The 57,671-nt window shown below is 28.8% G+C and carries 60 protein-coding genes (1 of these 60 only partly in view); 54 read left to right on the top strand and 6 right to left on the bottom strand.

The window, feature by feature from the left end; translation table 11 throughout:
- The 16 genes from ACWW38_RS02625 to ACWW38_RS02550 all read left to right on the top strand — a co-directional run.
- Window positions 1-923: the 3' portion of a hypothetical protein gene (locus ACWW38_RS02625; protein WP_456259273.1), read on the top strand. 169 nt of this gene lie to the left of the window's left edge; only the last 923 of its 1,092 coding nucleotides appear in the window; the start codon falls outside the window, past its left edge; it ends in the stop codon at window positions 921-923.
- Between the two features lie 11 nt (window positions 924-934).
- Window positions 935-1,264, top strand: a complete 330-nt coding sequence (locus ACWW38_RS02620) for a hypothetical protein (RefSeq protein WP_456259272.1) — start codon at window positions 935-937, stop codon at window positions 1,262-1,264.
- A 12-nt stretch (window positions 1,265-1,276) separates the two neighbouring features.
- Window positions 1,277-1,825, top strand: coding sequence for a hypothetical protein (locus ACWW38_RS02615; RefSeq protein WP_456259271.1), 549 nt, complete (start codon window positions 1,277-1,279; stop codon window positions 1,823-1,825).
- Between the two features lie 2 nt (window positions 1,826-1,827).
- On the top strand, window positions 1,828-2,841 hold the full coding sequence (locus ACWW38_RS02610) for a hypothetical protein (protein WP_456259270.1): 1,014 nt from the start codon (window positions 1,828-1,830) through the stop codon (window positions 2,839-2,841).
- 1 nt (window position 2,842) lies between these two features.
- A complete protein-coding gene (locus tag ACWW38_RS02605; protein WP_456259269.1) occupies window positions 2,843-4,357 on the top strand; it encodes a hypothetical protein in 1,515 nt (504 codons plus the stop codon).
- A gap of 14 nt (window positions 4,358-4,371) precedes the next feature.
- On the top strand, window positions 4,372-6,393 hold the full coding sequence (locus ACWW38_RS02600) for a hypothetical protein (RefSeq protein WP_456259268.1): 2,022 nt from the start codon (window positions 4,372-4,374) through the stop codon (window positions 6,391-6,393).
- Between the two features lie 18 nt (window positions 6,394-6,411).
- The gene (locus ACWW38_RS02595) at window positions 6,412-6,657 is read left to right on the top strand and encodes a hypothetical protein (protein WP_456259267.1); all 246 of its coding nucleotides are present in this window, start codon (window positions 6,412-6,414) and stop codon (window positions 6,655-6,657) included.
- Between the two features lie 11 nt (window positions 6,658-6,668).
- On the top strand, window positions 6,669-7,664 hold the full coding sequence (locus ACWW38_RS02590; protein WP_456259266.1) for a hypothetical protein: 996 nt from the start codon (window positions 6,669-6,671) through the stop codon (window positions 7,662-7,664).
- A gap of 11 nt (window positions 7,665-7,675) precedes the next feature.
- On the top strand, window positions 7,676-8,740 hold the full coding sequence (locus ACWW38_RS02585) for a signal peptidase II (RefSeq protein ID WP_456259265.1): 1,065 nt from the start codon (window positions 7,676-7,678) through the stop codon (window positions 8,738-8,740).
- Between the two features lie 265 nt (window positions 8,741-9,005).
- Window positions 9,006-9,926, top strand: coding sequence for a hypothetical protein (locus tag ACWW38_RS02580; protein ID WP_456259264.1), 921 nt, complete (start codon window positions 9,006-9,008; stop codon window positions 9,924-9,926).
- Between the two features lie 15 nt (window positions 9,927-9,941).
- The gene (locus tag ACWW38_RS02575) at window positions 9,942-10,802 is read left to right on the top strand and encodes an SPRY domain-containing protein (RefSeq protein ID WP_456259263.1); all 861 of its coding nucleotides are present in this window, start codon (window positions 9,942-9,944) and stop codon (window positions 10,800-10,802) included.
- Between the two features lie 820 nt (window positions 10,803-11,622).
- Window positions 11,623-11,862: a hypothetical protein gene (locus ACWW38_RS02570; RefSeq protein ID WP_456259262.1), complete on the top strand. Its 240-nt coding sequence runs from the start codon at window positions 11,623-11,625 to the stop codon at window positions 11,860-11,862.
- 20 nt (window positions 11,863-11,882) lie between these two features.
- Window positions 11,883-12,047, top strand: a complete 165-nt coding sequence (locus tag ACWW38_RS02565) for a hypothetical protein (RefSeq protein WP_456259261.1) — start codon at window positions 11,883-11,885, stop codon at window positions 12,045-12,047.
- A gap of 337 nt (window positions 12,048-12,384) precedes the next feature.
- A complete protein-coding gene (locus ACWW38_RS02560; protein WP_456259260.1) occupies window positions 12,385-12,618 on the top strand; it encodes a hemolysin XhlA family protein in 234 nt (77 codons plus the stop codon).
- 23 nt (window positions 12,619-12,641) lie between these two features.
- Window positions 12,642-13,379 (top strand): N-acetylmuramoyl-L-alanine amidase, encoded by a 738-nt coding sequence (locus ACWW38_RS02555; protein ID WP_456259259.1) that lies wholly within the window; start codon window positions 12,642-12,644, stop codon window positions 13,377-13,379.
- Between the two features lie 19 nt (window positions 13,380-13,398).
- On the top strand, window positions 13,399-13,632 hold the full coding sequence (locus ACWW38_RS02550; RefSeq protein ID WP_456259258.1) for a hypothetical protein: 234 nt from the start codon (window positions 13,399-13,401) through the stop codon (window positions 13,630-13,632).
- A 480-nt stretch (window positions 13,633-14,112) separates the two neighbouring features.
- Here ACWW38_RS02550 and ACWW38_RS02545 read toward each other — a convergent pair whose 3' ends face one another.
- Window positions 14,113-14,445: a hypothetical protein gene (locus ACWW38_RS02545; protein ID WP_456259257.1), complete on the bottom strand. Its 333-nt coding sequence runs from the start codon at window positions 14,443-14,445 to the stop codon at window positions 14,113-14,115.
- 190 nt (window positions 14,446-14,635) lie between these two features.
- Here ACWW38_RS02545 and ACWW38_RS02540 point away from each other — a divergent pair, with 190 nt between their 5' ends.
- Entirely contained in the window at window positions 14,636-14,971 is a 336-nt protein-coding gene (locus tag ACWW38_RS02540; RefSeq protein WP_456259256.1) for a hypothetical protein, read from the top strand.
- Window positions 14,972-14,988: 17 nt separating this feature from the next.
- Here ACWW38_RS02540 and ACWW38_RS02535 read toward each other — a convergent pair whose 3' ends face one another.
- Window positions 14,989-15,300 (bottom strand): hypothetical protein, encoded by a 312-nt coding sequence (locus ACWW38_RS02535; RefSeq protein ID WP_456259255.1) that lies wholly within the window; start codon window positions 15,298-15,300, stop codon window positions 14,989-14,991.
- A 90-nt stretch (window positions 15,301-15,390) separates the two neighbouring features.
- Window positions 15,391-15,663: a DUF4190 domain-containing protein gene (locus tag ACWW38_RS02530; protein WP_456259254.1), complete on the bottom strand. Its 273-nt coding sequence runs from the start codon at window positions 15,661-15,663 to the stop codon at window positions 15,391-15,393.
- A gap of 284 nt (window positions 15,664-15,947) precedes the next feature.
- On the opposite strand from ACWW38_RS02530, the gene ACWW38_RS02525 reads away from it, so the two are divergent.
- The 16 genes from ACWW38_RS02525 to yhbY all read left to right on the top strand — a co-directional run bounded on the left by ACWW38_RS02525 (window position 15,948) and on the right by yhbY (window position 30,803).
- Window positions 15,948-16,760 (top strand): ferritin-like domain-containing protein, encoded by an 813-nt coding sequence (locus tag ACWW38_RS02525; protein ID WP_456259253.1) that lies wholly within the window; start codon window positions 15,948-15,950, stop codon window positions 16,758-16,760.
- 73 nt (window positions 16,761-16,833) lie between these two features.
- A complete protein-coding gene (locus ACWW38_RS02520) occupies window positions 16,834-17,469 on the top strand; it encodes a hypothetical protein (protein ID WP_456259252.1) in 636 nt (211 codons plus the stop codon).
- A gap of 1,105 nt (window positions 17,470-18,574) precedes the next feature.
- On the top strand, window positions 18,575-20,347 hold the full coding sequence (locus ACWW38_RS02515) for a M3 family oligoendopeptidase (RefSeq protein WP_456259251.1): 1,773 nt from the start codon (window positions 18,575-18,577) through the stop codon (window positions 20,345-20,347).
- 74 nt (window positions 20,348-20,421) lie between these two features.
- Window positions 20,422-20,835 (top strand): bacteriohemerythrin, encoded by a 414-nt coding sequence (locus ACWW38_RS02510; protein ID WP_456259250.1) that lies wholly within the window; start codon window positions 20,422-20,424, stop codon window positions 20,833-20,835.
- Between the two features lie 178 nt (window positions 20,836-21,013).
- Window positions 21,014-21,736 (top strand): murein hydrolase activator EnvC family protein, encoded by a 723-nt coding sequence (locus ACWW38_RS02505; protein ID WP_456259249.1) that lies wholly within the window; start codon window positions 21,014-21,016, stop codon window positions 21,734-21,736.
- 3 nt (window positions 21,737-21,739) lie between these two features.
- Window positions 21,740-22,687 (top strand): site-2 protease family protein, encoded by a 948-nt coding sequence (locus ACWW38_RS02500; RefSeq protein WP_456259248.1) that lies wholly within the window; start codon window positions 21,740-21,742, stop codon window positions 22,685-22,687.
- A 78-nt stretch (window positions 22,688-22,765) separates the two neighbouring features.
- Window positions 22,766-24,628 (top strand): TIGR03960 family B12-binding radical SAM protein, encoded by a 1,863-nt coding sequence (locus ACWW38_RS02495; protein ID WP_456259247.1) that lies wholly within the window; start codon window positions 22,766-22,768, stop codon window positions 24,626-24,628.
- Window positions 24,612-25,310: a TIGR03936 family radical SAM-associated protein gene (locus tag ACWW38_RS02490; RefSeq protein ID WP_456260400.1), complete on the top strand. Its 699-nt coding sequence runs from the start codon at window positions 24,612-24,614 to the stop codon at window positions 25,308-25,310. Before ACWW38_RS02495 ends, ACWW38_RS02490 begins: the two co-directional genes overlap by 17 nt.
- A 121-nt stretch (window positions 25,311-25,431) precedes the next feature.
- Window positions 25,432-26,058 carry an exonuclease gene (locus ACWW38_RS02485; protein WP_456259246.1) on the top strand — a complete coding sequence of 209 codons (627 nt, stop codon included), beginning with the start codon at window positions 25,432-25,434 and terminating at the stop codon, window positions 26,056-26,058.
- 18 nt (window positions 26,059-26,076) lie between these two features.
- A complete protein-coding gene (locus tag ACWW38_RS02480) occupies window positions 26,077-27,519 on the top strand; it encodes an Rne/Rng family ribonuclease (RefSeq protein WP_456259245.1) in 1,443 nt (480 codons plus the stop codon).
- Window positions 27,520-27,641: 122 nt separating this feature from the next.
- On the top strand, window positions 27,642-27,953 hold the full coding sequence (rplU, locus tag ACWW38_RS02475; protein ID WP_456259244.1) for a 50S ribosomal protein L21: 312 nt from the start codon (window positions 27,642-27,644) through the stop codon (window positions 27,951-27,953).
- A gap of 2 nt (window positions 27,954-27,955) precedes the next feature.
- A complete protein-coding gene (locus ACWW38_RS02470) occupies window positions 27,956-28,282 on the top strand; it encodes a ribosomal-processing cysteine protease Prp (RefSeq protein ID WP_456259243.1) in 327 nt (108 codons plus the stop codon).
- 3 nt (window positions 28,283-28,285) lie between these two features.
- The gene (gene rpmA / locus ACWW38_RS02465) at window positions 28,286-28,588 is read left to right on the top strand and encodes a 50S ribosomal protein L27 (protein WP_456259242.1); all 303 of its coding nucleotides are present in this window, start codon (window positions 28,286-28,288) and stop codon (window positions 28,586-28,588) included.
- Window positions 28,589-28,640: 52 nt separating this feature from the next.
- Window positions 28,641-29,183, top strand: coding sequence for a Spo0B domain-containing protein (locus ACWW38_RS02460; protein ID WP_456259241.1), 543 nt, complete (start codon window positions 28,641-28,643; stop codon window positions 29,181-29,183).
- A 41-nt stretch (window positions 29,184-29,224) separates the two neighbouring features.
- Window positions 29,225-30,499, top strand: coding sequence for a GTPase ObgE (gene obgE / locus ACWW38_RS02455; protein ID WP_456259240.1), 1,275 nt, complete (start codon window positions 29,225-29,227; stop codon window positions 30,497-30,499).
- Window positions 30,500-30,509: 10 nt separating this feature from the next.
- The gene (gene yhbY, locus ACWW38_RS02450) at window positions 30,510-30,803 is read left to right on the top strand and encodes a ribosome assembly RNA-binding protein YhbY (RefSeq protein WP_456259239.1); all 294 of its coding nucleotides are present in this window, start codon (window positions 30,510-30,512) and stop codon (window positions 30,801-30,803) included.
- A 33-nt stretch (window positions 30,804-30,836) separates the two neighbouring features.
- Here the strand turns inward: yhbY and ACWW38_RS02445 are convergent, their stop codons facing one another.
- Entirely contained in the window at window positions 30,837-31,988 is a 1,152-nt protein-coding gene (locus ACWW38_RS02445) for a GerAB/ArcD/ProY family transporter (protein WP_456259238.1), read from the bottom strand.
- Window positions 31,989-32,106: 118 nt separating this feature from the next.
- On the opposite strand from ACWW38_RS02445, the gene ACWW38_RS02440 reads away from it, so the two are divergent.
- The 7 genes from ACWW38_RS02440 (at window position 32,107) to ACWW38_RS02410 (ending at window position 38,480) form a co-directional block, all read left to right on the top strand.
- Window positions 32,107-33,507, top strand: coding sequence for a spore germination protein (locus ACWW38_RS02440; RefSeq protein ID WP_456259237.1), 1,401 nt, complete (start codon window positions 32,107-32,109; stop codon window positions 33,505-33,507).
- Window positions 33,504-34,619 carry a Ger(x)C family spore germination protein gene (locus ACWW38_RS02435; protein WP_456259236.1) on the top strand — a complete coding sequence of 372 codons (1,116 nt, stop codon included), beginning with the start codon at window positions 33,504-33,506 and terminating at the stop codon, window positions 34,617-34,619. Before ACWW38_RS02440 ends, ACWW38_RS02435 begins: the two co-directional genes overlap by 4 nt.
- A 104-nt stretch (window positions 34,620-34,723) precedes the next feature.
- Window positions 34,724-35,329 carry a nicotinate-nucleotide adenylyltransferase gene (gene nadD / locus ACWW38_RS02430; RefSeq protein ID WP_456259235.1) on the top strand — a complete coding sequence of 202 codons (606 nt, stop codon included), beginning with the start codon at window positions 34,724-34,726 and terminating at the stop codon, window positions 35,327-35,329.
- 14 nt (window positions 35,330-35,343) lie between these two features.
- On the top strand, window positions 35,344-35,910 hold the full coding sequence (gene yqeK / locus ACWW38_RS02425) for a bis(5'-nucleosyl)-tetraphosphatase (symmetrical) YqeK (RefSeq protein ID WP_456259234.1): 567 nt from the start codon (window positions 35,344-35,346) through the stop codon (window positions 35,908-35,910).
- A gap of 11 nt (window positions 35,911-35,921) precedes the next feature.
- Window positions 35,922-37,184 (top strand): LCP family protein, encoded by a 1,263-nt coding sequence (locus tag ACWW38_RS02420; protein ID WP_456259233.1) that lies wholly within the window; start codon window positions 35,922-35,924, stop codon window positions 37,182-37,184.
- A gap of 17 nt (window positions 37,185-37,201) precedes the next feature.
- A complete protein-coding gene (locus ACWW38_RS02415; protein ID WP_456259232.1) occupies window positions 37,202-37,585 on the top strand; it encodes a RidA family protein in 384 nt (127 codons plus the stop codon).
- Window positions 37,578-38,480 carry an RluA family pseudouridine synthase gene (locus tag ACWW38_RS02410; protein WP_456259231.1) on the top strand — a complete coding sequence of 301 codons (903 nt, stop codon included), beginning with the start codon at window positions 37,578-37,580 and terminating at the stop codon, window positions 38,478-38,480. Before ACWW38_RS02415 ends, ACWW38_RS02410 begins: the two co-directional genes overlap by 8 nt.
- Window positions 38,481-38,530: 50 nt before the next feature.
- Here the strand turns inward: ACWW38_RS02410 and ACWW38_RS02405 are convergent, their stop codons facing one another.
- On the bottom strand, window positions 38,531-39,823 hold the full coding sequence (locus ACWW38_RS02405) for a serine hydrolase (protein ID WP_456259230.1): 1,293 nt from the start codon (window positions 39,821-39,823) through the stop codon (window positions 38,531-38,533).
- 160 nt (window positions 39,824-39,983) lie between these two features.
- Between ACWW38_RS02405 and ACWW38_RS02400 the strand changes: the two genes are divergently transcribed.
- From ACWW38_RS02400 to holA, 5 genes are all read left to right on the top strand, one after another.
- The gene (locus ACWW38_RS02400) at window positions 39,984-40,655 is read left to right on the top strand and encodes a helix-hairpin-helix domain-containing protein (protein ID WP_456259229.1); all 672 of its coding nucleotides are present in this window, start codon (window positions 39,984-39,986) and stop codon (window positions 40,653-40,655) included.
- Between the two features lie 143 nt (window positions 40,656-40,798).
- The gene (locus ACWW38_RS02395) at window positions 40,799-41,038 is read left to right on the top strand and encodes a hypothetical protein (RefSeq protein ID WP_456259228.1); all 240 of its coding nucleotides are present in this window, start codon (window positions 40,799-40,801) and stop codon (window positions 41,036-41,038) included.
- Between the two features lie 153 nt (window positions 41,039-41,191).
- Window positions 41,192-43,786: a P-type ATPase gene (locus ACWW38_RS02390; protein WP_456259227.1), complete on the top strand. Its 2,595-nt coding sequence runs from the start codon at window positions 41,192-41,194 to the stop codon at window positions 43,784-43,786.
- A gap of 94 nt (window positions 43,787-43,880) precedes the next feature.
- Window positions 43,881-45,221 (top strand): ComEC/Rec2 family competence protein, encoded by a 1,341-nt coding sequence (locus ACWW38_RS02385; protein ID WP_456259226.1) that lies wholly within the window; start codon window positions 43,881-43,883, stop codon window positions 45,219-45,221.
- A gap of 82 nt (window positions 45,222-45,303) precedes the next feature.
- Window positions 45,304-46,326 (top strand): DNA polymerase III subunit delta, encoded by a 1,023-nt coding sequence (gene holA, locus ACWW38_RS02380; protein ID WP_456259225.1) that lies wholly within the window; start codon window positions 45,304-45,306, stop codon window positions 46,324-46,326.
- A gap of 64 nt (window positions 46,327-46,390) precedes the next feature.
- On the opposite strand, the gene rpsT is transcribed toward holA, so the two are convergent.
- Window positions 46,391-46,657 carry a 30S ribosomal protein S20 gene (rpsT, locus tag ACWW38_RS02375; RefSeq protein ID WP_456259224.1) on the bottom strand — a complete coding sequence of 89 codons (267 nt, stop codon included), beginning with the start codon at window positions 46,655-46,657 and terminating at the stop codon, window positions 46,391-46,393.
- Window positions 46,658-46,884: 227 nt separating this feature from the next.
- Between rpsT and gpr the strand changes: the two genes are divergently transcribed.
- The 9 genes from gpr (at window position 46,885) to dnaJ (ending at window position 57,578) form a co-directional block, all read left to right on the top strand.
- Entirely contained in the window at window positions 46,885-47,859 is a 975-nt protein-coding gene (gpr, locus tag ACWW38_RS02370) for a GPR endopeptidase (RefSeq protein WP_456259223.1), read from the top strand.
- A gap of 55 nt (window positions 47,860-47,914) precedes the next feature.
- Window positions 47,915-49,000: a stage II sporulation protein P gene (locus ACWW38_RS02365; protein WP_456259222.1), complete on the top strand. Its 1,086-nt coding sequence runs from the start codon at window positions 47,915-47,917 to the stop codon at window positions 48,998-49,000.
- Between the two features lie 49 nt (window positions 49,001-49,049).
- A complete protein-coding gene (locus ACWW38_RS02360; protein WP_456259221.1) occupies window positions 49,050-49,487 on the top strand; it encodes a hypothetical protein in 438 nt (145 codons plus the stop codon).
- Window positions 49,488-49,589: 102 nt separating this feature from the next.
- Window positions 49,590-51,395: a translation elongation factor 4 gene (gene lepA / locus ACWW38_RS02355; RefSeq protein WP_456259220.1), complete on the top strand. Its 1,806-nt coding sequence runs from the start codon at window positions 49,590-49,592 to the stop codon at window positions 51,393-51,395.
- Window positions 51,396-51,425: 30 nt separating this feature from the next.
- A complete protein-coding gene (hemW, locus tag ACWW38_RS02350; RefSeq protein ID WP_456259219.1) occupies window positions 51,426-52,556 on the top strand; it encodes a radical SAM family heme chaperone HemW in 1,131 nt (376 codons plus the stop codon).
- Between the two features lie 204 nt (window positions 52,557-52,760).
- Window positions 52,761-53,816 carry a heat-inducible transcriptional repressor HrcA gene (hrcA, locus tag ACWW38_RS02345; RefSeq protein ID WP_456260399.1) on the top strand — a complete coding sequence of 352 codons (1,056 nt, stop codon included), beginning with the start codon at window positions 52,761-52,763 and terminating at the stop codon, window positions 53,814-53,816.
- An 11-nt stretch (window positions 53,817-53,827) separates the two neighbouring features.
- The gene (gene grpE, locus ACWW38_RS02340; protein WP_456259218.1) at window positions 53,828-54,445 is read left to right on the top strand and encodes a nucleotide exchange factor GrpE; all 618 of its coding nucleotides are present in this window, start codon (window positions 53,828-53,830) and stop codon (window positions 54,443-54,445) included.
- A gap of 50 nt (window positions 54,446-54,495) precedes the next feature.
- Window positions 54,496-56,340, top strand: coding sequence for a molecular chaperone DnaK (gene dnaK, locus ACWW38_RS02335; protein ID WP_456259217.1), 1,845 nt, complete (start codon window positions 54,496-54,498; stop codon window positions 56,338-56,340).
- Between the two features lie 95 nt (window positions 56,341-56,435).
- Entirely contained in the window at window positions 56,436-57,578 is a 1,143-nt protein-coding gene (gene dnaJ, locus ACWW38_RS02330) for a molecular chaperone DnaJ (protein ID WP_456259216.1), read from the top strand.
- Window positions 57,579-57,671 lie beyond the last annotated feature (93 nt).

Genomic DNA, 57,671 nt, shown 5'->3' with positions numbered 1-57,671 from the left:
CTGACATTGTAAACCAAACAGGATTAGGATATTTTGATACACATAATATGATAAAACTCTATATTAATGCTCAAGTAGCATTTACTGGGATAATTAAAGAATATAAATACGATGAAGATAATAATACTTATTACTTTAGAGCGGAGGATATGATATATAAGATTTTTAGAACAATAGACTCTACGCCTTACCCTTATATTTCTTTTACAAATAGAAGTGCTAAACAAATTATACAATCTTTATTTGAACATGCTGGAATTAATACCGTAAACTTTTCTACAGAGATAATAGATTATGCAGTTAATAAAGTTAAAATAGAATACAATACTATGTATGTAGATGTGCTGGAAAAATTTTTTAATACTATGTATGCTAGATTTCATTGTAATAGAGATGGTAGTGTTAGCATTGTAAAGGCATTTCCTGCATATGATGGAACTCCAACAGTTGAATATAAGCTTGAAAGCATAGATTATATTAGTAGTGGGGAATATGATAGGAATGAAAATGATATAAGAAATAAAGTTGTAGTAAAAGCGAGTGACACAGACGTACAAGCTTTTGAATGCCCTTATTTAGTAAAACATACTAATGATGAAATATATTTAGATACTATAGATGAAGATTTAGCTAATACTTTAGATAAAAAAAGAAATGTAGCACTAAAGTATTTTAGAGATAAATTAAGACATAGTAAAAGATTTAGTGTAACAACTGTAAATGGTAGTTTAGATAGGGAAATTGGAGATATAGCAAGAATTGTATTAAACCAATCTGATGTAAAAGGATGGGCAATGGTAAACGGAATAAGCACAAGTATCCAAGATGGCAAATGGCAAGATACATTAGAACTTGAATTACTTGTAGCAGATAGTTGGGTTATGCCAGTAGCAGTAAGTGGAGATTATATTATTAAAAATTAGGAGGCGAGGATATGCAAGAAAATAATTTTAGGCGACCTGTTGAGTATATAATTAAAAGACACCAGCAAAAAACCAATATACAATTAACAGTAATTAATGATGCAGAAAAAGATCATATAGAGTTACCTGAATATCCTTGCCGACTTGTTAGAGATATAAATAATAAAGTTAATAAAGTTATCTATGCAGAAGGTACAGAATTAGAATGGACTGAGGAACTTATAAGAAATACAGAAGGAAAAGTATATCAAATTAAAACAACTTATCCAGATGAAAGTTACAAAACAATAGAATTATTTAAGAATATAGATGGTAAAGTAGAAACGATAGATTATGTATAGGAGGTGCTATAAATGGGATTACCTTCCTATGTGGTTAATTTCGATGAACTTGTAGAAGCTATTAAAAATTATCTTGAAAATGGTGTAGCAGTAAATATAGGTGATATAACTTTTTCTACCACCGAAATGGAAAGATTATTACAGGAAATTAGAGATAAAATACAAGGTGTTGACTACAATGATTTAATTACTGCTTTAAATGCTTTAGGTGCCAAGTTAGATAATTTAAGTGGTAATTTAGGTATAAGTGGCACACAGAAAATTTACGGCAAAATGCTAGAAATACCAGCAGTTAAAGGACAATACACAATAGAAGTTAACTATAATGGCAAACTAACTGGTATAACTTATAGCTTAAGTGCATGGAATTACAATGATAGTTGGGATTTAATAGTTGGAGATAATAAGCTATTTACAGAAGTAAGAACTAAAGAATATGGAGAACATAAGTATTTTAATGTATTCCATCCTATAAATGGTGCTATTAAATTTATCTATAATAATGTAAGTGGTAGCAGTAAAATGCTGTGGGTAGATTTTTGCGTATTAGAAGGTGTTTAAAAATGAGTTTACCGAAATATATTATAAATTTTAATGAATTAACAGATGAATTAAAACGAAAATTATTAGAATTAATTGATGATGAATTAAGAAATAAGTACCCACGATTAAATATTAGTAGCATTGAAGCACTATTAGAGGATATTAAAGAATTACTGCCTGTGGAACAGTATAGAGGATTAAAGAAAAAAATAGATGCTTTAATGTACAGAAACATTGATGGCATACAGAAAGTAGAAGGTAAACTATTAGAAATTCCCCCAATAATTATGGAAAATAAAACAGAGTTTAAATTTAATAAAGATGTATACATTACTGGATTACATTTTAACCAAACTGGTTGGAAGAAAGAAGATACATATAGCTTAGAAATAAGTAAAAATAAAATAATAAATAATGCAGCTATTAAGGAAATAGGAGAGCATAAATACTTTAATACTTATTTTAAAGTTAATGCTAATATACCTATTTCTTTTATTTTAGATAATAGAAGTGGAAACAGTAGACAATCTATGGTGGATTTAGAATATATAGAGGATATAGATTCTACTATAATAATAGATCCAGAAGTACCAAGCATAGATGATATTAAAAACGATTGGGATATAGCTATTGTAATGCAATGGGAAAAAGACACGACAACAGACATTGATTTACATGGTTTTATTGATGATATGCACGTATATTTTAGCAATAAAAGTTATGAAGGGTTCTATTTAAACTTTGATTACACAGAACATAAAACTAATACTAACCCTGAAATTATAAGTGTTAAAGGATATAAAAATAAGAAGTTAGATGTTTACTTACATAACTACAATGCAGGTTCATTAAAAGAACCAGTAAATATAAAAATTTATAATAAAAGATCTTATGGAAATAAGTTACTTAAAGAATTTAATATTAATATTGAAAGCGATAATAGTTACTTAAAAGGTGTTTGTACAATAGATTTAAATACCCTATTAATAATTACTTTAGATAAAAAGATAAATACAATTGCAGGAGGTATGTAATATGGCAATAACAGAAAATTTTTATTATGTTGAAGGCAGTACAAGTGTAAAAGACATAATTAAAAATTTAAGTAAAGAAATAACACAAAACGCTGGGATTTATAATTGGGGGCTAGTATATCCAGCAGTTGTGGAAGATATAAAGGATTTTAGTTTAATTAAGGCTACTACAACCTATGGAAAAGATTTTTACATAAGGTTAGAAAGAACAACTGTAATAACCCCAAATGCTACAGAGCAAAAATTATTAGACAAAGAAAAATACAGTAAGCCACTTACAGAAGATGAAATAAAATTATTAAACAGATATGTAGAAAGCATGGAATTTACAACTATAGAAAAGAATTTAATAAAAAAAGACCCAATTACTTTAACATTAGAAGAAGAGTCTCAATTACAAGAAATTAGAATGAGAAAAAATATTAATAATGATAGAGAAATTGAATTATTGAGAAAATACTACAATGGACAAAGTTTAACGACTGACGAACAAAATGAATTAGATACTTTTAGAAATGTGCATAATTTAACTGCAACAGAATTAACAAACTGGAATATTCTTAAAACTAACAGAAAATTTTACTATGATAGTATAATTTTAATTCTATATAAACAATATGCTGTATTAGAATTAACCAATAGTGAGGAAAATAGTTTAGCAAATTATAGAGCCAGCATGGAATTAACACAAGCTGAAAGAGAACAGCTAGCAATAATTAAAGGTAAAATGGATAATAGAAATCACATCTATATAACAATTGGTAAAGAAATAGAAGACACTACAAGGATTATAGATGTAGATGGTACACAAACAGAAGTACCTGTAAAAGACATAGTAGAAGAAACTTGTAGTGAGTCAGCTAGACTTGCATGGTATAAATCTTTAAGCTCTAACATAGGTGATTGGTTACCTGTACAATACTGGCTAAATATAACTAAGGATGCTATTAATATTGTGCTAAGGGGAGATCCTTCCGCAGACAATTATCCTTATAACAACTATTTAACAAGTTACGCCTATATTGGAGCAGTAAAACCAATGGAAGACAGTGCTTACACAGATGATGAATATAACTTTGGAATAACTACATCTTCAGATATTCAACCTTTCTTTACTAAAAAATTTGGAGAAAGAACTGCAACAGGAATTACAGACGTTTGTATGATAGGAAATAAAATAGGTATGCCTATGCAACCACACTATGCTGGATTTTATACTACACACTCTTTTATGGACAAGTGCAATACAGAAGGCAGCAGATGGAACCACAAAAAACACCAATTTTCTGATATTACACTAGTGCATCCAATAGATATGGAAAGAGGTAAAATGCAAAATGTACTTGCTGGAGATGCTAGTGCTATTTATGATATGGATAAATTGGTTTATAAAAAAGATACAGACGAAGAAGAAAACTACAAGAAATTTAAAATTACAGCACCATATTGTTTTTTAAATAATAGTGCTAATAATCTTTACTGTATAGCAATAAGATGTTATAAAACAGCAGAATAAGAGAGGTGGTATAAATGCCCCTACATACAATTCCCCTATGTAGTTTTGATTATGTAGGGGATACCCTTTCTAGTGCTACTTTTCGATATGATGCTAGAGAATGTTTATCTAAAAATAGAACTAAATTATGTTATGCAGAAAATAAGTTAGAAATTGATAAAAATGATAATAAAAGTTGTTATAGTAGCAATATTAAAATTAATAAGAATAGTAGCAAGGATGTTGTTATAAATGATGATAATGAAATAGGCAAAAACATAAAAATTAGATTAGATAAAACTAATAAATCTATAAATAAATCTACAGAAAAAGAATTAAGTTCTATAGAAAAATTTATAATTAAAGAAAACCTATTAGAACTAAGCAGTAATAAGATAGAGATAGATATGCTTAAGGGCAAAAACTTATTAAACATGAATAACATTGAATTATCTAAAGAATGGAAAAGGCAATTAAATAGAGATCTAGATTACAAGTTAGATAATTCTAATAAAGGTGTAGATTTAGATAATGTTAGTACAATTAAAGATATAAACATAAAATCTAATATTAAATTAGATAGAGTTTTTGAACAAGGTATAGATATAAATTCTAATGTTAATGTAGCAATAACTAGGCAGCAAATATTAGATAAAACTGTCTCAACTCATTTGGATAGGGATAAGGAAAAACGATTAGATGTGGCTTTAAATAATAAGTATGTAGATATAAACATTACTAGAGATATAGATACTAAAGATAATATTCTTAATGTAAATAGAGTTGCTATCAAAGAAGCTGATATATTAACAAGTATTTATTTAGATAGAGAAAATAAGAAAAAATTTCTAAAAACAATAAATAGCAGCTTAGCATATAAGATAAATAACTTTAAACTAGATAAATACAGTTATATTGACGTTGAAAGAGATAACGTTAGGGATATTATAAAACCTATTGATACTAAACTGTTTTATATTAATACCTTAAAAAGAATATCTAAATTTAATAATACTTTAGGATTAAATAAAGATACAATTTATAGAGCTAGTAAATATAGCACAGTAGAATTAGATAAAGATATTCTAAATAATATAAATAAATACAATGTTATGGAATTGGATAAGGATAAGATTAGTAAAATATTCAAAAGTAAATCTAATTCTATTGAAAGTATTAGATCTAATAATATCTACAAAGAGGATTTACTAGGATTAAATAAAGATGAAATTAGAATTTATAATGAAATTGATATTAAAGGATTAAATAAATCTGATACCAATATTTATATTCCATATGAATTAAATGGGTTAAATAAACTTAGAATAGATATTTATAATCCATATGCTACAACAGATTTAGAAGTTATTAAGAGATGGTGGGTACTCGGAGCAACAAGTCCATATGACCAAAAGATAGTACCTTATGACTATAATTATTCTAATAATCCTTTGTTAGTAAATAATAGAATAGCACCTTATGGTAATTTAACACCACAGGACAGGCATCCTATAAGTTTTATGCCTTATTTGGAAGAGAATAAAGGTATAGATTTAAGTTATGGGGTAGAAGAAATAAATCTGTCTATTGAAATAATGATTGATATGGTAAATATCGTAGGCATGATAGTACAACATGGAGCAAGTCAATTTGCTAATTGTAGTGGACAAGAAGCAATAGAGTTTATTATGGAAGTATTATTGGATTGGTTAAATCTAGATAGTACAATACAGGAAATGAATAGTAAAGGTAGCAGAGAACATTATCTAAGATGCTATAAATGGATTCGATGGGAAGCTGAAAAGGTATGGTTTGTAGCAGATAAAGACCACACTCAAGACAGAATGATGGGAATTAAATATGCAGGAATGTTATTTGCTAATCTTATAGACTACATGAAATTCCACCATTTTGATATAGTGCCATTATGGAGAAATCTAAAATATATGGATATAGAAAGACAGTTTAATAGAATAGCAACTAATGGGGATATAATTACAGACTTAGACAAGTTAAAAGGTAGAAGACATTATTTTATAGAAACACAAAATAAATAAAAAGTGAGGTAGATAAATATGGCAACTTATAGTGCAGTAACAAATACAAGCCAAGGTACTTTTAATAATCCTAGACAAAAAACTTGGGCTGTAATGAGTATGGGAATGTACGGATGGAGTATAAATTTAACAACTAATTCTTTTGATGAAGCAAAAGGACAAGCAAGACAATTGCTAAATCGTGGTGGAGAATATATGAATATAAATAGAGTTATGGTAGTTGAAATAGTACCAATAGATACAGTTATTACACCAAGTGTTTAGAGGTGGTATAAATGAAGCTATTAAAGGTCAAAGATGGATTATTAGAGGTTGAGAATTTTTTCTTAGCCTCTTCTTTTTGTGATTTTGCTGGAGGAAGTAATGTAACAAGAGATATTAGTACAGGCAAATTAAAATTAATAAGTAATAATAAAATAGAAAGAAAATTTGATTACAATGAGTTTGTAATTGAGATTGAGAAAGAAAACTTTATAGATATGAGAATTGATGATTATTCTATATTGTACTTAGGAAATGAAAATTATACTTTTGGGATTAGGGATAAAGAGCAAAACAAACAAAATAAATATTGGAAGATATTGAGACAGAACAATCACATACAGGCTTATATTAGTGCAGATGGAGTTAATTATACTAATATAGGGGGAATGGAATTTGCAGAGCCATTAACAAAACAAGGCTTCATGAAATATTCGGATGAAGATTTTATATTAAATAATTATAAAGTTTATACTAATCCTTATATAACCATTCAAAATTTTCCTGAAGGCACAATTTGTGAGATATATGATATTGAAAATAATTTAATTAAAACTAGGGTATTTAATGCAGACTTAGACTGTAAGGTATTTATTGATTGTAAAATGAGTGGATATTTTACATTTAAAGATGTTGAGGGTAACTTGATATATACTACAGGTGTTATTCAATTAGGCTACGGTGATGTTTGGGTATTTAGTCCATATAACTTTGAAATTATATATCATGGGAATGTAGTAACTAATGTCAATCCAACTTTATTACAGGACTTAGAGGAAATGGTTACTATAAAAAATATTGGAGACAAAGATTACACTAATATAACTATAGGTACACAAACATCTAGTAATGATTTAATTCAATTATCTTTAGATGGAGTAACTTATTCAGATACAGTAACAATAGATATGGCACAGAATCAACAAAAAAATATATATGTAAAGATAGTTAAAAATGCAGAAAATCACAGCTTCAGTGTTAGAGATTTTCAACTTACTATAAATGAGTAGGAGGTGTGCCAATGAGTGAATTTTTTAATGTAACACTTGAAAAAGATATAGTTTTAGATGATAGCGTAACTAACGATGTGAGTGGATGGACAAGTGAAAAAATATTAAATGAAATTGTAAAACATAGGTTGACTAAATTTGAGCAATTAGAGGATGTTGATGTAGTAAATAAAGAGGATAAGCAAGTTGTAGTTTATAGTGGAGATACAAATAAATTTACAACTATAAATTTAGGTACTATTGGAGACGAAGCTGGTTTAAATTTAAAGCAAATTTCTAAAATGGGTATAGTAGGGAGTCCTACAGAACCTAAGATAGTGGATATTCCTATTTCTACGGTAGATTTTAAAGTACCTAAAGTAAATGTGCTTAAATTTGAGTTAGGAAATCAAAATATAATTACTACAGAAAATGGATTTACTAATGCAGAATCTAACGATTTTCTACCAAATGATATGGTTATATTTGATGGTACTGCACATTTGAAGACAGATTTTAAATCTGAAATGGCATATAAAGGTGACATTGACGCTGGAAAATTATATACAGTTGGAATAGATAAGACAGCATATAAAAATATAAATAGTTTAAAAGTAATAGAAGATGGTGTAAACCAAATACTAAATATTAATGCAATTCCGTATGATAGATTACTAATTTCAGTAGGAGATATTAATTTGTCTAATGTTAGTCATATAGATTATTTTAATCTAGCCGCTACAACAGGAATAAAAGTTGTGTGTAGTGTAGACAGTGGATCAACTTGGAAAACATTTAAAGTAGATCATTGGGAAGATATTAATTTAACTGTAGATGATGTGAAGGCTAATGGAATAGATGTTAGCATTTTTAATGCTATAAATGATACATATTGGAACATGCTAGTTACTGCAAACAAAATAAGGTTTGCCTATCTATTAACAGATACAAATAATATAGATGAATTAAAGCTGCAATATGATGGGCAAGGTTATTGGATGGAAGCAAAAAATACAGAGTACGATGTATTTTTTGCCTCTAATAGTCTGCTGCAAGTTAAATTATATTTTAATGGTGATGTAAAGATTAATTATTAAGACTGGTATGCAAATTTTGCTTATCAGTTTTTTATTTTATAAAACATCTTAAAATATAGATTTTATTCACAATTTCAAGTCTTAAAACCTAGTAAAATCAGCGGTTTAAGAGATGTTAATTTTGAAGAAATAATCAAAATTATAAAAATACACGATATTTCATTTAAAATGAAAAATATAAAAATTTTAGAAAAAGTAAAAATAAATCAATAGAAATGAAAAACAACAGATTTTAAATTTATAAAGAATGGAAGTGAATTATAAAATGGCAGTTATTTTAAATACTTTAGAACAAGTTATACCTAACCCACAAAATGGTGATGCATGGGGTATCACCATTATAGAAGATGAAATGTTTGTCAGTGGATGGTATTCTGGTACAACAAAACTTCACGTTTATGATTTAAAGACCTATATGTTTAAAAGAACTTTGACCACACCTAAATATGTTTATTCGATAGGTACAGATGGAGTTAATTTATATATTAAAAATGCTAGTAATCAAATAGTGAAGATTGATAAAAATACTGGAACTACAATTTCTACAAATACCAATATAACATTTAACATGGGCAATAGTGGTAGCTTTAAAATAGATATAAACAATGATAGATTATATGCCTGTGATTATTCAAACAAGTTGAATATATTCACATATTCTACTGGTAATTTAATAAAAAGTTATACATTACCGATAGCAACTGCGGGAGTTGAAGTTATAGAAAATCAATATGTAATAGTATCTTGCTATACTACTAATAAGATATATATATCTCCTATAACAGATAATGATATATTAAATCTTTCATTTACGGAGTTATATGTGTCTACTACTAAAACTGCTGGAATTGCATACTCTAACAATCCTACTGCTAAATTAATTGTTGGTTCATATGATAGCGGTATATACTCTGGTGATATTGAGGGATTAGCTAATATTAAATATCTCATCAAGCAAAATAATCAATATTATACAACAAAATCCGAATTTTATCCAATTGAACAAGACACTTTAACAAAAGAAATGATTGATAAATATGGAAGTGATAGTTTAACTAATTTTACTAACACTTTTAGTACAAATAGTGCATTAATGACTAATGGTGGAGTGCTAGGAGCGGGACAACAATTTAGTGTAGATTTGAATACCGAAATGTTAAGTTTGAATAACGCAATAATAGAATAAGAAAGTGGTGATAAAGTGGCATTAATAACATGGAATCCAAATGACAAAGGTACTAATGTTACATTAAGTAATAATAATTTAACGGCTACAATTAAAGGAACAACAAATAGTGGAGTAAGAGCGACAGAAGGTAAATCAAGTGGGAAATTTTATTTTGAATGTGCTATAAGTGCTACAGGTACTTCGTTTTTCCCTTTTATAGGTATATCTACTAACGATGCGTCATTATCATGGTCACCAGGAGATAAAATAAGAGCATATTATTATGATGGTAGAAAATATAATGGAACGTCAACTAACTATGGAGCAATATATGGAAAAGGCTCAATTATTGGAGTTACTTTAGATTTAGATGATGGAACAATAGAGTTTTTTAACAATGGTGTTTCTCAAGGTGTTGCATTTACTGATTTATCAATTTTAACAAAACCACTGTATCCATATATAGTACATGGAGGAAGTTCAGCTGATGCTATAATAACTGCAAATTTTGGAGCTACACCATTCACATATGAGTTACCAGTAGGATATTCTCCATATGATATAGAAAATGCCTCTTGGTTTGTGAAAACAAAGTATTTAATCCAAAATAAAACAAACAACAATATTTACTCTCTAGATACAGGTGGGAATATAGTTCTTTCACCTTCTCAAATTGTAGATGAATCTAATTATATAACTAATGGATTCAGTACTCTATTAAATACAACTCAAGTATCACAATTAAAAACTATAGATAGTATATCAAATTTTAAATTATTAATGTACACAGATGACACGACTGCTACATCTGCGATTTTAAATTATAACTGTGAAAGCTACAGACCTGTAGACAAAGCTAATCCACAATTTGATATAGTGATGTATAAAGAGTAGTTAATATAAAATTATATAAAATACTTATATTAAAATAACTCTTTTAAGATAAATATTTAATTATATTATTTGTAAAAAAAATAGAATATAACTATTATATTGACAAATAAAAGTAATTTTGATACAATAGATTTGTACATTAAAAAAATAGCTAAAAACTTATTACATAATAAGTGTTCATATGGGAAGAAGAGTTAACTGCAATTTAACTCTTCTTTTGTTTTACATAATAAAAGGACTTTTCTAAGTTGTCCAATACACCATCGTACAGAACTGCAATTTCTGTAATATCTTTCAACTTATACTTTGTCCTAATATGTTACTTGACTAAAGCTATTATCAATCCAAGAATAGTGGATACTAAAGTTGCAACTGCTATCTTATCTTGGAAAGACAATTTATCTTTAGAGGAATGTGTTTTTGTGGAGATGTTCATATGGCATTCCCCCTTTCGTAAAATAAAAAAATGATGGCAATTTTATTATACAGTAATATGATAAAAATGACAAATGTAGTAACAATATGTAACTTCCGGTTAAATTAAAGATTTTTAATAATTAAATTTAACATAAAAAGGCGATTTATGTTCATTTTTTCAAAAGACGAATGACTGAGGAGTGATGACCTCAGTCAATTTTCATTTAATCTTAAAAGATTTGTCTGAATTTAGAATATAAAAGTTTTACCACTCATTTACAATATATGGTAAAATATAATTAATGTTAATTTCATTTTTAATATATTAATTATATCCACAATTAGATAAAAATATACATAATTTCTTAAAAAATAATTGAATTCGTATACTGGGAGTGGTAAAATGAGGATAAGAAGATGGACAAGTAGTAATAAACCTATAAAGATAAAGTTGGACAAGCTAGAACACAATGGGGGAGTGAGTATGAATAAGTTTAAATCATTAAATTTAAATATTTTACAAAATAAAAAAACTACTATAATTTCTACACAAGAATCTTTAAAAGATATTGCTCCCATTAATTGGAGTGAGGAAGTTTTGTCTGGAAAGAAAAAAGTTTTGGTGGATTATAATAGGAAATAACAAAAGCGTGGGGTTAACAAATGTGTAAAGTTGGAGATATTATATTAATAAAAAACTATATAGATAATGGGTCTAAATTAAGTAGACATTCGTTTGTTGTTTTAAGTGATGAGTCAGGTAAAATTCAAGGCTTAGATTATGATATTATTTGTAATGTAATGTCATCGTTTAAAAATGAAAAATAACGAGAAAAGAAATTAAGCTATGCAGGAAATTTTCCAATAACCCATGATGATAAAACTACTAATCCTGACAACGGAAAAGATGGATATATAAAAGCAGAACAACTATATTATTTTAATAAAGATAAAATTGATTATATGGTTATTGGTCAAATGAAGCCAGATATATTTAACCTACTTATAGAGTTCATAGAAGAATTAAATACAGGATTTAAATTAATAATTGATAATTTATAATTAAAACTGAGCTTAATTATTTTGGCTTAGTTTTTTTATTTTCAAGAGACTAGAAATAGTCTTTTTTTATTTTGCATAAAATTAGAGAAAGCAGGTGGTTTATGTGAATGAGGAAGTGGTGCAAGTTAAAGTAACAGAACATGAACATAGAATAGGGAATTTAGAAGTTGATGTAAAAAATATACAGGTTGAAAACAGTGTGCAGAATACACAAATAACTGAATTGGTAAAAAAGATAGATAAATTAATAGATAATAATAATAAGTGGTTTTATTTTGCAGTTACAACCATAGTTGGGCTGTTAATTACTATGTTTATTTCAAAATTAGGATTGTAAAAATAGAAAGGTGTGATTGTATAATGGACATTATAGGCGCAGGACATACGCTTTCAGGATTAGGTAGTGGCGCAGTGGGAATTGTAAATGAGAGTGTCGAGGTTAGAAAAATAGGTAAAAGAGCTACTGAATTACTAAAACAAAATGGGCAAGATAGTTTATATTTACAAATAGATAAAGCTGATAGTTACAAAGGTGAAAATTATATAATAAGAGTTAAACAAGCAAATCAAACTGGTTGTGAGATGTATATAGAAATACATTTAAATAAAACTACTGGTGCAGATGGTACTGAAATATATACTTACAATGCAAATGAACTTCCTGAAGCAGTTAGAATATTAGATAACTTTAAAAAATTAGGTTTTAAGAACAGAGGAATTAAAAAAGGTAATCACTTGTATGTAATTAACAATACAAAAATGAAATCAATGCTTATAGAGTGTTTCTTTTGTGATTCACAAAAAGATGTAGGTTTATATAATAAAGTCGGGGTTGAAGGAATTGCTAGGGCTATTGCTGAAGGTATATTGGGAAAAGAGATTAAGTCTGAAACACTCGGAGTGCAAAATAAACCTATGCCACTTAAGGTAATACATGATATGGTTGCTATGGGTATTAAAGATGGACAAATATATCCTGTTAAAGAATTTCATGATGGTGACTTAATAACAGTTCAAAGAATAGTGAATAGATTGGGCGAAATAGACGTAAATGGTGTAAAAGCGTATATTACTATGGGATATACAGGTGAAAGATAAATAGGTAGGTGATATTAAAATGAAAGATTATATAAAATTTGAATATGTATTTGCTATTTTAGTTATTGTAATCCTTGCAATAGCTTTATTTGTTTTTAAAGGTGATAAAGATACTACAAGTATGATTATGACAAGTTTAGTTGGTGCATTAAGTGCTATAACTGCCTTTTTCTTTACTAAGACACAAGTTGGTAAGGATGGGAATGGGAAAAGCGAGAAGGATAGTGGGGATAGTAAGGGGAAAGATGAGTGATTAGGATCAATATTATTAATTAACTATTCTGCCAACGTGTCTTTTTCAGCAACACGTTGATACTCACAGTTTAAGTCGCTATCATTTTCAGTGACAGCGGATTTTATACATATTAAGGGTAGGTCAGTTTAAGTGGCTTACCCTTTTTTTTCTTTTTTGTGTGAAAAAGTTATTGAATTTAAAAAGCACATAATGATATACTATATGTGAATACAAATTATTAGCTTAATATTAATAATGAAATATATATCTATATTGAATTAGTTTATAGTATATTAAACATAGATAAATTAAAGATTAACGATTAAAAGTTACACGATGTTCAAGATGTTTACCATAATGCTGAGTTCCCTGAGGGATTTGAAGAGTAAGAAAAATTATTAAGGCAAGTAGAATATTATGTAAATAATATTCTACTTGCCTTAGTTTTTTTATTTTAGGCAATACTCAATGAATTAATAATTTTTTCTGTAATAAGCATTAGTACCAATAGCCGTGGTGTGGTCTTCTGCGTCTTCTTCTACGTCTTCCTAACAGCTCCCTAATTAACAAGATTCTAAGTAAGTCATTCACAGATCTTCTTCTATCATAAGGACGTTGTCTGTCGTAATCTTTCTCCTCCATATCCTCTAAGTAATCTTTAATATTTTCATACATATCTTCACAGGCATCATCTAAATCTTTATTACTTGGGGAGAACATCAATCCGTATTTTCCTTCCATTCTGTCACAATGCATCATGACCATAGGATGAGCTCTATGGTAAATTTCAGGATACATTCTTTCTAAATCATCATCGTCGTACATGTTCATGTATGGCATGTAAGGCCAATTGTAGTTATACATAAAAACCTCCATATAAAATTTACTCTTCAATAAAGATTATATGATTTAAGGATATATAGTGTTACAAGGTTATAATATCAATTATATTTTTATAGATATTTAATGCACCTACTAAGGTAAATTAATATTATGATATAAAGAGAGCGAGGTGGTATAGGTGTCATTAGAAGAGGCTAGGAGGTTAGGACGAATTGGAGATAACTTATTGCTTATAGGAAATGCAATAGCAGTTTCCACAGATGATCCAGAAGTAATTTTACAGGCTGCAATTATTAAATTAGTTGGAGGATTAATTTCAACTAAGGCAATTTTAATAACTATAGAATTGAATAAAGTAATAAAAAACCCTATACCAGAAGAACTAAATCAATTGAAGTATATAGGGGCTTTACTTACTATAATTGGAGCTATAATCTCTACTAAAGTCTTATACGATGAAACTAATTTAAAAACAGATAATGTACCTATATTATCTATATTTGGATTTGTTTAATATGAATGCTTAATTGACTATTTTTCCAAGGTATAAAATTGGCTTAATTTTATTTTGCCATAGTTAGTTAAAGTATAAAAGGTGCTACTAATATTTTGGTTAATTACTCTAGATGATTTTATTAATAGTAACTTTTCTAACTGATATAATGTAATATCTACTGCATTATTATGGAGGTTTTCAAATATTTCATAGATTGATTCTTTAGAGAGACCAACTTCAAAATTAGAATACAATCTATTAATAATTTTTATTGCAAATGGAACATACTCTGATTTTATACTATAAATAAATGATGAACATAATACATTAAAATCTCTTTCTTTCAAATTAATTTCTCACCACCTATATATTTTTATTAATATAATACTATAGTGTGCATGCAAAAGTCACCTAATAGGTGACCTTTGTAAATTTATTTAGGTTAATGAGTTTAGAATTGCTCCACATGCAACTAATGTAAGAATGAATATAGCTATAGTTATTATTCCTAATATTAACCCAGCTTTAGCCATCCCTAATCCAGAAAGTTCTTCATCAGAACTTTGGATTCTATTTTTACTTATTACTCCGAAGATAATAGCAAGTATTCCACAAAGAATACCAATAAAATTAAGACCAGGAACAAAGGTTATTACTAGACCTACAATTCCTAAAATCATTGAAGTGATGGATAATCCATCATTTTTCATTTAAAGGCCTCCTATGAAATTATACACATAATATTTATATTTATTAATAGCTATATTATTACACAAATAGTAATTATTAGATAAATTTAAAGAATTATAATTTTATAGAGCATTAAAAATAGGCTTAAAGTAATAATGTAAAGTTTTAAATGAATAGAAAATGAATATTAATCCAAAATAGAATCTTATTATTAAATAACTAGAATAAATTACATTAAGTGTTACAAGTTAAGACATTAAATCATATTATATAGGGGTATTAAAGTTTAGGAGGTAAATTTTTAATGGCATACGTAAGAAACTATATGGGAGATTATAATATGTATTTACAACAAAATGATTTAATGCAGTCTTTATTGTTAATAAAGAGTTCAGTTAAAGGTGAAAGAGAAGATGAAATGTTTTACGATTACTTAATAAAATTAGCTCCAACAGAGGAGGAAAGAGAGATTATTAAGTCAATAAGGGACGATGAAAGAAAACATAACTTAATGTTTAGAAAGATTTATAAGGAATTTACAGGTGAAGAGATTAAAGATGTAGACAAAGAAGAGTTTATAAAACCTGAATCTTATATTGAAGGAATTAAAAAGGCTCTATTCGGCGAATTAAAAGCTGTAGAAAAGTACAGAAAAATAAGACAAGGACTCCCATACACTCAATACAGAGATATGTTATTTGAGATTATAACTGATGAAATAAAACATGCAATAAAATATAATTACATTTTGAATCTAAATTCTACACCTAAAAAGTATAAGAAAAAAATGAGAGAGGATTTTGCAGCTAGAATGGAAGAAGTAAGTAATTCCTTTACTGAAAAGAGTGAATATGCTTTAGAAAAAGTAAAAGAAAAACTAAAAGATGAAAACATATTAGAAGAAATAATTATTCCAGGAATCATGATGGGAATAAGAAGTGTATATTTTGCAGATAAAAATGATGACACATCAGATCTTAAGGTGGACATAAAACAAGATATATTAGTTAAGTATGTTGCTATTCTTGTAGCATATATATTGGAAAAAACAAAAGATAAATTTGACTTAGAAGACTTATTTGAAAAATTTATAATACCTCAAGTTTTAAAGAGTTAAATAGTAGAAAATATAAATTAAGTTGAATAATTAAGATAAAACTTGACCATAATATCTACAGAGGAGTGATATTATGGGAAATAAGAAAGTAATTTCAATAGGATTTATTTTAACCTTGATTCTATTTTTTACTGCAGGTTATTTTGTAGGAAAAAATATAGATTATAAAGAAAAAAAATCTGCAAAAAATCAAACTTCTGATTTAACTATAGATGTAAGTGGTTATAAAATTGATAATAAAAAAGCTTTAAATAAGTTAGTTACCGAAGGATCTGAGATTTTCTTTGGAATTCAATATAATGACAAGTATATTATTGAAAGAAGTAAAACTGCAGAAGAAGAAAAATTAGTAGGGAAAAAGGGAGTAGACCTAGAATCAATATATAGGGACCAAGGATATATTTTAAAGGATATATCAGATAAAAAAGTTGAAATGGTAAGGAAGCCTTTGGTGTATCTTCCTAACAGATACGTAATTTTAGCTGAAAATAATGAAATTGTAATTGCTAAAAGTGATTCCAATGGAAGTATCCTAGATAAGGATGGAAATATAATAAATAAAGAAGGTACAGGAACTAAAATTAACAGTTTAAGAGTTCAAGATATAATTAACATCATAAAAGGCGATAAATCTATGCAGTTTGAAAGTATTGAACAATTAAATGATGGTATTAAAGATTTTGATATAAAATATGAAATGCCCGAGTAAGGGCATTTCATATTTTATTATAGATAATGGGAAAAAAACGGCGGCCTTTGTAATTGCAAAATAAGGTACTAAAAATCGAGGGTGTATAATTCAACAGAGAATGTTCTAAGGCTTGCCCAAAATTCTCTTAATGAATTATACACCCTCTTACTTTTAGTACATTAAATTGAGTAAATTAAGGCCGCTATTGATTATACAAAACATATATTAAGAGATACAGTAATAATAACTATTTAGACTATGGTTAATTTAATAACCAATGTAAGAATTATATCAATTGGCTTACTAAAAAAACGCAAAGCTCTTAATCCGATAGGGTGTCAGAGTTTTAGGCGTAGCCTGTTGAAGTTATACTAGTATTTTCTAATTACAATTAATTAAGGTATATAGAATTGCTACCCAGTTGTATAAATATTAAGGAAACAGTTAGTATTAATCATGATATTAGCTTAAAGATGTCAGGTTAAAAAAACTTGCTAGTCATTGAATAAAAGATAGGTTATCTTATAGAGTTTATAGGACGCTTTGTTTATAGATTGTTTTGAAAAATGCCACCATGTTAACGCATTTATTAAAGGTAATTTTTTAAGCTATATTCAACAATATACACTTAGTAACTTTACAGTGTGGCTACGCTAGGCAAAATTATCATTTTAATTTTTGAAGTCCTCATAATATTTACTATAGTCTTTTTATTTGCAACTAATTAAGGCATGTAAGATTACTGGCTAGCATATATGTATCAATTGAAGAAACTTTGAAGGAATAGTTAGTAGTACTTAAGGCTGCTGTTTTAAAAATCTGTAATTGTGCTCAAGGACGAGCACAGCCCGCTCCCCGGCAGGACGTCGGATGGAGCGGGGTAAGATTTTTAAATAAAGCGGTCTTTAGTACTACTTTATGAGCAGAAGGTTTCTCAATGATACATATATGCGTTGGCCAAGTAATCTTATATGCCGATATTTTTACTTGGCCACGTTTAAATTGTAAATAAAATTTTACAAATATGAGTAACATACAATAAAAATAATATGATACAATTGGTATGTGAAAAAATTACTATTATAGTAAATGAGTGGGGTGGAGTTAAAAAGGAGGGTAAAATATGAGTTCAAGATGGAAATTAGATAGGTTATATACGTCTTTTGATAGTAAAGAATTTAAAGAGGATATGGAAAAGTGTAGGCAATATATAGCTGACCTTAATAGTTGGGTAGATGAAAGTGTTGCTAATTACAGTGATCCTAAAAGAAAGTTAGAAGATTATATAGGATTTAATACAAAGATTTTAGAAATATCTACAAAACTATTAGCTTATTCGCAACTTACTTTAAGTGTTGATACTAAAAATGTAAAGGCTATGGTAAGCTTAGAATCTGTGGAAGCTGGACTTTCGGAGCTAGCAGAACCACATGCTAAGTTTGAAAAGTGGATTTCAGGGGTTCAAGATTTAGATTCAATAATAAAATCTTCAAATTTATTGATGGAACATAAGTTTTATTTAGAAAATATAGTTGAAAAGAGTAAATATCTTTTAAGTGATAAAGAAGAATTAGTAATAGCTAAGATGAAAAATACGGGATCTAGTGCTTGGACTAAGCTTAAAGATTTAATTACTTCTACTTTATTAGTGGAAATAGAAGTTGATGGAGAAAACAAGAAATTGCCTTTAAGCTTAGTTAGAAACATGGCTTATGATAAAGATTCATCTATAAGAAAAAGGGCCTATGAAGCAGAACTTAAGGCTTATGAGAAGATAGAAGATACCGCGGCAGCTTGCTTAAATGGTATAAAAGGCGAAGTTATAACTCTAAATAAGCTTAGGGGATATAAGTCACCTTTAGATGAAACTCTTTTAAATTCAAGAATTGATGAAGAAACACTAAATGCTATGTTAACTGCAATGAAAGAAAGTTTTCCTTCCTTTAGAAAATTTTATAAGAGAAAGGGAGAACTTCTAGGAAATAAAAATGGCCTTCCATTTTATGATTTATTTGCTCCAGTTGGAGAGGGGAATATGAACTTTAACTATGATGAAGCTAAAAAGTTTATAATTGAAAAATTTAGAAGTTTTAGTGATAGACTTGCAGACTTTGCACAAAGGGCTTTTGAAGAGAAATGGATTGATTCAGAACCTAGGGAAGGAAAAGTTGGAGGAGCCTTTTGTGAAAATATACATCCAATTGGAGAAAGCAGAATAATGTGTAATTTTAGTGGAAGCTTTAGTGATGTAGTTACAATTGCACATGAACTTGGACATGGATATCATGGAGAATGCCTGAAGGATGAAACTATATTAAATAGTAACTACCCTATGCCTATAGCTGAGACTGCATCCACATTTTGTGAAACAATTATAAAGAGAGCAGCTATAAAAAATGCTTCTAAGGAAGAGGCTTTTACAATTTTAGAAAGCGAAATATCAGATTCTGGGCAAGTAATAGTAGATATATACAGTAGATTTTTGTTTGAAAGTGAGCTATTCAAAAGAAGGGAAAGCGGTTCTTTAAACAATGAACAGTTAAAAGAAATTATGATTAATGCACAAAAAGAGGCTTATGGAGATGGACTTGATTTCAGTTATCTTCATCCTTATATGTGGGTGGTAAAACCGCATTATTATTATGCTGATACAAACTTTTATAATTTCCCTTATGCATTTGGATTATTATTTTCAAAAGGACTTTACAGCGAATATTTGAAAAGAGGAAAAACATTTATAAAGGACTATGACAATCTGTTAAGTGTAACAGGAAAGAATAACCTAGTAGATGTAGCGAAGCTTATGGATATAGACCTTCATTCAGTTGACTTTTGGAGGAGTTCTTTAAAGCTAATAGAAGATGATATAAATAAGTTTGTAAATTTAAGTGTGTAAAATTCTAATATTAATTTATTTTATATAAATTAATTATAATATTTTATTTATAAAAGTTGATTTGGGGGGAGCTTATGTTTAGGTGGAAAGAGGATTATAGCTGTAATATTGCAGAAATTGATATTCAGCATAAAAAGTTATTTGAATTAGGAGAAAAAATATACGATATTGTTTCAATTAAAGATGGTTTTGATCATTATGACAAAATAATGAATGCATTACTTGAGCTTCAAAAGTATGCAATATATCATTTTGAATATGAAGAAAAGCTTATGAAACAATATGAGTTTCCAGAGTTAGAAAACCAGAAAAAGGAACATAGGGAGTTTGTAGATAGCGTAATTGAATTGGGAAAAAAAGATATAGATGAAAACCAACATAAGATATCTATGGATATATTATTATTCATTGCTAATTGGATAGAAAAGCATATTTTAAAATCAGATATGGGATATAAAGAATTTCTTAATTCCAAAGGTGTATTTTAATTTTATAAGAGTTTAAAAAAAGGTGAGCAGCAATTTGTTAGGAGATTGCTGCTCACCTTTTTTATCCTATGGGAATATAATATTTAGGCTTATAAATTTTAGTTTATTCTTTACATAATGTAATACAAATAGAAGATTTTAAATATATATTATAGTGATAAATTTGAGGAGGGATATAATGGGACACTATAATTCGGAGTATGAAAGTTATTATAATTCTATTATAAATAAAAGAAATAGCAGTAATAATTATTTTAGAGGGAGCCAAGGAAGGGAAAAAAATAAAAATTGGATAGTAAGAAGACTAATTCAAGAATTATGTGGAGTTTTAGTCATGGTTATATTTGTATTAGTTTGCAAGTTTATAGTAACTCCACAAACTGTATCTGCTTATAAGTATTCTAAAAATATTGTAAATAGCAATTATGATTATAAAGGTTTTATAAATAAAGTAAAAACAGTTGATACAAGTGAGAATATACAAGATAAAGCAGTTGAATTAATTGATAAGGTAAAGTCTAATTTTACTGGAGGAGAAACAATAAAAGAGAAAATAAGAGATAAATTTACACTACCAGCTAATGGAAACATTATGAGTGAGGAAGACAATGGTATTGTTATCTCAACTAATTTAGATGGAAAAGTTTCTGCAAGCTTTGATGGTAAGGTAAAAGAGTGTGGAGAAGATGCTAAGTTAGGAAAGTATATTTTAATTGATCATGGGGAAGGTTTAGAAACTGTCTATTCCAATTTGGACAATATAGTAGTTAATGAAAAAGACATAGTTAGAAAGGGAGAAGTTATAGCAGAAAATAAAACTCAGAAAGAAGCTGTACATTTTGAAGTTTTATTTATGGGTCAAAACAAAGGATTAGAAAGAATAGTAGGAAAAAAAGATTAGAATATGGAAAAAAGACAGGAGTTAATAATAAAAGTAAGTAAATTATTTATTCCTTATATTATATTACTAATTATAATTGGATTTAAGGGGAAAATTATAGTTTCATTTTTACTAGTATTTTTGCATGAAATAGTCCATTACACTGTTGCTAGAAAATTAGGGTTTAAAGGTTTTGATATAGAAATACTTCCTATAGGAGCAGTACTTAGATTTAAGGATTTAGATGATGCTGATCCAAAGGAAGATTTAATTATATCATTAAGCGGACCATTATTTAATCTGATTTTTGCATTAGTAGCATATTGCATAAATATTATATGGCCTAACCATTATTTGCATACATTATATATGAGTAATCTAGCGTTGGGAATATTTAATTTTATTCCAGCTTTTCCTCTAGATGGTGGGAGGATAGTAAGAGATATATTGTCACTAAAAACTTTTTATAAAAGAGCTAATAAAATTACTGTAAAGTTAAGCTATTTTATTGGGGGATTAATAACCTTCTATTCTATAATACTAATATTTGTTGATAGACGAAGTATTAGTACTATGATTATAGGCTTTTTTATAATAGTTGCATCGTATAAAGAAAAGGAAAGGATAGTTTATTTGATTATGGGAGACATAGTTAAAAAGAAATATAAATTTATTAAAAAAGGGTATATTGAAAATAGAAGCATATCCATATACTATAAGAAAAGTTTATTAGAAGCGCTAAGTATTGTTGATAAGAATAAGTACAATATATTTATAGTATTAGATAGTGACATGAAAGCCGTAAATGTAATATATGAGGGAGAACTTATAGAGGCAATTAAGATATATGGGAATGTTACCATAGAAGAATATTTAAAAACCATAGATGAAGTTGATAAGATGGATAAGTTAGCTAAAATTACAATGGAGGAATGGAATGAGTGGAAGTGTGGAGAAAATAGAGATGTATAGTAAATTGATTTTATTTTTATGCTAGTATATGATAAAATGTAGTAACGTAACTATAGGTGTAACATAGGAGGAAATTCGATGAATAAAATTTCAGATGATATATTGCACAAGGTTGAAAAACCTGCAAGATATACAGGAGGAGAATTAAACTCATTTTTAAAAGATAAAGATAATGTAGATATAAGATTTGCTTTTTGTTTTCCAGATGTATACGAAGTTGGTATGTCACATTTAGGAACGAAAATATTATATTATATTTTAAATCAAAGAGAAGATACATTTTGTGAAAGAGCCTTTGCACCATGGCCAGATATGGAAAAGTTAATGAGGGAAAATGACATTCCTATGTATACTTTAGAAACAAAGGATTCATTAAGTGAATTTAATTTTATTGGATTTACACTGCAATATGAAATGAGCTATACAAATATATTAAATATGTTAGATATGTCAAGGATACCTATAAGAGCTTCGAAAAGAGGAGAGGATGATCCAATTGTCATTTGTGGAGGTCCTTGTGCTTATAATCCGGAACCACTTTATGATGTAGCTGATATATTTGCCCTAGGAGAAGGCGAAGTTCAGCTCAATGAATTGCTTGATTTATATAAAGAATGTAAAAAGCTTGGCTTAAATAAAAGTGAATTCTTAAGGAAAGCTACTAAAGTAAGAGGAATATATGTACCAAGCCTTTATGATGTGACTTACAATGAAGATGGAACAATTAATTCATTTAAACCTAAATATGAAGATGTTCCTGAAAAAGTATATAAAGCTATAGTTAAAGATTTTAATGAAGTTAACTTTCCAGATAAACTTTTAGTTCCTTATGGAGAAATAGTTCATGATAGAGTAACTATTGAAACCTTTAGAGGATGTACAAGAGGCTGTAGATTTTGTCAGGCTGGAATGGTTTATAGACCAGTTAGAGAAAAGAGTACTGATAAGTTAATGGAACAAATAGATGCTCTTTTAAAGGCTACAGGATATGAAGAAGTTTCATTGGTATCTTTAAGTATTTGTGATTATTCTGATATACAAAATTTAATTAGATCAATAATACAAAAATACAGTGATAAAAAGGTAGGGGTTTCATTACCTTCTATAAGAATAGATTCCTTTGCTGTAGATTTAATTAATGAGATACAAAAGGTAAGAAAAACAGGATTGACTTTTGCTCCAGAGGCAGGATCTCAGAGAATGAGAGATATAATAAATAAAGGTGTAACTGAAGAAAATCTTATGGATTCTGTTTCCAGTGCCTTTAAATCAGGATGGTCTACTATAAAATTATATTTTATGATTGGACTTCCTTATGAGACCTTAGAAGATGTTGTTGGAATAGCTGATTTAGGAGAAAAGGTTGTTAATGAATATTATAAAATACCTAAAGAGCAGAGGAAAAAGGGGTTAAAGGTAACTCTAAGCACATCCATTTTTGTACCGAAACCTTTTACACCATTCCAATGGGCAGCTCAAGATAGAATGGAAGCAGTTAAAGAAAAAATAAAACTTCTTAGAAGCTCAATAAAGAGCAAGGCAATCGTTTATAATTGGCATGAATCCCCTGTTAGTTACACAGAAGCTGTTCTTGCCAGAGGCGATAGAAAGCTTTGTGATGTAATAATAGAAGCCTTTGAAAATGGTGCTAAATTTGACGGATGGGGAGAATATTTCAACTTTGATACATGGATAAATGCAATGAAGGAATGTGGAGTTGATGGTGATTTTTATGCATATAGAGAGAGAAGCTATGATGAAATATTGCCATGGGACTTTATAGATATTGGAGTATCAAAAGAGTTCTTAATGATAGAAAACGAAAGAGCAAAAAAAGCAGAAGTTACTCCAGATTGTAGGCTAGGATGTAATAACTGTGGAATGAATACAAGTGAAAACTTTAAAGAGGGGACGTGTTTTGAGAATGCGATACTTAATTAAGTATACTAAAAAGTCCGATATTAAATATGTGGCCCATTTAGAGTTGATGAGGACTATACAGAGAATAATAAGAAGATCAGAACTGCCTGTTAAATATTCACAAGGCTTTAATCCACATATGTCATTGTCAATTGCTCAACCTTTAGCAGTAGGGGTATATTCTAGAGGTGAATATATGGATGTAGATTTTAATGAAGAATTAGATGAAGAGTTTATAAAAGAAAAATTAAATTTAAGTTCAACTGATACAATAGAATTCTTAGATGTAAAGAAAATAAAAGAAGAAGATAAGAAAGTACCTCAATCTATGGCTGCAGTTGAAGCAGCTAGATACATATTAAAATTAAAATGCACCGATATAAAAGATATACAAAAAGATATACACTTATTAATAGATATGGAAGAATGGAAAATTATAAAAAAAGGTAAAAAGGGAGAAAAAGAAGTAAATATTAAACCTTTAATAAAAAGTTTTAAATTTAATTTACAAGAGAACTCTTTAGTTATTGATACTACAGTGGCATGTGGAAGCAAATCTAATTTATCTGCTCAATTACTAGGTGAATATATAAAGAACAATATTGATGGCATAAATAAAGATGCATTTATCAGTATAGAAAGACAAGATATGTTTGCTTATAAAGAACAAAAACTTGTGCCTCTTAATGAATATTTAGGATAAAAATACAGGCCATAAGTATAGAAAAATCTATATTTGTGGTCTTTAAATTTTAATTTGTGAATATATAGGATATAATTATATAGTAATAAAATATATAATTTTAAGGAGAAGAACTTAATTAATGAGCTTTTATCTAATGAGAAGTGATAAATTTATTTTTATTCCTTATAATTTATTAGCAATAGATTTTGAATTTATAACTACTAAAGTTATTAAAAATAAAGCTAAAAAATACATACAGGAGATTGTAGAAGTAGGTTTAATATTTAGAACTGAAAATTTAGTAGAAGAATATAGCGGAATTGTTCGTCCAAGATATTTTTTAGAGAGCAAGAATAAATATAAAAACAGTACTTACTCAGAAAAGTTTGATTATAAAGAGATAGAAAATGGAATGGATTTAGAACAAATATTTGAAAAAATTAATAAAATATATATTCCAAAAGAAACAGTCTGGATATCATGGGGAAAGGCAGAGTATGATGCATTAAAAAAAGTGTGCAGAGAATATGATATTGCAATTCCTCTTCCTAAAGAAGATCATTTAGACTTATCAGTAGAGTTTAAAGAGTTTTATAAGTTAAATCAAAATGTATCTTTAGATAAGGCACTAAGCATACTTAATATTTCTATAGAAGAAAGGCATAAAGCATTACCGGATGCTAAAGCACTTATGGACATAATAAACAGGATGTTTGCGGATGGATATAAAATAGATGATAAACAGCTAAAATATTTAGAGTATTAGTAAAATGAGGTGAATTGTTTGGAAGAAATTTTTATTGAAAGGGACAAAGAAATTTTAAGAATTGCCCTTAGAGAAAACGGAAGATTAAAAGAATGTTTTATTGAAGAGGAAAGTGAAGAACCTTCCCCAGGAGAGATATACAAAGGAATAGTAAAGAATATAGTGCCAGCTATAAAGTGTGCATTTATTGATATAGGATTTAAGAAAAATGCCTATATGTATTTACATCGTAAGTTTAATAATGAAAATATTAAAACTGGTGACGAAGTAATAGTAGAAATAATGAAGGAGCCTATTGGAGAAAAAGGTCCTAAAGTTACTAGCCAAATCAGTATTCCAGGAAGATATGTGGTTATAGTAACATATAACAATGAGATAAACTTTTCTAAAAAAATAGAAGATGATGCTGAGTTTGTCAGCTATGTAAATCAGAGTATACGTAAACCATCTGACATAGGAATTATGATAAGAACTAATACTGTAAATGCAAATATAGAAGATATAAACAAGGAAATAGAGGAACTTTATGAGCAGTATAAAAGAATAATTAGAGAAGGTAGCTATTCAATAAAACCTAAGTTAATATATAATGGTGGAAGTTTAGGAAAGTTATTAATTGATATATTAAGTGAGAATACAGGACGAGTAGTTGTAAATACAGAGGATGACTATGATAATGTTAAAGGATTTTTAGAAAATAAATCTGACTTAAATTTAACTTTAGAATTATATAAAGAGAAGCAGAATTTGTTTAGTTATCATAATATTGAAAAAGAGATATTAGCGCTTAGAAACAGTAAAGTAGTGCTTCCAAGCGGTGGAAACATAATTATTGAAAAAACAGAAGCTATGTACGTGATAGATGTAAATTCAAGTAAGAACGTAAAACAAAGCTCCATTGATAAGACTGCTCTATTAACAAATCTTGAAGCGGCTGAAGAAATTGCCAGGCAAATAATGCTTAGAAATTTAAGCGGAATTATAATTATTGATTTTATAGATATTGATAACTATGAAAATAAAAAGAAAGTATTACAAGTTTTAAAAGAAAGCTTTAAATATGATAAGAAAAAGACAGTAATATATCCATTTACACAACTTAATCTAGTACAAATTGCTAGAAAAAGAAGAGGTAAATCTATATATGATTATATAGAAGATGATTGTGAGGTTTGCCATAGTAAAGGTAAAAAATTAAAGCTTACATATATAAATAACCTAATAAAAAATGAGATTATTAAAATAGGCAATGAGTATGAAATTAAAGATATATATATAGAAATTGATGAAGTATATAAGAAAGATATTCTTGGTGATGTTATAAAGTTTATAAATGAAATAGATGCTCTAGATAAGAAAGTATATGTAAATTTCATGAGCAATCTAGAGAGCTTTAAGGTTGAAGCACTACTTTTTGGAAGTCAGGTTAAAAAGTTTGAAAATATCAAAATATATGGATGACTTTTTCTTTACAAAAGAATTCCTATATGATACAATGGCATTTGTAAACCGCACGCATAAGGTTTTAAATCACAAATTTTGTGTACCGATGGTGGCGAGACTCTTATAAGGAGGTGTTCTTAATGTACGCTGTAATTAAAACTGGTGGAAAACAGTACAAAGTTCAAGAAGGAGACGTTTTATTCGTTGAAAAGCTAGATGCTGAAATAGATTCAAACGTTGAATTAACTGAAGTTCTTGCTGTAAACAAAGATGGAGAGTTAGTAGTTGGATCTCCAGTAGTTGAAGGCGCTAAGGTTGTGGCTAAAGTACTTAAGCAAGGAAAAGCTAGAAAAGTTATCGTGTTTAAATATAAGCCAAAGAAAGATTCAAGAAAGAAAAATGGACATAGACAACCTTACACTAAATTACAAATAGAAAAAATAGAAGCTTAATTATGACTAGTGTTATTTTTAAGAAAAAAAATGAAAAGCTGATAGCTTTTAAAATAGAAGGTCATGCAGGGTTTGATGACTTTAATAAGGATATAGTATGTAGTGCAATATCTGCGATTTCACAAACCACTTTAATTGGCATTCTAGAGGTTTTAAAAATTCATGCAGAATATAGCGTGGAAGATGGCTTTTTAAGTGTAAGTATAGAGAAGAAATCCATGGATGATATCGAAAAATGCCAGGTTTTACTTCAAACTATGTTACTTGGACTAAAGAGCATGGAAATAAGTTACGGAAATTTTGTAAATGTAAAAGAAGAGGAGGTGTAGTGAATGTTACTAATGAACCTTCAATTATTTGCTCATAAAAAAGGAGTAGGTAGTTCTAAGAATGGTAGAGACTCTGAATCTAAGAGACTTGGAACAAAGTGTGGAGATGGCCAATTTGTTCTTGCAGGAAATATTCTAGTAAGACAAAGAGGAACAAAGATCCATCCAGGAGTTAACGTTGGAAGAGGTGGAGACGATACTCTTTTTGCTAAAGTAGACGGTGTAGTAAAATACGAAAGAGTTGGAAGAGACAAAAAACAAGCAAGCGTTTATCCTGTAGAATTAGTAGAAGAAGTAGCTGAATAGTTAAAGGCACCCAATTGGGTGCTTTTTTAAAATTCATTAGTGGGGGAGTAAAATGGATAATTTTCATGAATTTGTAGATAAATATAGAAAACAAAGACATGATTTTATGAATGACATACAGGTTATTTATGGATATTTGCAGCTTAATAAAAAAGATGAATCAATAAAATATATAGAAAAGATGGTGGGACAGAATAAAAGTATAAGCAAGATGTACGCTCTAGGAGATTATAATTTTGCTTTTTTTATGGAGGAGGTATTGGGAAGACTCTGGAAAAGTGAATCTATAGTAGAATTAGATGTGGAAATAGACTCTTTTTCTAAAGAAGTATTCCTAAATGAATACAATAAAAAAATTAATTTAGTAAATAATATAATTAATGAATTAGAAAATAACAAATGCAAATTTGTATATATATATATTTTTGAAGATGAATTAGGAGAAAGCTTATTAATATCAAACAATGAATCGTGCGTTAATGAATTAGATTGGATGGAAGATTGGGAAAGTTTAAATACAGAAGTACAAGATATAGATGTATATAAGTACACAGATAGAGAAAAAATTGCTTATAGGTTAACGTTTACTAGTTAATATATAAATAATTAAATATATAATTAAGGTAAGGTGATTACATGTTTATAGATACAGCTAAGATATTTGTAAAGTCGGGCAATGGTGGAAATGGTTGTATTTCATTTAGAAGAGAAAAATACGTTTCACTTGGAGGACCTGATGGTGGAGATGGTGGAAATGGAGGTAATGTAATACTCCAAGCTGATAGAAATTTAACTACTTTATTAGATTTTACATATAGAAAAAAATACTCAGCAGATAATGGTGAAGATGGATCAGGATCAAAGTGTTTTGGAAAAAAGGGAGAAGATTTATATATAAAAGTCCCAATTGGAACAATAGTTAGGGACGTAGAGAGTAATAAAATAATGACGGATTTAGCTCATGATGGTGATACTTATGCAGTGGCAAGAGGAGGAAAGGGCGGAAAAGGAAACTACCATTTCGCTACTCCAACAAGACAGGCACCTAATTTTGCTGAGCCAGGTATGCCAGGAGAAGAAAGATGGATTTCATTAGAAATTAAATTATTAGCAGATGTAGGACTTATAGGATTTCCGAATGTAGGAAAATCAACACTGTTATCTATGGTAAGTAAGGCAAAACCTAAAATAGCAAACTATCATTTTACTACTTTAAAGCCTAATTTAGGGGTTATAAAGGTAGAAGGAGCTCCAGCTTTTGTAATGGCAGATATACCTGGATTAATAGAAGGTGCATCAGAAGGAGTTGGACTTGGATTTGATTTCTTAAGACATATCGAAAGAACTAGACTTTTAATACATGTAGTTGATATATCTGGAATTGAGGGAAGAGATCCTGTTGAAGATTTTAAAAAGATAAACGATGAATTAAAGAATTACAGTATCAAATTAAATGATAGACCTCAGATTGTAGCTGCTAATAAGAGTGATATGTTATATGATCAAGAAGTTTTTGATAATTTTAAAAGTGAACTAAATAAAATGGGATATGATAAAATATTTAAAATATCAGCTGCAACAAGAGAAGGAGTAGATGCATTAATAAAAGAAGCAGTAAAAATGCTAAGCACAATTGAAGTGAAGGAATTAGAAATAGATCCAGAAGATATGTATATTGAAGAAGATAAGAAATTTACTTATGAAATTCGTATTGAAGATGGAGTTTATAATATAGAAGGAAGCTTTGTAGATAGACTTCTTCAAAGTGTAAATGTAAATGACCCAGACTCATTGAGATATTTCCATAAGGTATTAAAAAATAAAGGCATAATGGATGAACTTAAAGAATTAGGAATTCAAGATGGAGACATAGTAAGACTTAATGACTTCGAATTTGAATTCTTATTATAGGAGGAAATTTATGATAACTAGTAAACAAAGAAGCTATTTAAGAGGACTTGCAAATACTATTGAACCAATCTTCCAAGTTGGTAAAAATGGAATTGATGAACCTTTTTTAAAACAAGTTGAAGATGCTTTAGAGGCAAGGGAGCTTATTAAATTAAAAGTTCTTAATAATAGTGGTATTGAAGCAAGAGAAGCTTCAGATATTATATGTGAAGAAGTTAAATGTGATGGAGTTCAAGCTATTGGCAGCACATTTATTCTATATAAAAAATCAAAAAATAAATCAAAGATTGAATTGCCTAGATAGCAAAAATAATAGGAAGGTAGAGATACCTTCCTATTATTTTTGTTTAGGTATAATAAGAGACATATTATTATTTTGATTAGAGTTTTCTTTAGTATCTGTGTCTTTCCTAGATTTATTGTCAGCTTTTTTAATATAATAAACTGTAAAAATAATCCCAGGTATAATTATGAAGTTTATTAAAGATATATAATTGTAATAGATTAGAAAGTTTAAAAACTTAAAGCTGTTTTTCTCTGCAAAATAGGAAATGACAAATACAGATACTGAAATAATACCTATGGATGATTTTTTTGATTTAATATTAAAAGCTTCTAGTAATTTTAATAGTGCATAAAAAGTTATGCAATATTTTATAAACCAGCCACCTACTATTTGAAGCATTACAAATAATTCCCCGCTTTCTAAAAAATCAAAGTGCTTTACTAATTGGGTTTGCAATAGTTTAGGGTAATATATAGTTACAGCTCTTTTATAACCAAAAGTAGTTATTACGCCTATAATTGAGTAAATCTCCATCTGAAGCACAATAAGAAGTCCTACTATAGAACCTCTTATTATATTTTTTTTATCAAATACTTCATTTAAATAAGGAAAAGTTATTCCAACAGCAGAATACATTCCAAGAGACTTTATAGTAGCAATTATCATATCTTTATTGAACCCATATTGTAAAATTGGATATAAATATTTATTCTCCTTATATTTTGCTGTGAGTACACCTAAGTTTATCCCAGCTAACATTACAAATACTATTCCTACTATGGTGATTAGTATAAGAGGTCTAAGACCTTTACTTACAGCATAACCTGCTGAAATTACGAAAAATAGAAGTATATACCAAGGAGGAGTCTCTAAAAGCATATTTTGGTGCATAGAATTAGCTTCTATAGCAGAACTTTCTATTAATGTTAAAAACATAGTAAAAGTAAAGAACACATAAAATATGTTACCTAAGGTACTTCCTAGAGCAGAGGTATATATTTTATGGACATTATAAGAATTAGTTTTTAAGCAGATTTTTAATATATAAATATAAAATATGAATACTAGTATAGAAGCTATTAAAGTAGCTATCCAAGCATCTCTTTTTCCGTAATTAATAACTATATTAGGATATGTTTTAAATGAAACTATACAAGTTCCTAGTATTATAAATAAAAATTGTTTCGAATTAAATTTGTCCATATAATCCTCCTGTGCTAATGTTTTCAACATAATGATATTATTTCCTATGATTATTAGTATCTCTATAAATAAAGAATAATATTCCCCCTCTACACAAACACTAAGATGGGTGATACTAATGAGTAGAGAATATATAGATTATTTGAAAAGTAAATTAGAAGATAGTTTTGATGTGAAGTTTAGAGAGATTCAAGTAAACGAAGGAAAGATATATGCTGTATTTATAGATAATTTATCTGATAAAAGTTTTATAAGTGAGTATATTATTTTACCGTTAATACAAAGCGAAAAATATGTAGATATAGATAGCGTAAAGAGAGAAATATTAAATGCAAATATAGTAGGAGATGTAGAGTCAAAAGAAGATGCAATAATGCATATATTATCAGGAGATTTAGTACTAGTATTTGATTTTTGGGATGCTGTAATATTTTGTGAAACTAAGAGTTTTCCTAAAAGGGGTATTAGTGATCCTAAAACTGAAAATGTAATTAAAGGTCCACAAGAAGGTTTTAATGAAGTAGTAGTAGATAACATTGCTTTAATAAGAAAAAGAGTTAAAAATGAAAATTTGAGATTTGAAAGTATGGTTGTAGGAAAAAAGTCTAATACAACAGTTGTATTAGCATATATAAAAGGGATAGCACCAGATAGATTAGTGGGCTACGTAAGAGACAAGATAAATAGCATGGAGGAAGATTTTATATTAGATATTAATTATATAGAGGAAAGATTAAAATCTAAGGGAACTATATTTGATACAATAGGATATACGGAAAGACCGGATAAAGCAGCTTCTAGGCTGTTCGAAGGAAGAGTTGTAGTAATTGTAGATGGTACTCCAGAAGTAATTACAGCACCTTACTTCTTTATTGAAAATTTGATGGCAGCAGATGATTATTATTCAAATAAGTACTTTGCAAATGCAGTAAGAATACAAAGATGGGTAGCTTTTTTTCTAGCAACTTTTTTACCAGGGCTTTATATAGCCTTAACTACCTATCATTTTTCACTTGTGCCTACAGTATTTGTTTTTAGATTTGCTATTGCAAGAGCGGTAGTTCCATTCCCAACAATTGTTGAAGTAATATTAATGACTTTTTTCTTTCAACTATTAAGGGAAGCAGGAGTAAGGCTTCCAGAACCGACAGGTCAAACCATGAGTATCGTTGGGGCGCTTATACTAGGGGACGCAGCTGTTGGTGCGGGGTTAGCTTCTCAAATTACAATAGTAATTGTTTCAATTGCTTCTATATCTACTTTCTTAATACCTAGTTTATATAGACCTATATCTTTATGGGGGCTTATAATATTACTATTTTCAGCTCTTTTAGGATTGCCGGGTTTTTATATGGGCTTTTTTACTTTCATAGCACATATCTCATCCTTAACCAGTTGTGGATATCCATTCTTATACCCATTAGGTACATTAGAATCATTTAAATACAAGGATGAAATACTTAGATCTGACTTAAATGAAATATCCAATAACTTATTTGATAGGGATGATGAAATATGAAAAAGATAGTTGCATTTTTTATGACAATAAGTTTGGTGTTTTGTACAGGATGCTTCAATTATAGAGATATAAACAAATTACTTTTTGCAACATCTGTAATTGTAGATATAGATCAAGGGAATCAACCTGTTTTATATGTAGAAGCTTTTAGAGCAATTGAAGGTACAGAAAGCGGAGAAAGATTGATTTTTAGAGGAAGAGGGAAAACTGTTTTCGAGGCATTGAGAAATATAACCTTAGGAACTAGTTTTAAAATCAACGTAACGCAAAATAGAGTGCTTATTTTTACTCAAAAGGCAGCTGAATATGGAATTGATAACTTTTTAGATTTTTTTCATCGAGATCAGGAATTTCTTAATAGACAATATGTATGTATTTATATTGGGGAACTAGAAAAGCTAGCTAATATAAAAACTAATGAGAGTAAATATGTAGGTATGTTTATTAATAGACTTTTATCTAATGTTGGAGCATCATCAAGAGGAATTCAGATTAATATAAATGATTATTATAAGCAAAGATTAGTGGGGGATAAGGTTAGTATAGTTCCAATTATTGAAATAAGAAAGGATGTTGGTGGGGATGATAAAATTCTTGTAAATGGGGGAGCTGTAGTTAAGAAAGATAAAATGGTAGGATCTATATCAAGAGATCAAGGGCAAGGCTTTAATTTTTTACTTAATAATGTTAATAGTGGAACCTTAGAGATAGCTAATCCAGACTTTCCAGGCAGTTTCATAACATTAGAAATATTAAAAACTAAAACAAAAACTGATATAGTATATGAAGATAAACAAATAAAATTAATAAAAAATATTAAGGTAAATACAGCTATAGGAGAAGTTCAAAAGGGACTAAATATAAATAAGAAGAGTTTAGAATCTATAAAAGAACTAGCAGCAAGTAATATAAGGAAAGCTTGTTATCAATTGTTTGATGAATATAAAGATAAAGGAATAGATATTTTTGACATACAAGAAGAGTTTTTAAGAAAATATAGGTATGAAAAAGGGGAAGATATTATAAAACAAACTAATTTAGCAATTGATGTTGAAGTAGAAATTGAAACAGGAAACGATGATATAGACTTTATCAACGTTAGAGGCGAGTAGTGAAAAAAGGCACTTCTTGCCTTTTATTTTTGAAATTTTGTGGTATACTTTTGGATGTGGGTTAATTTTAACTTCATAATATTACTGTAAAGGAAAGGTGTTATATGAACAGGAAGGGAATATTTGGAGGTACATTTGACCCTATACACAATGGTCATTTACATGTAGCATATGAAGCACTATATGATTTAGGGTTAGATAAGATAATTTTTGTCCCATCAGGCAACCCACCTCATAAAACTGAGAAATTAGTAACAGATTCAGAAATAAGATATGAATTAGTAAAAAAAGCTATAGAAGATGAGAAAAGATTTGATGTTAGCAGTTATGAAATACATAAAAGCGGTTTAAGTTATACTTACGAAACTTTAGAACATTTTAATAAAATTGAACCAGACACTGAATGGTATTTTATAACGGGAACAGACTGTTTAATGGAACTTAATAGTTGGAAAAACATCAATAGAATATTAAATTCTTGTAGATTTGTAGTCTTTAATAGAAGTGGATATAATAGATCAGAAATTATGGAGCAAAAAAAGCAATTAGAAAAAAAATATAATGCAGAAATAGTATATTTAGATATACCAATATTAGATATTTCTTCAACAAATATAAGAAATAAAATAAGAGAAGAAAAAAACATAAGTTATCTTATTCCTAAAAAAGTTGAAAGATTATTAGAAAAAATGAATTTGTATAAGTATTAATGGGGGAGAGTAAAATGTGGGAAGAAGAAAGAATGCTTAAATATTTAAAGGGAAATTTAAAAGAAGGTAGATTTAGACACAGTATCAGTGTAAAAGATACTGCTATAAAGCTAGCTGAAATTTATGGAGCAGATTTAGAAAAAGCAAAAATAGCTGCTCTTATACATGATTGTGCAAAATATGTAGATATTCAAAATATGTTAAATATTTTAGAAAAATATGGGGATAATAATAATAAGTGTTTTGAAATACCAGCAATATTACATGCTCCTGTAGGAGCTTATATAGCTAAAGATACTATGGAAGTAGAGGATAAGGATATTTTGAATGCAATAACTTATCATACTACTGGAAGAAAAAATATGAGTTTACTTGAAAAAATAATATACTTAGCTGATTATATAGAACCATTTAGAAGCTTTCCTGGTGTTGAAGATGTAAGAAAACTTGCTTATAACGGAGAGTTAAATAAGGCAATGCTTCTTTCTTTTGATAATACTATAAAGTATATAGTTGAAAGAGGTCAGCTTTTGCACAAAGATACTATAGAGGCTAGAAATTACATATTATGTGGTGAATAGGTGGATACACTATGTCAAAAAATAAGAAAAGAAAACCTTTTAAAATTTTAAAAGTATTTTTGATTTTTGTACTATGTTTAATTATTACAGGAGGACTGTATGTTTACTATGGACTTTCAAAGTTAAGCGAGAAAGCTGAAATTAGTAATAAAAGTTTTCAAAGTGATAATAATGAGTACGAAGATGATGATAAAAACTCTGTAAATATACTAGCATTAGGAGTTGATATAGGAACTCCTGGAGCTAAAAATGAAAATGATCCGAAGAGAACGGACACCATGATATTAATTCATTATAATAAAGAAAATAAAGATATTCAACTTGTTTCCATTCCAAGAGATACACTTATAAAGATAAATAGCAAAAATACTAAAATCAATGCTGCCCATGCAATTGGAGGAGTTGAATATTCTGTAGATGCTGTAGAAAAGCTTTTAAATATTGATATTGATTATTATGGAAAAGTTAACTATGATGGATTTAGGAAAATAATCGATTCCATTGGTGGTATTGATGTTGATATTAATAATAATATGAATTATGATGATGCTAGTCAAAATTTACATATCCACTTTAAAAAAGGTGAAACAGTACATTTAGATGGTAAAAAAGCAGAAGAATTTTTTAGATGGCGTAAAAACAATGACGGTACAGGTCTGGCAGAAGGAGATATTGGCAGAATAGAAAACCAACATATATTTATGTCAAAAGTAATAGATAAGGTGAAAAGCCCTAGGATAATACCGAGAATACCAGCTATACTTATGACTTTGCCTAAATACTGTGAGACAAATATGACAGCAGATGAAATAATCAAATACGGATATTCTTTCGTAAAGGCTTCTAATGTTAATATGGAAACTTTAAAAGGAGATACTAAGTATATAAAAGGAATATCATATTTTATATACGATAAAAATTATAATAGTCAATTATTAGCCAAAATACAGGATAGACAAATACCACAAAATAGTGTTAACATACAAAAGGACAATGTAAAAATAAAAGTTTTAAATGGAACTAGTAAATCGAGTCTTGCATCTAATTACAGAAAATATCTTCAGAGCAAAGGTTACAGCAATATATCTATAGGGAATGGAAGTTCTGCAAGTAAAAGTAAAATATTACTACAAGATAGTTTTAAAAGTAAACAAATAGAATCTATTAGAAAAGATTTTAAGATTAGTAATATAGAAGAAAACAATAAAACAGAATTTGATATTACAGTAATATTAGGTGAAGACTATGATTATATAAAACAAAAAATAAAATAAAACCTAGGAGGGTAAACATGGAAAAACAAATTATAAATACAAAAAACGCACCAGCTGCAATAGGACCATATACACAAGGAGTTAAAGTAGGAAATTTATTATTTACTTCAGGTCAAATCCCACTAGATCCACAAACTGGAGAACTTGTTACTGGGGATGTAGAAAAAGCTGCAGAAAGAGTTATGTTAAACTTAAAAGCAATATTAGAAGAAGCAGGCACTAACTTTAACAACGTAGTAAAAACTACTGTACTTTTAAGCGATATTAACGACTTTGGAAAAGTGAACGAAGTTTATGGAAGATATTTTACTGAAGATAAACCTGCAAGATCATGCTTCCAAATAGGAAAACTTCCAAAAGACGCTTTATTAGAGATTGAGGTTATTGCAGTAGTTGAATAACACTGATAATAAGCTAAAGTTTGAAGTTAAAACTGAAGAAGAAAACTTAAAACTAAGTGAGTACTTAAGAAATGTAGCAGAATTTTCCAGTAGATCTATAAAAAAAGCTGTACGAGAAGGAAGAATAAGGGTAAATAACAATATTGTAAGATTATCCTTTAAATTATCTCATGGTGATGTAATTGAAGTACAAATAAATAGGGAAGAAGAGCAAGATATCCTTCCAGAAAAGATGGATTTAAGAATAATTTACGAAGATAAAGATATTATTGTAATCGACAAACCAAAAGGTATAGTTGTGCATCCTACAAAAAGACATTTAAGTGGTACATTATCTAATGGAATACTATATTACTTCAAAGAAAAAGGTGAAAGTAGTATAGTTAGATTAGTAAATAGGCTTGATATGGATACTTCCGGGCTTGTGTTAGTTGCAAAAAATGCATATAGCCATATGGCCCTTTCAAGAGATATGGTTAAAGATGAATTTATAAAAAGCTATTTAGCAATTGTTCATGGAAATCTTAAAGAAAAAGTTGGAGTAATAGATAAGCCTATATATAGAGTTGGAGAAGGTACTATAAAAAGGATTATAGATGAAAGAGGCCAGAGGAGTATAACTAAGTTTGAAGTTATAGAGAGCTTTAAAGATGCAGACTTAGTGAAGTTAAACTTAGAAACTGGAAGAACTCATCAAATAAGAGTACATTTAAGTAATATAGGTCATCCTATTTTTGGAGATGCTCTATACGGACAAGAGGAAATCGATTATATAAATAGACAAGCTCTTCATGCTTATAGTCTACAATTTCCTCATCCTACTACAAGAGAGATAATGAAACTAGAAAGCAATCTTCCTGAAGATATGAAACAATTAATAGAAAAGTTAAAGTAACAATAGATAGGCACTGCCATTATTCATAATGAGCAGTGCCTATTTTTATATTATTCTTCATCTTTGTATCTTTCTCTATAATCCTTTATGATTTTATTTCTTTTATGTCTTTTTTTCATTAGTCTCTTTTTTCTAAGTCTTAATAAAAATAATATGATAAATAACGTAATTAATATGTATAAAGCTACTTTAACAGTACTCATAGACTTATTACCAGATTTACCGCTAAGAGAAGGAAGCAGATTTTTAGAAGAATGATCTACACTACTAGCTAAATTTAAAGTACCAATATTCTTATCTTTGTAAGTAACAGTTGCAGTTAGAATATTTTCACCTCTACTAAAGGACTTTCTATCTAAAGGTTTATTGTTAATAGTAACTTTAGGCAGTTCCGTAGAATTCTTTTGTGCAACATAATAAAAATCTTCTCCAGCAAGAAGAGGTATACTTGAATTATCGTCTATAGTAAACTTTTCTACCGGATCTCCCTTTAAATATAGTGGCTTTAGTGTAAAGTTTTGAAAACCATAGTCAAACAATACTCTAACATCTGTCCAATAAGTATGTTTTGTATCGTGAAGAAGTACAGCTATAAGTTTTTGATTATTTCTTGATGCAATAGCCACATAAGAATGTTTTGATTGGACGGTATAGCCTGTTTTTCCGCCTTCTGAACCTTCGTAATAGTATTTAGACTTTTTTTGTATTAAGTTATTTTTATTCCATAAAGGACGTTTTTCCGGACTTTTATTTGTAGGTTCTATATAATACATAGAAGTAGTAGCAATCTCTTTAAATTCCTTATGCTTGGCTAATTCCTTTAAAATTAAAGCTAAGTCTTTAGCAGTAGTCCTGTGGTTTTCATCATATAGTCCATGAGGATTAACAAAGTTAGTATTAGTAGCACCTAGTTCAATAGCTCTCTTATTCATTAGCTTTGCAAACTCTGTTGTAGAACCAGAAATGTGTTCAGCAAGTGCTTCTGCAGCATCATTTGCCGATTGCAACATTAGAGCATATAGCAAATCCTTAACTTTAATTGATTCACCTTGAAAAAGATATATCTTACTTCCATCTGCATTAGGTGGATTTTTTCCTACAGTAATAACATCATCTAACTTGCAATTTTCAAGTGTCAAAAGAGCTGTCATAATTTTAGTAGTTGAAGCAGGAGGGTATTGAGTGTCCATATTTTTTGAATATAAAATTTCTCCAGTAGTTGCATCCATTAAAACTATACCATCGGCGGAAATCGCTGATAATGAGCTTTTAGCTTCTGTCTTATATGAAAATAGTGAGAATGTTACCACAAATATAATTATGAAATTTACTATCTTACGCATTGGTTACCTCCTAGAGTTTATATAAATAGTATACCAAAAAAATTTTTCTATTCCTATAAAAAAGTTAATTAAATTATATATATCACAATTTATGGTTATTATTTTTATCTAGTGGATACAATTTATAGGTAAATGAGGTTATAAATACTGGAGGATAAGGATGGATAAAAAAAATAAATTAGTTGGTTCAATTATAATAGTAGTAGGGTGTACTATTTTCTTAATAGTAGGATATTTTCTGTCAAAACCTAAAGTTTTTAATAATGAAGATGTTTTTTTAGATAACAATATTAACAGCAGCAAAAATAAAAATCAAGTGATTTTAGAAGATAAAAGTGGTAATGACAAAACTGATAAAAAAATGAATACAGAAGAATTCAAGAAGATAGTAGTTGAAATTAAGGGAGAAGTTAAAAATCCAAATGTATACACTATGGAATATGAAAGTAGAATTTATGATTTAGTAGAAAAAGCAGGCGGATTTACAGAAAAAGCTGATAAGATGAGTATAAATTGTTCTATGAAACTAAAAGATGAAGACTGTATTGTAGTATATGGTAAAGGAGAAACCCCTAATTCAAATGCTGTTAATAATAAGGATTCTTTAAATAGAAAAAGCAGTACTGCAGCTAAAAGTGATAAAATTGACATAAATACTGCAAGTAAAGAAGAATTAAAAACTTTACCTGGAGTTGGAGATGTTACAGCTGAAAAAATAATAGACTATAGGGAAGAAAATGGAGGTTTTAAATCCATAGATGAGCTTACAAAGGTAAATAGAATAGGACCTAAGACTCTAGAAAAGTTTAGAGAAAAGATAGAGGCTAGATAGAGGCTAGATAGATTATTTACTTATTAGTTATGTTAAAGTTGCATATAATAAATTTTGAATTAATTTTATAAAAATGTTATAATACTACTTATGTTAAAACATATAGTTTATCGTATAATAAATATTAGAAGGAGAAATAAGTAATGGAAGAGATGCTAGAGAATTCTAAACCTATTAAGAAAGTTATATTTAAAAATAATACACAAGAACAATTAGGAGTAAAGGTTAATTTAACTAAAGGTAAAGAGTATGATTTATTGAGTGTAAAGGTTCCAGCTCAATATGAAATTAAACCATCAGTTAATAATGTAGTACTATACCTAATACAAGATGATAATGGAGAAAAACACTATTTCCTTTCAAACTATTTCGGAGATAAGTAAAATGAAGTGAGTCTTAATTAAGGCTCACTAATATTTTTTATAAGGTAAATTATAAAGTATAGTTAAATAGGAAGATTTTAATTAAAGTATTAAGCTATTTATACGACTATAGGTGTAGACTTATTAAGTAAATAAAAAGAACGAGGTATTTTTATGAAGGCTTGGTATAATCACAGTTGGAGTGACGTAGTAAAAGAGCTAAATAGCGATATAAAGTATGGTCTTACTGAGAAAGGAGTAGAAGAAAGCAGAAACTCCTTTGGGGATAATAGATCTTTAAACTTAAAAAATAAAAGTTTTAGTATATTGTTTTTAAAGCAATTGATAAAGAGCTATTCAATTATAGGAATAATAATTTGCGTACTATTATTTTACTTAAAAGAAATTAAGCTTCCTATAATTATATTAGGAATAATTATCTTTTGTTCAGCTTTTTATGCTTTAAAGGAATATAATAATCATAATAAATTAAACTATATAACAAAGATTACTCCGAAAAAAGCTTTAGTATTAAGAGAGAAAAAAATATTTAATGTTAATCCAGAAGAGCTTGTAGTAGGGGATATAATATATTTAGAAAAGGGAGATATAGTCCCTGCAGACATAAGAATAATAGAATGTGAAAATTTAAAAGTTAGAGAATCAGCTATTACCAGTGATAATCAGATAGTGGAAAAGTATGAAACAAAAATTGAAGACCGAGAAATATCTTTAAGTGAGATGAAAAACATGGTTTTCAAATCATCTTTTATAATGGATGGAACAGGTACTGGAATAGTGGTTCAAGTTGGAGATAATACTGAAATAGGCAGCATAACTAAGGATTTGTTAGAAAACAACCTTTCAAGAAGTGTTATAGAAGAAAATGTAAGCAAAATAGTTAAATATCCTGCAATGGTATTTTTTATAGTAGCTGCATTAATTTGTGCATATGGATTTTATTATAAACTTGATATGAAGAATATAATAAGGATATTAACTTTAGGGTACTTAACTATGGTACCAATGGAAATTGTATTATCAGTAGGGCTGATTTCTTTTGCAATAAAAAGAAAAAAGAAGAAGGATGGTATAGAACTTGAAGGATTGTCTTCAATGCAACTACTAGCTGGTACAAGCGTTATGCTATTTGACAAAGTTGGTACATTGACTGAAGAACATATGTATATAGATAGCTTTTTTTCTAATGGAAAAATAATAAAATTAAATTCTAGCGATTTAGAAGAAAATAAAGATAATATAGATAGAATATTAAATATAGGTCTTTTATGTAATGATGGTAAAGTTGATAATGATGGAAATATAGTAAAGGGAAGTTTAATTGAAAAGGCAATAATAAGATATGGCAAAGGAAATTTATTAAACAAAAAGACATTAGATGTAGAGCAGGAAAGAATTTTTCAGATACCCTTTGATTTAGACAAAAGAGTTAAGACTACGCTAAATAAAATAGATGACAAATATAGAGCAAATGTAGTAGGGGCAGTTGATAAGCTATTAGAAAGATGTACCCATATAATGAAAAATGGTATAGAAGTAGAAATTACCCCTAAAGACATAGTTGAAATAAGAGATGCTGATTTATCATTATCTTTAAATGCTCTTAATGTAATAGGACTTGCCTATAGAAATTTTAATTACCAGCCTAGTCCTAATGAAAATATAGAAAGCAATTTAGTTTTCGTAGGGCTTATAGGATTGGAAAATCCTACGAAGGAAGATTCCATAGAGGATGTAATGTACTGTAAATCATTAGCTATAAAGCCTATTGTTATGACAGATGATAATAGAATAACAGCAAATGCTTTTGGAGAAAAAATAAAGATATTAAATAAAAATGATTTAGTGTTATCTGGAGTTGAAATAGATAACATGAATGAAGATGAATTAGAAAAGTTTGTTGAGAAAGTAGGGGTGTATTCTAAGATATCTCCTAAGATTAAGTTTAGGATAGTGGAAGGATTCAAAAAGTTAGGATACGATTTAACTATTACCGGCAATAGATTTACAGATTTGCCTAGCTTTAGAGCTGCCCATGTAGGAATTGCTACAGGAAAAGAATGTACTAAAATCGCTAAAAAGTTAAGTGATGTGTATATTCAGGATAACAATCTTTTTAAAATACTATCATTAATAGAAGAAAGTAGGAAGGTTATCCAGTGTATAAAGAATATTATTATTTTTAATTTAATATCAGTCTTAATACAAGTCTTTAGCATATTCATTATAAATAATATTATAGATAATACTCTAACGGTAAATTTGATATCTATAGGGTTAATAAACTTTTTCACTTTGACATTAAGCTCTATACTGATATATACGCAACATAATAATATAGAGAATAATAGATATGAAAATATAAAAATAAACAAGAAAATCTTTAAAGATTATACATCGGGATTGATAATGTATGTAATATTTTTAGTAGCATCTGTAGGGATAACTTTTTATTTAGGAAATGTAAAGAGTGATATATTGGGTAAAATTAACATGTTTACTATTTTAAATTTAAATACTACAATCTTTGCATTTTATTTTATGGAGTTTAAAGATGTTATAAGAAATAAAATGTCTATTTTGGTAATTGCTATAAACTTAATTATATATGGAGTTACTTTGAAAGTACTTTATATAAGTAATACAATATTACTAAAAAATATATTTTGGGAATTAAAGATATTGCTTATAGCCCTTATTCTTCAAATTATATTTTTAAGATTTATAAAAGAAGTAGACAAAAAATAAAATATTTAACTGATTATACCTCAATATTATGGTTAAAATCATATGTTGAGGTATATTTTTATTGAGTAATTAATGATATTTACAGGAGTATAATATGAAAAGACCTTTAGTTTATTATTTTGTATCGGTTTATATAGGCTGTTTTCTACTTCTTATTTTAATGAATGGATATGTTTTATCAGGATCAATATTGGCAGCAATATTATTGGGAATAGTATTCTTTAATGAAGGTAAAAAAGAATTTTTAGTAATAACTACTTTTTTTATTATAGGATGCTTTAGTTTTTATCTATATTTTTCTATAAATATAGGACATGAATTAGAGGGAAGGGTCATTGAAAATAAAAAGGGGTATTATATAGTAAATTATAAAGGGAGAAAGGTAGAGCTCTACGGTAAGTTAAATAACTTAAAAGATGGAGAAAAAATAGTTGCCAAAGGAAATTTTAAAAGTGAAGAAGATTATTTTAAAGGAATTGTTGGAAAGTATAATGTTATAGAATATAGGAAAAAAGGTTCAGACTTTGTACAAGAGCTTTATAATTTTAGGGATAAATTATATATAAAATATAGTAAAGCATTAGATGAAAAAAAAGCATCAATAATAATGGCATGCTGCTATGGAGATACCAAATATCTATCATTTGACCAAAAGAAAGAGTTTAATGAGCTTGGAATATCTCATATTATTAGTGTATCAGGATTTCATATAGCTGTAGTATATAAGTTCTTAGAAGTATTTTTAGGAGTAAAGCTATCCTTAATTGTTGCTTTTATATATATGGTTTTTACAGGGGCTAAAGCTGCTACAATCAGGGCTTTTATAATGATATTAGTCTTAAAGTTTTCTAAAATAACTTATAGAAATTACGATAGCCTATCTGCACTTAGTCTAGCGGGACTTATGTTAATTATATTAAAACCCTATTATATATTAGATATTGGATTTAATTTATCGTTTTTAGCAACACTAGGTATAATTTTATATAATAAAAAATTTCAAAGGTATATGTATAGAATTCCACAAGGTATAAATGAACCTCTTAGCATGACTTTAAGTGCTCAGGTTTTTTCAATGCCTTATGTAATGTGTACAATTAAAAATGTTAGCATGTTCTTTATACCAGCAAATTTAATATTAATACCAATATATTCTATTGTAATTCTTCTAGGCAACATTGGGATCTTATTATTTAAAATAAATTCCTTATTCAAATTAAATATTTCAGCATTATATTCTATACTAACATCTATTGATGGTGCCACATATATACTACTTAAATTATCTCCACCAACAACAGAATATAATTTTCTCTATGGAGTATTTATGTTAGCACTATTTATGAATTTCATATTTGTAAAGCGTGGTTATAAAAATTTAAGATATTTCCCAGTAATTATGACATGTTTTATAATAATGTTCAACGTGATATAATAGAGTGAAAATAAGTTAGATATAGGCTAAGGTAACTGTCATCACAAATGATATTATATTAATTAAAATGGGGGAAATGATATTGATTGATTTACCATTACTAGAGCACAAACTTAAAAAAAACGAATTGAATAATTGCTATATATTTTGTGGAAGCGATGAACAAAGTATTAAAGAAAGTATAAATAAGATAATTAATAAGGCAGTAAATAAAGAATTTCTAGATTTAAATTATGTTCAATTAGATGGAACTAATGTAAACATAGATTCTATTATAAATGCATGTGAAACACTGCCTTTTATGAGCGATAAAAAAATTGTATTAATTTATAGAGCAAATTTTCTAAGGGACAAAGTAGATAAAGCCATGGAAAGTTTGTCTAAGGATATTAGTGAATATATAAAAAAACTGCCTAATGAATGTATACTTATAATGTATTACATTTTTGAAAATGATAGAGAAAAGGAAAGTTATAAACTAAAAAAATTAGATAAAACTGCTTCTATAGTTAAGGTTTCAAAGCTAAAAGGGGCTATGTTACAAAGAAAAGTAGAAGAAATTTTTAAAAGCAAAGGTAAAAACATCAGTAAAGCAGATCTAGCACTGTTTTGCAGTAATGTTGAAAATAATATGGACATTATTAAAAATGAAGTTGAAAAATTATGTTGCTATACTATAGATAGGGATATAACTACAAAGGATATAACTGATTTAGTGGTTGTAAAAAATGACAATGATATTTTTAACTTAGTAGATTTTATATCTCAGAAAAAACCTGAAAAATCACTAGATATATTAAACGAACTACTATTTAAAGGTGAATCAGTTACAGTAATACTGAGGATGATACAAAGACAATTTAAAATGTTATTTGATATTAAGATTGGAATGGAACAGGGAAAAAATAAAGATCAGATAGCCTCTGATTTAAAACTTCATCCATACATATGCGAAAAAATGATGCTGCAAAGTAAAAAATTTAATATAAGCCAATTAAAAAATAGCATGGAATTGTGTTTACATACAGAGAAAGTATTAAAAACTTCAACTGTGGATTCAAAGATTGAAATGGAATTGCTTATTATAAAGACAGCAACAGTATAGTCATTAGTGGATTAAAATATTAAAGGCATAAAATAAAAACCGGTGTTATCACCGGTTTATTTCATTAAGCGCTTAATCCATTTAATTTTGCAGCTAATCTTGATTTTTTTCTTGCAGCCTTGTTCTTATGTAAGATACCTTTTGCTGCAGCCATATCTAAAGCTTTTACAACTGATAAATACGCAACTTTAGCCTCTGCTAATTCATTACTAGCGATAGCAGATTCGAATTTCTTTATTTGTGTTTTTAATGATGATTTAATCATTTTATTTCTAAGAGTTTTTGTTTCTATAACTTTTATTCTCTTTTTAGCTGATTTTATATTTGCCATCTCATTTTCACCCCCTTATGATTTTAGTAGGGTTAAGCAGCTTTGGGGAATTCATAATTGAATTGCCTTACTCAACAAATGATATTATAGCATTATTTACTAGGCACTTCAAGTAGAAAATTTCTAAATTTAATATGTTGAAGTCCATAAATTGTTCAACTTTATGAATTATTATTGAAGAATTAGCGAAAAATATCTTTAAAAGTATGAAAAAAGGAAGTGAGTACATGAAAAATGTAAGAACTGACCTAGCTATAGAAGCAAAGGAACTATATGAAGAGCAGAATAGTAAAGAAATTTCAGGGGTTAAAATTGATGAGTATTTTGATAGTGGAATGAAAATTGTAGATGTCAATATACTAGATGAAATGGGAGAAAAGAACATGGGTAAGCCTATAGGAAGATATATTACTATAGAAATGCCCGAGAGTGTAAACCATGATAGAGATGTAATGGACGATGTAAGCGCGGTTTTTGCAAAGACACTATCCAGCATAATAAATTTGGATAAAAGCATGACAACTTTAGTAGTAGGGCTTGGAAACTGGAATGTAACTCCTGATGCACTTGGCCCAAAAGTTATTTCAAGACTCATGATTACAAGACATCTAAAGGAGCTCATTCCGGATAAAATAGATGAAAATATAAGACCAGTATGTGCATTATCTCCAGGAGTTTTAGGACTTACTGGAATTGAAACAGGTGAGATAATAAGAGCTGTTACTGAAAAAATAAAACCTAATTTAATTGTATGCATTGATGCATTAGCTTCAAGAAAAACAGATAGGGTAAATAAGACCATTCAGATTGGAAATACTGGTATTTCACCAGGTTCAGGTATAGGCAATAAGAGAATGGAAATTAGTGAGAAAACCTTAGGAATACCAGTAATTGCAATAGGAATTCCTACTGTTGTGCATGCTGCTACTTTGGCAAATGATACACTAGACATGGCATTAGATGCACTTATAAGCCAGTCAACAAAGGGAAGCGAATTTTATAATATGCTCAATTCCTTAGATAGAGAGGAAAAGCAGAGATTAATAAATGAAATATTATATCCTTATGTAGGAGATATGATTGTAACTCCAAAGGAAATAGATATGGTAATTGATTCAGTTTCAAAAATAATAGCAAATGGAATAAATATTGCTCTGCAACCTGCATTAGGATTAGAAGATATAAATAGGTATATAAATTAGTAATATTATTAAAGTGACCCCTCATATATATAAAACAAACAAGGGAGGGGTCATAATGAACTTTAGAAAAAATAGCAATTATAATTTTGTAACTATTCTTGCTACACTTTTAGCTAGTGTATTACTGACAATATTAATACTCAGTGGAATAAATAAATTATCTGTTAGAGGTAACTTTGGTGAGAATAATATCTATACAAGAATTATAGGGTATAGTCTGCCTATATTTAAATCTAATGGTGCTGAAGAAAAGTTTGAAGGTGTAGATACATCATCATATGGAGGATTACTGAACTTATTAGGAATAGGTAAAGGAAACCATTTAAATATAGTAGGCAAAGAGATTGCATATGTGACATATACTGAAAGTAAGAACAACTCAGCAATGCGAGATCCAGAAGGGGCATTAAATAGATTTACACTAAATTATGATCAAGTATATGAAGAGGAAACACAATCCAAAAGTAACGGAAATATGAATTCAGCACCTGCATTCAGTTCTGAGTTAAAGAAAAAAATGCCTTCAAAGCCTGAAGTGCTTATATATCATACACATACATGTGAAAGCTATAAACCCTATGGTACAAATATAGCTGATAAAGATAAAAATATTTGTGCGGTAGGAGAAGAATTAAAAAGTGAATTAGAGAAGTATGGTATAAATGTATTACACGATACTACAGTTCATGATACTGTTACTTATAACAAAAGTTATGAAAGATCTAGAGTAACATTGGATAAGTATTTGAAGGAATATAAAGATTTTAAACTAATAATAGATCTACACAGGGATTCAGTGGAAAATAAAAAAGCTGTTACTACCAATATAAATGGAGAAGATGTGGCTAGATTTGCTTTTGTAATGACAAAAAAGAATCCACATGCAGATAAAAATTTGAAACTAGCTGAAAATATAAGAAACATATCCAACAAATATTATCCTGGAAATAAAGAAAATCCAAGTTTTAACAAAGGAACTTTCTATTATAATTATGGAAGAAAGTTTTACAATCAAGATGCCAGCAATAATTCAGTACTTATAGAAATTGGATCTCATATAAATACTATTCAAGAGGCTAAGGCTTCAACAAAATATTTAGCTAGAATAATTGCTGAACAAATAAATGGAAAAAATGAATAAAAGTAGACTAAAAAGTACATCCTTAAAATATAAAGGAGGTACTTTTTTTATGGCTAAATTTAAGATTATTTATATTAGCATGATAGTTTTTGTGATTATTGGATTATGTACAGTGAATATAAACTTAAACAGGCAGATATACTCTAGTATAGCTGGAGATATTAATAATGAAGATATTAATAATGAAGATATAAACTATAATAAAGAAAAACTATCTTGGAATTTAGATTATATGGGCGAAGTATTAACTTATCCCGATAAATACGATATAGGAAATACTGATAGTAAAAAAGATATAAAAGATTCAGAAACAGTTATGCCTAAAATAAGAATATTATATAACCCTAAGCCTTTTGATTTCAGGATAGATACAAATAATTATATTTTTTTTATAAACGGCAATGTTATAAGCAACTTAAAATTTAAATTTTATAATACATTTAGTAAAGTAAAAACTACTATGAGTAATTTAGTGGATAATATATAATTTAAAATGTAAATTCACATAAAAATAGTTATTGTTGACATTACTCTAGAATTATATGATATAATTTATTACGATTTATTATGTGCAATGGGGGTAAACGTAATGCAGAACGATAGAAAAAAGTATATAAGAAACTTTTCGATAGTAGCACATATCGATCATGGTAAGTCTACACTTGCAGATAGATTATTAGAGGAAACAGGTACTTTGACAAATAGGGAAATGGAAAATCAAGTACTAGATAATATGGAATTAGAACGTGAAAGAGGTATAACTATAAAATCTCAAGCTGCAAGATTGATTTATAAAAGAGATAGTGGAGAAGAATATATACTAAATTTAATTGATACACCAGGACATGTAGATTTTAATTATGAAGTTTCAAGAAGTCTTGCTGCCTGTGAGGGTGCTATATTAGTAGTAGATGCAACCCAGGGAATACAAGCACAAACATTAGCAAATTGCTATTTAGCGCTAGATCATGATTTAGAAATAGTACCAGTTATAAATAAAATTGATCTGCCAAGTGCAAGGCCAGATGAAATTAAACAGGAAATAGAGGACGTCATTGGAATTGAAGCCCAAGATGCTCCGCTAGTTTCAGCTAAAACTGGATTAAACATTAAAGATGTATTAGAAGCCGTAGTAGAAAATGTACCTGCACCAGAAGGAGATGAAGAAGCTCCTTTAAAAGCATTAATATTTGATTCATATTATGATAGCTATAAAGGTGTAGTATGCTATGTTAGGATTAAAGAAGGTGCAGTAAAAGTAGGTACTGAGATAAAATTTATGGCAAGTGGAAAAGAATATGACGTAACAGAAGTAGGTGTGTTTACACCAGGCTTCTTGCCTATGAATCAACTTAGTGCTGGGGATGTTGGATATATAACTGCTTCTATAAAGAATCTTGGAGATGCTGCAGTAGGAGATACAATAACTGAAGCGGAAAGACCTGCTGAAGAACCATTAGAAGGATATAGACCAGCCATACCAATGGTTTTTAGTGGTATTTACCCTGTAGACGGGGCTAAATACGATGAACTAAAAGAGGCATTAGAAAAGCTTAAAATAAATGATGCCGCTCTATCTTTTGAGCCAGAGACATCAATAGCATTAGGATTTGGATTTAGATGTGGATTCTTGGGATTATTACACATGGAAATAATTCAAGAGAGAATAGAAAGAGAATTTAATTTAGATATTATAACAACTGCTCCTTCTGTTATCTATAAAGTATATAGAAGAGATGGAGAAATGTTAGAAATTACAAACCCAACTAATCTGCCAGATCCAACAGAAATAGAGTTTATGGAGGAACCTGTAGTTAAGGCTTCTATAATAACTCCTTCAGATTATGTAGGGTCAGTTATGGAACTATGCCAAAATAGAAGAGGTACATTTATAGATATGCAATATATTGAAACTACTAGAGCAGTACTTAATTATTATATACCTCTAAATGAAATAATATATGACTTTTTTGATACCTTAAAATCAAAAACAAGAGGATATGCTTCTTTAGACTATGAATTAAACGGATATAAACAAGCTAAGCTTGTAAAACTTGATATGCTGTTAAATGGAGATGTAGTAGATGCGCTATCAATGATAGTACCAGAAGAGAAAGCATATCAAAAGGGTAGAGGTATTGCTGAAAAACTTAAAGAAGTTATACCAAGACAAATGTTTGAGGTTCCTATTCAAGCTGCTATAGGTGCTAAAATAATTGCCAGAGAAACAGTAAAGGCAATGAGAAAAGATGTTCTTGCAAAGTGCTATGGGGGAGATATTTCAAGAAAGAGGAAGCTTCTTGAAAAGCAAAAAGAAGGTAAAAAGAGAATGCGTCAAATCGGTAGCGTAGAAGTGCCGCAAGAAGCATTTATGTCAATTTTAAAGGTTGACTAATAGAATTATATTAGAATGGAGCTAACAAATATGGGTGATAGTGTTTCTTTATATATACACATTCCATTTTGCAAACAAAAGTGTTTATATTGCGATTTCCCATCTTTTTGTGGGTTTGAAGGTGAAATGCTGAACTATGCAAAAGCTCTTTCTAAAGAAATAGACAGTATAGGAAATGAAAAGATTAGAACTATATTTATAGGTGGGGGAACTCCCACCTATTTATCTTTAGAAGGCTGGGAAATAATTAAAAATAGCATAGCTAATTTAAACAAAGCTGAAGGATTAGAGTTTACAGTAGAAGGAAACCCGGGAACTTTCAGTGAAGAAAAATTAAAGCTTTTCAAAGAAATGGGAGTAAATAGAATTAGTATAGGACTGCAGGCATGGCAGGATGAACACCTTAAGGCATTAGGAAGAATACATTCAAATGAAGAATTTATAAAAAGTTTTCAATTGTCAAGAGAGTTAGGTTTTAAAAATGTAAATATAGATTTAATGTTTGGACTTCCAAATCAGGATTTGCAGGATTGGAAAGAAACTCTAAGAGAAGTTGTAAAATTAGATCCGGAACATTTGTCTTGCTATAGCTTGATTATTGAAGAAGGAACTCCTATATATAGATTATATGAGGCGGGTAAATTGAATTTACCTGAAGAGGAAGTAGAAAGAGATATGTATTCATATACTCTAGATTTTTTGAAGTTGAATGGATATTTTCAATATGAAATTTCCAACTTTTCTAAACATAATTTTCAATGTAAACATAATTTAGTTTATTGGAATCTCCAAGAGTATATTGGATGTGGTTCATCGGCTCATTCATATAAAAATGGGTTTAGGTATAGAAATGTAGAAAATATTGAAGAATATATAAAGGCTATTAATAGCAATGGCAATGCTATAGCAGACAGGAAGAAGAACACAATAGAAGATGACATGGAAGAATTTATGTTTATGGGACTCAGAAAGATAGAAGGAATTTCAATTAGTGAATTTGAAAGAAGGTTTAGTACACCTATATCTAAAGTGTATGGTAAGGTTATTTATAAATACAAAAATAATGGATTAATGAAAGAAATAGATGGATACTTATCACTATCTCCAAGGGGTATAGAAGTATCTAATATGATTATGAGTGATTTCATATTGAATTGTTAAAGGTTGGATAAAATCTTGAGAAAAAGCGAGTATTTACAAGAAAAGAAAGAATGAGTGAGAAATTTTAGTGAAAATAGATTAATTACGTAAAAAAGATGATATTGACAAAAAAATATTTGAGTGATAAGTTTAAATCGTAGTCGTTAGCACTCAATCAGTAAGAGTGCTAATAAATGAGGTGATCTTTTGAATAAGTATTTAAGTATGGATGAGAGAAAAATTAAAATACTTGAAGCTATTATCCAGGATTATATTATCACTGGAGAACCAGTGGGTTCAAGGACTATAGCTAAGAAATATGATTTAGGTGTAAGTTCAGCTACTATAAGAAACGAAATGTCTGACTTGGAAGAGATGGGACTAATTGAACAGTTGCATACTTCGTCGGGTAGAAAGCCATCAGACAGCGGTTATAGACTATATGTTGATAAACTTATTCAAGTACCTAAGTTAACACCTCAAGAAGAGCTAATGATAAAAAAAGAGCTTATTGATGAGGCTCTATACGAGGTGGATAAGATTGTAAAAAGAGCTATAACACTTTTGTCGGAGCTTACTAAGCTTACTTGTGTTGTTAGAACTCCATCTGTAAGAAATAGTGCTATTAAATTAATTCAACTTTTGAACATAAATAGCAATAGTATTCTTGTTGTAATAATAACTCAAAATAACATGATATATAACAATATAATAAGAATTAACAAACCTATAAGTAGTGAAATGATTCAAAAATTATCAAATATGTTAAATAACAATCTTGCTAATTTAACAATTCAAGATATAAATTTAAGAGTGATAAATGAATTAAAAGTTCAACTTAAAGGGTATGAAGATATTTTTGATGCAATTATTTCTACACTTTATGATGCACTAAGTAAAGCTGATAATAGTGAGATTTTCTATGAAGGTGCTGCTAATATATTTAATTATCCAGAGTACAATGATATAGAGAAGGCAAGACAATTTTTATCACTAATAGATGATAAAGACACTCTAAGACAGCTATTCAGTAGTAATGCCTTTGAAAGATCTAAAAGTGGAAATGGTTTTGTTATCAGCATTGGAAAAGAAAACTTTATTAAAAATGCCCAAGATTGCAGTATAGTTTCAGCAATTTATAGTCTTGGAAATCAGCCGCTGGGAACTATTGGTGTTATTGGACCAACAAGAATGCAATATTCTAAAGTTATTTCACTATTAACTGAATTTGTTGGTACCTTAAATGAAAACATAGGGCAAATATATATTGATGATAGGTAAGAGGTGAAGAAATGGATAACAATGAGAATTTAACTGAAGAGAAGGAATTGTTTGAAAATGAAACTCTCGAGGAAGCAGAAGTAAATGAAGATAGGGAATTTGAAGAATTAGAAAATAGCACAAATGAAGATAATGATGTAGAGAATGCAGAAAATTTATTAGATCAATTAAAGGATGAGAATAAGAATTTATTAGATGAAAACAAGAAATTGCAAAATGAATTAGAAGCCATAAAAGATAGACTTCTAAGAGTAAATTCTGAGTATGACAACTTTAGAAAGAGAACTGAAAAAGAAAAGAAAGCTATATACACAGATGCTTGCTCAGATATTTTAAAGCACATGTTGCCTGTATTTGATAACCTTGAAAGAGCAGTGTCAGCTGAAGGAAATGCTGATGATCTCAAAAAAGGAATAGAAATTACAATAAAACAATTTGAAGAAGCTTTTAAAAAGTTAGATGTAGAAGAGATAAGCACTGATGGAGAATTTGATCCGAATTATCATAATGCTATTATGCATGTTGAAGATGATAACTTTGGAAAAAATCAAATAGTTGAAGTTTTCCAAAGAGGATTTAAAAGAGAGGATAAAGTTTTAAGATTTAGCTTAGTTAAGGTTGCTAATTAGCCTAAATTACTTATATATAAATACTTAGTATAAATTAGGAGGTAAACAAAATGGGAAAAGTAATAGGAATTGACTTAGGAACAACAAATTCATGTGTATCTGTTATGGAAGCTGGAAATCCGGTAGTTATAGCTAATGCTGAAGGTGCTAGAACAACACCATCAGTTGTAGCATTTAAAGATAATGATGAAAGACTTGTAGGTCAAGTTGCAAAAAGACAAGCAATTACAAATCCTGATAAAACTATAATATCAATAAAAAGACATATGGGAACTGATTATAGAGTGGATATAGATGGTAAAAAATATTCACCAGAAGAAATATCAGCAATGATACTTCAAAAGCTTAAAGCTGATGCTGAAGCATATTTAGGTGAAACAGTAACAGAAGCTGTTATCACAGTTCCAGCGTATTTTAATGACAGCCAAAGACAAGCAACTAAGAATGCTGGTAAGATTGCTGGCCTTGATGTTAAAAGAATAATAAATGAACCAACAGCAGCATCTCTTGCTTATGGTCTTGATAAGATGGATACAAATCAAAAAATATTTGTATATGACTTAGGTGGAGGTACTTTTGACGTATCTATACTTGAACTTGGTGATGGAGTATTTGAAGTTAAAGCTACAAATGGAAACACAAAATTAGGTGGAGATGACTTCGACGAAAAAGTAATGAATTATATAGCTGATACTTTTAAAGCTGAAAATGGTATAGATTTAAGAAATGATAAAATGGCTCTTCAAAGATTAAAAGAAGCAGCAGAGAAAGCTAAAATAGAATTATCATCTTCAACAAAGACAAATATTAATTTACCATTCATAACAGCTGATGCTACAGGTCCTAAACATATAGATATGGATTTAACAAGAGCGAAGTTTGATGAATTAACAGCAGATTTAGTAGAAGCGACAATTGAGCCTATGAGAAAAGCATTAAGTGATGCAGGACTTTCAATAAATGATATAGATAAAATTGTATTAGTTGGTGGTTCAACAAGAATACCGGCTGTTCAAGAAGCAGTTAAGAAGTTCACAGGAAAAGAACCTTCAAAGGGAGTTAACCCAGATGAAGTTGTTGCTATGGGAGCAGCAATTCAAGCAGGTGTATTAACTGGTGAAGTTAAAGATATATTACTTCTTGATGTTACTCCTCTTACTCTTGGAATTGAGACAATGGGTGGTGTTGCAACTCCATTAATAGAAAGAAATACAACTATTCCAACAAGAAAGAGCCAAATATTCTCAACAGCAGCAGATAACCAAACTTCTGTTGAAATTCACATAGTACAAGGCGAAAGAAAGATGGCTTCAGGTAACAAGACTCTTGGAAGATTCCAATTAACTGATATTCCAGCAGCACCAAGAGGAATTCCACAAATAGAAGTTACATTTGATATAGATGCTAATGGTATATTAAATGTTTCAGCTAAGGATAAGGGAACTGGAAAAGAAGCTAACATTACAATTACAGCTTCAACAAACTTAAATGACGACGAAATAGATAGAGCTGTAAAAGAAGCTGAAAAGTTTGCAGAAGAAGATGATAAGAGAAAACAAGAGGTAGAAACTAAGAATAATGCTGATTCAGTGGTTTATCAAACTGAAAAAACTTTAAAAGATTTAGGAGATAAGGTATCAGCTGAAGATAAAAAGAATATTGAAGAAAAATTAGAGGCTTTAAAGAAAATTAAAGATGGCAGTGACATTGACGCAATTAAGAAGGCTACTGATGAAGTAACAGAAGCATTCTATGCAGTATCATCAAAACTATATCAACAAGCTGGAGCAGAGGCAGATCCTAATATGGGTGGTGCTAATAATACTTCTGCTAACCAAGAACCAAAAGATGATAATGTAGTAGATGCAGATTTCAAGGTTGAAGAAGACAAGTAAATTGTGTATAATGAAAAAGTCATATAGTTAAGGGATGGTTTATTAGCCTTCCCTTAATTTGGGTTTGAAAAAGCAATAGGTGGTGAAAATTAAGGATGGCTAATAAAAACTATTATGATATTTTAGACATATCAAAAGAAGCTAGTGATGAAGAAATAAAGAAAGCTTATAGAAAGCTTGCTATGAAATACCATCCTGACAGGAATCAAGGTAATAAAGAGGCAGAGGAAAAGTTTAAAGATATAAATGAAGCATATCAGGTTTTATCTGACCCTCAGAAAAAGGCTCAATACGATCAGTTTGGAACTACAGATTTTAGTGGATTTGGAGGTCCTGGTGGTGATGGAGGCTTTGGCTTTGATTTTTCGGGAATGGGAGGATTTGAAGATATATTTGACAGTTTCTTTGGAGGATTCTCATCAAATAGGCAGAGAAGAAATGGGCCAGAGAGAGGTGCGGATCTTGAGTACACTATTAACTTAACTTTCAATGAAGCAGTTTTCGGAGTAGAAAAGGAAATATCTATATCTAAAAACGAAAAGTGTGAAACATGCAGTGGTACTGGAGCGAAGCCAGGTACAAGTCCAAAGACCTGTGATAAGTGTGGAGGAACTGGCCAAGTTAGAAGTCAAAGAAACACACCACTTGGAAGTTTTGTAACAACTGGTACTTGTGATAAGTGCGGGGGAACAGGTAATGTAATAGATAGCCCATGTTCTACTTGTCATGGAAAAGGTACAGTAAGAAAGAATAAAAAAATAAAGATTAATATACCTGCCGGTGTTGATACAGGTAATGTATTGCCTCTTAGAGGACAAGGACAGCCTGGAAAAAACGGAGGCCCTAATGGAGATTTATATATAAATATTAGAGTAACGCCACATCAAATGTTTATAAGAAAAGGCTTTGATATATATATAGATGAACACATAAGCTTTGGAAAAGCTGTTTTAGGTACAGAACTTAAGGTTCCAACTATTGATGGAGATGTTAAGTATAAAGTACCAGCAGGAACACAGCCAGGAACAGTTTTTAGATTAAAAGGAAAAGGTGTTCAAAAGGTAAATGGTCATGGAAGAGGAGACCAGTATGTGAAGCTTATTGTAGATGTTCCAAAGAGCATAAATGATAAACAAAAAGAAGCATTAATAGCCTTTATGGAAGCTAGTGGTGAAAAAGTTTCAGAAGGAAGCGGTAAAGAATCCTTTGTTGATAAAATTAAGAAAAATTTCAAATAAAGAAACTTGTTTCTCTCTTTAGGGAGAAACAAGTTTTTTAAGTTTACAAATTTGTATCATGTGGATTATAATAAAATAATATGTGCGGCCAAA

The sequence above is a fragment of the Clostridium sp. JNZ J1-5 genome, from assembly GCF_053901425.1.
Note: the sequence above shows the minus strand (reverse complement) of the source record. Positions and strands in the feature narration are given on the sequence as shown.

What these genes read in the sequence shown, in the direction of transcription:
- ACWW38_RS02400 (WP_456259229.1), top strand. Translation starts at nt 39,984, where the DNA reads ATGGATAAAAAAAATAAATTAGTTGGTTCAATTATAATAGTAGTAGGG.
- ACWW38_RS02515 (WP_456259251.1), top strand. Translation starts at nt 18,575, where the DNA reads ATGAGTTCAAGATGGAAATTAGATAGGTTATATACGTCTTTTGATAGT.
- ACWW38_RS02585 (WP_456259265.1), top strand. Translation starts at nt 7,676, where the DNA reads ATGAGTGAATTTTTTAATGTAACACTTGAAAAAGATATAGTTTTAGAT.
- ACWW38_RS02590 (WP_456259266.1), top strand. Translation starts at nt 6,669, where the DNA reads ATGAAGCTATTAAAGGTCAAAGATGGATTATTAGAGGTTGAGAATTTT.
- ACWW38_RS02420 (WP_456259233.1), top strand. Translation starts at nt 35,922, where the DNA reads ATGTCAAAAAATAAGAAAAGAAAACCTTTTAAAATTTTAAAAGTATTT.
- ACWW38_RS02510 (WP_456259250.1), top strand. Translation starts at nt 20,422, where the DNA reads ATGTTTAGGTGGAAAGAGGATTATAGCTGTAATATTGCAGAAATTGAT.
- ACWW38_RS02390 (WP_456259227.1), top strand. Translation starts at nt 41,192, where the DNA reads ATGAAGGCTTGGTATAATCACAGTTGGAGTGACGTAGTAAAAGAGCTA.
- ACWW38_RS02395 (WP_456259228.1), top strand. Translation starts at nt 40,799, where the DNA reads ATGGAAGAGATGCTAGAGAATTCTAAACCTATTAAGAAAGTTATATTT.
- ACWW38_RS02505 (WP_456259249.1), top strand. Translation starts at nt 21,014, where the DNA reads ATGGGACACTATAATTCGGAGTATGAAAGTTATTATAATTCTATTATA.
- rpmA (WP_456259242.1), top strand. Translation starts at nt 28,286, where the DNA reads ATGTTACTAATGAACCTTCAATTATTTGCTCATAAAAAAGGAGTAGGT.
- ACWW38_RS02365 (WP_456259222.1), top strand. Translation starts at nt 47,915, where the DNA reads ATGAACTTTAGAAAAAATAGCAATTATAATTTTGTAACTATTCTTGCT.
- ACWW38_RS02525 (WP_456259253.1), top strand. Translation starts at nt 15,948, where the DNA reads ATGGCATACGTAAGAAACTATATGGGAGATTATAATATGTATTTACAA.
- ACWW38_RS02605 (WP_456259269.1), top strand. Translation starts at nt 2,843, where the DNA reads ATGGCAATAACAGAAAATTTTTATTATGTTGAAGGCAGTACAAGTGTA.
- ACWW38_RS02595 (WP_456259267.1), top strand. Translation starts at nt 6,412, where the DNA reads ATGGCAACTTATAGTGCAGTAACAAATACAAGCCAAGGTACTTTTAAT.
- ACWW38_RS02360 (WP_456259221.1), top strand. Translation starts at nt 49,050, where the DNA reads ATGGCTAAATTTAAGATTATTTATATTAGCATGATAGTTTTTGTGATT.
- ACWW38_RS02580 (WP_456259264.1), top strand. Translation starts at nt 9,006, where the DNA reads ATGGCAGTTATTTTAAATACTTTAGAACAAGTTATACCTAACCCACAA.
- hemW (WP_456259219.1), top strand. Translation starts at nt 51,426, where the DNA reads ATGGGTGATAGTGTTTCTTTATATATACACATTCCATTTTGCAAACAA.
- ACWW38_RS02610 (WP_456259270.1), top strand. Translation starts at nt 1,828, where the DNA reads ATGAGTTTACCGAAATATATTATAAATTTTAATGAATTAACAGATGAA.
- yhbY (WP_456259239.1), top strand. Translation starts at nt 30,510, where the DNA reads ATGATAACTAGTAAACAAAGAAGCTATTTAAGAGGACTTGCAAATACT.
- nadD (WP_456259235.1), top strand. Translation starts at nt 34,724, where the DNA reads ATGAACAGGAAGGGAATATTTGGAGGTACATTTGACCCTATACACAAT.
- ACWW38_RS02615 (WP_456259271.1), top strand. Translation starts at nt 1,277, where the DNA reads ATGGGATTACCTTCCTATGTGGTTAATTTCGATGAACTTGTAGAAGCT.
- ACWW38_RS02570 (WP_456259262.1), top strand. Translation starts at nt 11,623, where the DNA reads ATGAGGATAAGAAGATGGACAAGTAGTAATAAACCTATAAAGATAAAG.
- rplU (WP_456259244.1), top strand. Translation starts at nt 27,642, where the DNA reads ATGTACGCTGTAATTAAAACTGGTGGAAAACAGTACAAAGTTCAAGAA.
- ACWW38_RS02620 (WP_456259272.1), top strand. Translation starts at nt 935, where the DNA reads ATGCAAGAAAATAATTTTAGGCGACCTGTTGAGTATATAATTAAAAGA.
- ACWW38_RS02545 (WP_456259257.1), bottom strand. Translation starts at nt 14,445, where the DNA reads ATGAACATGTACGACGATGATGATTTAGAAAGAATGTATCCTGAAATT.
- ACWW38_RS02555 (WP_456259259.1), top strand. Translation starts at nt 12,642, where the DNA reads ATGGACATTATAGGCGCAGGACATACGCTTTCAGGATTAGGTAGTGGC.
- ACWW38_RS02500 (WP_456259248.1), top strand. Translation starts at nt 21,740, where the DNA reads ATGGAAAAAAGACAGGAGTTAATAATAAAAGTAAGTAAATTATTTATT.
- obgE (WP_456259240.1), top strand. Translation starts at nt 29,225, where the DNA reads ATGTTTATAGATACAGCTAAGATATTTGTAAAGTCGGGCAATGGTGGA.
- yqeK (WP_456259234.1), top strand. Translation starts at nt 35,344, where the DNA reads ATGTGGGAAGAAGAAAGAATGCTTAAATATTTAAAGGGAAATTTAAAA.
- gpr (WP_456259223.1), top strand. Translation starts at nt 46,885, where the DNA reads ATGAAAAATGTAAGAACTGACCTAGCTATAGAAGCAAAGGAACTATAT.
- ACWW38_RS02405 (WP_456259230.1), bottom strand. Translation starts at nt 39,823, where the DNA reads ATGCGTAAGATAGTAAATTTCATAATTATATTTGTGGTAACATTCTCA.
- dnaK (WP_456259217.1), top strand. Translation starts at nt 54,496, where the DNA reads ATGGGAAAAGTAATAGGAATTGACTTAGGAACAACAAATTCATGTGTA.
- ACWW38_RS02490 (WP_456260400.1), top strand. Translation starts at nt 24,612, where the DNA reads ATGCGATACTTAATTAAGTATACTAAAAAGTCCGATATTAAATATGTG.
- ACWW38_RS02550 (WP_456259258.1), top strand. Translation starts at nt 13,399, where the DNA reads ATGAAAGATTATATAAAATTTGAATATGTATTTGCTATTTTAGTTATT.
- ACWW38_RS02435 (WP_456259236.1), top strand. Translation starts at nt 33,504, where the DNA reads ATGAAAAAGATAGTTGCATTTTTTATGACAATAAGTTTGGTGTTTTGT.
- hrcA (WP_456260399.1), top strand. Translation starts at nt 52,761, where the DNA reads ATGGATGAGAGAAAAATTAAAATACTTGAAGCTATTATCCAGGATTAT.
- ACWW38_RS02565 (WP_456259261.1), top strand. Translation starts at nt 11,883, where the DNA reads ATGTGTAAAGTTGGAGATATTATATTAATAAAAAACTATATAGATAAT.
- ACWW38_RS02470 (WP_456259243.1), top strand. Translation starts at nt 27,956, where the DNA reads ATGACTAGTGTTATTTTTAAGAAAAAAAATGAAAAGCTGATAGCTTTT.
- ACWW38_RS02415 (WP_456259232.1), top strand. Translation starts at nt 37,202, where the DNA reads ATGGAAAAACAAATTATAAATACAAAAAACGCACCAGCTGCAATAGGA.
- ACWW38_RS02445 (WP_456259238.1), bottom strand. Translation starts at nt 31,988, where the DNA reads ATGGACAAATTTAATTCGAAACAATTTTTATTTATAATACTAGGAACT.
- ACWW38_RS02495 (WP_456259247.1), top strand. Translation starts at nt 22,766, where the DNA reads ATGAATAAAATTTCAGATGATATATTGCACAAGGTTGAAAAACCTGCA.
- rpsT (WP_456259224.1), bottom strand. Translation starts at nt 46,657, where the DNA reads ATGGCAAATATAAAATCAGCTAAAAAGAGAATAAAAGTTATAGAAACA.
- dnaJ (WP_456259216.1), top strand. Translation starts at nt 56,436, where the DNA reads ATGGCTAATAAAAACTATTATGATATTTTAGACATATCAAAAGAAGCT.
- ACWW38_RS02600 (WP_456259268.1), top strand. Translation starts at nt 4,372, where the DNA reads ATGCCCCTACATACAATTCCCCTATGTAGTTTTGATTATGTAGGGGAT.
- ACWW38_RS02440 (WP_456259237.1), top strand. Translation starts at nt 32,107, where the DNA reads ATGAGTAGAGAATATATAGATTATTTGAAAAGTAAATTAGAAGATAGT.
- ACWW38_RS02460 (WP_456259241.1), top strand. Translation starts at nt 28,641, where the DNA reads ATGGATAATTTTCATGAATTTGTAGATAAATATAGAAAACAAAGACAT.
- grpE (WP_456259218.1), top strand. Translation starts at nt 53,828, where the DNA reads ATGGATAACAATGAGAATTTAACTGAAGAGAAGGAATTGTTTGAAAAT.
- ACWW38_RS02520 (WP_456259252.1), top strand. Translation starts at nt 16,834, where the DNA reads ATGGGAAATAAGAAAGTAATTTCAATAGGATTTATTTTAACCTTGATT.
- ACWW38_RS02530 (WP_456259254.1), bottom strand. Translation starts at nt 15,663, where the DNA reads ATGAAAAATGATGGATTATCCATCACTTCAATGATTTTAGGAATTGTA.
- ACWW38_RS02485 (WP_456259246.1), top strand. Translation starts at nt 25,432, where the DNA reads ATGAGCTTTTATCTAATGAGAAGTGATAAATTTATTTTTATTCCTTAT.
- ACWW38_RS02385 (WP_456259226.1), top strand. Translation starts at nt 43,881, where the DNA reads ATGAAAAGACCTTTAGTTTATTATTTTGTATCGGTTTATATAGGCTGT.
- lepA (WP_456259220.1), top strand. Translation starts at nt 49,590, where the DNA reads ATGCAGAACGATAGAAAAAAGTATATAAGAAACTTTTCGATAGTAGCA.